Consider the following 57671-nt stretch of genomic DNA (forward strand, 5'->3'; position numbering starts at 1 on the left):
GAATTGTTACACCCATCTTTAGCCGTCCAAGTTCTGGTTACAGAATAGGAACCGGCACAAACACCAGGAGTAGTTACATCAGCCGAAGTCAAAGTGAAGGCAGAGCCGCACCCATCCGTTGCGGTTGCTACTGCAAAGACTGGTGTTGCAGGACAAGAAATGGTTGATGGAGCCGGCAAAGCCGCAATCACAGGAGCCGTGATGTCTTGGACGTTTATAGTTTGCGAAATTGAGGATGAATTGTTAGATGCATCAGTAAATGTCCAAATTCTAGTTATAACGAATGAGTTGGGACAATTTCCTTGAACTATCGAATCTACTCCCAATGTAGTTATTATGCCACTACAATTATCAGTTGCAGTGAGAGCTATTGTAGTGGGAACATTAATGGCACAATCCACTATTAAATTAGCAGGGGCTAAAGGAGGGATAGGACTTATATTATCAGCTAAAATTACATTTTGTGTAGCTGTTATTGAATTACCATTTCCATCATTAAAAGTCCAAGTGATAATATGTGTGCCTTGAGTATTGTATGTTAAAGAATCGGCAGTTGTTCCAGTAACCGTACCACTGCAATTATCGGTTGTGGTTGGAGTCGTTGCAGTTGCGGAACATTGTCCGATAACATCAGCTAGGACTGGAGCTATTGGTTTAGTTGTATCAGTAATAATTACATTTTGTGTAGCTGTTATTGAATTACCATTTCCATCATTAAAAGTCCAAGTGATAATATGTGTGCCTTGAGTATTGTATGTTAAAGAATCGGCAGTTGTTCCAGTAACCGTACCACTGCAATTATCGGTTGTGGTTGGAGTCGTTGCAGTTGCGGAACATTGTCCGATAACATCAGCTAGGACTGGAGCTATTGGTTTAGTTGTATCAGTAATATTAATTACAATGTTAGCAGTATCACAATTATTTAGATTAATTGCTTGGCATATTTTATAAACTAAAATATACTGACCTACGGCAAGTCCGCTAATTATTGAAACAGCTCCAGTGGTTGTATTAAATGATACGTTTGGATTATCACCCGAAACTAAAGTGATAATCACATCACTTGGATTGACTGTTAAAAGATTTAATGTATCATTATTTAATACACTACCCAAGCTAACATTTAATGAACATTGGGAACTGTAAGAATTATCTACTGCATCGATAATAGGGGCAGCAGAAGTTATGGTAACAGTTGCAGAATCACAGTTAGTCGGATTTAATTTTTCGCAAATTTGATAAATTATTGTATACGTTCCTGCTGGAGTACCAGTTGGGATACTTATTTGTCCCGAGGACGGGTTTATTGCTGGCACAGGATTTCCGTTAATGGCAGTAGCAGGCGTAGTTATCGTTAAATTAACCTGGTCGATAGTTATAGGGTTTCCATTTAAAGAATCAGGACCATTGCCATTGTTTGCTAAGACATTTCCGGCATTTGGATTTCCAGTGGTGCCATTTCCGCCATCAATAGTATCATTGTTGGCAATAATTTGCGCTTTTGAAACAGGGACAGTCACGATAGCAGTATCGCAATTCGAAAGATTACCCACTTCACATATTTGATAGGATAATGTATAGTTGCCTTCTGGAGTTCCGGGCGCAACAACTACATCGCTTCCTGATAAGGTGACACTTGCATTGGTAGAACTGACAAAAGTTAGTTTAACTTGTGCAGGGGTTACTGTTACGCCATTTAAAGTATCGTTTATCAATACATTAGTAAAAGATGTGCCTCCAGTTAAGCCGTTTACAGCGATACCAGCATCGTCATTTGCTAGTATTTTTTTACATTTTGAAATAGTAAATGGAAAATTACAACCAGGGTTACTGCTTGGAGGTAATGCATAATAAGTTGCGGTTGAACCATCTACCAAAGGGAAGGGATTACTAGCAGTATATTGAATAGATGAAGTCGTTACAGGAAAGGAATCATAGAATAATGATCCATTTGGAAAGTTAGAAGTGATTTCTGAGGGTGATACTAAACTACTGCCGTTGCAATAAGAAAAATTTCTTACCAACGGCGTATTTTGACAATATGTAGCAACATAATTGGCACTATCGATTCCTATTGTTAAGGATTGAGCTATTGGTTGTCCGATGCACGTTCCGTTTTGGGTATATCCTTGGATGAATTTTGTTCCATTAAAAATAATGCCAGTGGTTGCACCAGCTCCTGTTGAAATACCGTCCACCACAATTGCACTTCCACAACTTGAATTGCTTAAAATTTGACAATCAATAGTTGCTTTTATTTTAAAATTTAATTTAGCTAAAAGGGTACTGGGATTTGACGGTAAAGGCAATTTTCCAAAATCCCAAACAATTGAGCCAGTTATTCCTAAAGCAGGATCAAAATAAATATTATTTGGAGTTGGCAGAGGCGTAAACAATACAGATACTATGGCACTTCCGGCAACATAAGTGGCGTTGTAAGGGATAGGTATGATTACTTTATAATTATTAATTGCTTCTGTGCCTAAGTTTTTAACATCAACATTAAATCCTATTTCTTGTCCAGGCAATGTAGAAAAAGGTTGGGTAGCCACAGGTACATTATTGATAGTCGTAGCCGATATTAATCCTTCAACTTCAGGAATATAGGCATCAACAGCCATTGCAATAGCAAATATAGAATAGGTGTCTCCGCTTGTGCCATATTTAAAATTGGTTGATGTTTGACTATTACCAATTACAGTATTTCCGGTATTTGGGACATTAAACATACTAATATCAATTCCGGTGTTGTTTTGTAAAGAAGGATTTCTAAATCCTCCGCCCGTATTTATGGAAGAGTTAAAAAAGTTGGTAGTTGAATTTAAACTATGATTTAAACTCAAATAGCTGGCATCGCTCTTTTTTTGAATTTGAAAATAATCTCCAGTATAGGCAACATCTCCCTCACTGGCCATTATACCTAATTTTACCCCAACATTTCCAGATTGAACAGTGTTGAAACCAGAAACTGGTAAAGTAAACCCTGTACTATTACTTGAGTTCACATATGCATATCCATCAAATATGGTAACATCACGATATTTCATTTTGGAGTTTTCGTAAACTACTATTATTCCCCAACCACCAGAATAACCAGTTCCTCCGGGATCTCCTTGCAATAAAGCTATATCCGCAGCGAAATACTCACCAATACCGTTTGTTTTTACATAATCAGTAATTTCTTTATGTGCAGAATAGATGTCATCATCAATACCATTTGGATAATAAATATCAGTAGCAGCAGCTGTAAATTGTGTGTAAGAAGTAGAATTAGGTCCTTTTAATGAAATGACTCTTTTGTCATAATTTTTTGTAATTGTTAGAATTACCGGAATGGTACCAGAAACATTAACCAAAGCGGTCGAGGTATTTTGTGTATTTCCTGAATTCAGATTTATTGCAGTACTTCGAACTAAATTATTGATTTTTAAAGTTACTGTTCCATCAGTAATGGAGTAAGGTGTCGTGAGTGTAGCTGTAGCATTCGTCCCTGATACGACTACTGTTACCGGAATATTTGCCGCCAATCCGCCATTTACAGAAAGAGTAACTTTGGCAGGTGCCGCATTGTTGGTATAGTTAAAGACATATGTGTTTCCGTTTCCTGAAAAAGTATAAATCGGACTTGTATTGGAGTTGTTAGGATTAGGATTATTTCTTGTGATAGATAATGAATAATTCGTATTAGCTATATTTTGATTGTGAGCTATAGTCAGATTATTGTTAATAGCTTGTGTACCATTTGGAACATCCTTAGTGACAGTAAAAGTATTGGAGGCAGATGATTTTCCAGTCCAATACAAACCGGCATAAACAATATTGGAACAACTTGGTATAGCTCCATTTTCTGTAGACAACGCCAACGTTGATGATGATGAGTTTAAAGTATTTGGATCATTATCAATATCAACATATTGCATATATTGACCATTGTTATTTGTATTGACACCATAATTTTGTGGTGTCAAGTTAGTGTTCCCTAACATGGCAAAGTCCCCCTTCACGTTGTAAATCTTTTTTGTAGGAGTATATTGTGACGTTCTTTGGGTAAAATTAACTCTAACTTGGGCAGTAGTAGTAAAAGCATTTCCAATCAGGAATGCAATAAATAATACTAAATACTTAAGGTTGTTATTTATCGATTTAATGTATATATTTTTCATAATGATTTTTATTATATATTATTGATTATTGTCTCCTTTATCAATTTTATAAAAAATGCTATATTTTTCATCGTAATTACGAATCATGTTAGTAATGATTTGAGCAGTAGTTGTTATTTCTGATAAAATAAAGATGTATTTTAAATTTTTAAAATTGGAGAATACAGATAAATCAATTTTAGAATTTAATTCGAGATCATTATTTATTTTGATAGTTACAATCTCAATATTATTGATCAATAAATTTGAATTGTTTATGCGATTCAAGGAACGAAAGTCTGTAAAAAAACTTTTTGGTTTTTCACCATAAGTTTTTGCTTCGCCGTAATTAAAATAAATTGCCGGTTGGATTTTATATAATAAATCCTCCAGATTTTGTGATTTTGAAAAGGTTATTCTGGAACGTACATCTGGAGTTTTCAAACTTGAAATAAAAGTTTTTACATCCACAATTTCTGACATATCATTTCTTAGCCTCGTTCCTTGAGCTGAAATAGTTTCACTACAGAATGTAAATACTAGTAATAGTATAATTCTTCCTGCCATTAAATCTGTGAATTTTCTGAATAATAAATTTTTCATCAGTTGGTTCATCAATTGCTTTGGGGTATCTGATTTCATAGTAGTAATGTTTTTTAATTCTTAATTATTCCCGTTTTTATTCCTTAAATAGCTAACTGTATTGGTTTTATTGATGGGAAAATTACCTACAAATACTATTATAAAATAATTTTTTCTATGAATAACCTGAAAATCTGTTTAAGTGATATTTAGAGATAGTTTTGGTCCCATTTTCTTTTTTTTCTTTTAAGTTTATATTAATCAGAGAATGTTTTTTTTAACATTTTTGCCTTGTGTTTCAAGGTATCTAAATTGTATCTTGAGATATAATTAGATTAAAAGTGGATAGAACATTTTTGAAGTGAAAAGAAACTATATTCATATTTCTTTGGATTGAATTAATAGAATTAGTTCCTTATAAATCGAAAACGTAGAATGATTAGCAAGTAGGGAGGTGGGTATTATGCAATGAAAATCTCTCATTTTCGTAAATTGTTCAAACGAATGAAATAATTTAGTCGAAAATTAAAAATGAAGTTGATTTAGAACAGGCTACTATGATAAAATTTTATTCCATTGAAGTCAGCGCTAAATTATGGATTTGGAATAAGAATTGGAGTAATGAAAAAATGCCATATTCGCAAATGTATGGCTTGATCAGACAGATTATGTGTTTTAGGATAAAACAATGAAGACGAACAATAGAAACAAAAAAATCTTTCTAAAATTTTAATGAAAAGACATTCTGATTCGTAATTTATTTTGATAAGAAGGAAAGCGTTTCTGTATAAAGCTTAATGTTTAGTACTGAATAATAGATATTTCAATATCATGAAATATGTTTAAGGAATCATACAATTGCTCGATAGTTAACTTTAACAACACTATGTTATTAATTAGAACGTACTAACTATAAAAAAAAAGGGATAAAGTTAAATACTTAACTTTATCCCCTAACTTTAATTTATTGAGTACTTTAATTTTTTATTTTAAAAGTAACTCTTCTAACCAAACTTCTTGCATCTTTAGATTTAGGATCAACTGATGTGTCTTCACCTTCAGATTTAACATTTAATCTATATGGATTTATTCCTGCTTTGATCAATGTATTTTTTACATTAGTGGCTCTCGTAAGGGCTAATTTTTGATTGGATTTAGTATTTCCAATTTCGTCAGCATGACCGGTGATGTCAACGGATGTTGTAGGATTAGATCTCAAAAAGTTTAAAATAAAATCTACACCTTCAGTTGATATATTAGTTAAGTTTGATTTATTAGAATCAAAATATACAGTAGCATAGCCTTCATTTATTAATTTTTTAATCACTTCAGCAATAGCGGTATCAGATGTTTTTGGGTCTTTTGATTTACCCACATAAGTTTTGTCCATGAATTTTTCTAGTTCATCAGGAACACCATTTTTATTAGTATCTACCATTCTTCCTTTGGTATCAACTGCAATACCAGTAATAGAATTATTTTCAGCATCTAAATAGTCAGGAACGCCATCCTTATCCGTATCATTTAACATGTTTTCTAATTCACTAACTTTATCATCTAAGGCTTTGAAATTGGCTGATTTCTTGTCATCGATATCCGCCCAATCTCCGTGTATTTCTCCTTTTCCTAAAGAGTAGGTAATGCCGAATGTTGTAGTTACCATACTTCCCGTTAAATTGGTCGGTTCTTTATCCCAATGTCCGTCCCAATTAAAATTTTGTCTTAAATTGCTTGCAAAGCTTATGTCGGTCATCAAGGATATTTTTTTAGTAACTCTAAATTCTGGGGAAATACCAAATATAATACCTCCATTATCCTCCGTATGATTGTAGGCTGGATTGGCTTTTCCGTCGTCATCAATGGCCAATTTAGGTGTCATTTGTGCAATTTGGATACCGCCATGAAATAATAAACCAAATCTACCTAATTCCTTTTGCATATCCAAAAAGCGGGCAGCATTTATGACTCCCTGTACTCCAATACGATATTGTTGCACTTTAAAAATGCGACTATCCGTATCCTTATTATTCTCAAGTAAATCAGAACTTAAATCTAATTTAAATCCAAATTTAGGACTAATCATGTATCGTACACCAATACCGTAGCTATCTAATGCAAAACTGCCAAAATAGGAATCGGTATTACTTGCAAAATAGCCTGTAGTATATGGTTTTAATCCTTTACTATTTCCGGCATTTAATTCAACTGTCCATTTATTGAAAGTACTACCTTCATTTGAATCTTCATTGTCTTTACTTTGCGCAATTCCATTGGAAATTGTCAATAAGGTAAAAGATAATAATATTAGACTTTTCTTCATAATTTGTTTGAATATTATTAATAATATTTGTAATTAGATTTTACTATTAACCCACAAATATAGATTTTTTTTTTTAAAATTCAATTTTTTGTAAAAAAATCACTATGATTAAATGTTAATGATAATTTCATTTAAAATGGGTATATGGTAACATTTTTTAGTTGGATTCTTTTCTTTTTAGGAAAATTGACGGTTATTGTTAAAAAAATAAATAAATCTTTAGGAGGGATTATAATAGTTGCTTTTAAAGATTATTCATAAAAATGAATATTTTAAAGCGATAGTTTGAGATTGTCATTTGAATTGGTCAAGACAAAAAATAAAAAAATATACGTAAAAAACAAGGTGTCATAAAAAATGAATTAATGGCATTTGAATTTATTTTTTCTAGTATTTTAAATACTTTGATAAATAATTATAATAGAGACATATTAGATTTAATTAAAGATAAATTTTTAACATCATAAAATTTATAATAAAATTAAAACATTCCCTATATTTGTCAGATATTTAATTTAAACTCAATAAAAATTTATGAAAAAACTATTACTTTCATGTTTTATGCTAATTATTGGCATAAATGTTTTTGGACAAGCTTCTTGTGCAGCCGCAATAAACATTACTACAAATGGTACAAAAACAGTAGCACCTGCCACGGGAACGTATCAAACTTTGTGTTTGGACAGCAATGTAGGTATTAAAGCAATGTGGTACAAATACACTCCTACTGTTAATGGTGAAATGACAATTTCATCCGATTTGCCAGTTAATGATGGTACAACTTACAGTGACGATACTAGATTGTCCGTTTTAAGCGGTACTTCTTGTACTACTTTGTCTTGTGTAGATTCTAATGATGATGTTGATGCGTCTAATTATTTATCAACTTTAACTGTTCCAGTTGCTGCCGGAACAACGTATTACATTCAATGGGATAATTTTTGGATAATAGATGGTGGATTGACGAATCTCGGATTTAAATTCACATTTACATTTACTCCTGTTTCTTGCGTACGATTAGGTTCTAGTGATTTTTATTCTCCAGATTCCTATACTACGACTTCAGCAAATTTATATTGGGATCCGGCAATTGGAGCGCCATCAAATTACGATGTTGACTGGAGTACTGATTTTACTGCAGCCGCTGGTTCAGGAACGAGTGTGTCAGTTCCTGCGGGTAGCCTATCATATGTTGTAGGTTCTTTAACGGACTTACCGGTTTCGTCAAACTTTAGATATTATGTTCGTTCTAATTGTGATGTAAATTCTCAAAGTGAATATCAGGGACCATATTATGGATATCTGGCAAAATCATTACCTTATTCAAATGGATTTGAAGATCCTGCAAATAATTTAAGAGATGGCTTCAAAGGATTTTCACTTTTTACAAGTGATGGTACAACTAATCCTGCAAGTTATGCTGATGGTGGCGATGGTTCATCATTGTATTCTTTTAATAGTACTACAGCGGCAACGGATGATTGGGCATATTCAAGAGCTTTAAGTTTAAGTGCAGGAGAAACTGTAACGATAAATTTTAAAACAAGATTGTATTCAGGTGGAACTCCTACAGATTTGGCATTAGATTTAAAAGTTGGGGATAGTCAGACAAGTGCAGGTCAAACTACTTTAGTTAAAAGCTTTGTTATCACTGACGATACTGCCTATACACAGCAAACTGCAACATGGACTGCTACTACAGGTGGGATTTATTATTTTGGTTTTAATAATAATTCTCCAATTGGTGCAACCGATACGGCTATGTTTTTTGATTCTTTAGAGTTCTCTTCAGTACTTTCTGTTAATAACTTTAATGCGAATAAATTTTCTGTTTCCCCTAATCCGGCTAAAGATATAGTGTCAGTTTCTTCAGAAAATAGTTTAATTGACAATGTGAACATTACAGATTTAAACGGAAGAATAGTAGTGCAAAAAGCATTTGATAAAACTTCAAAACTTCAAATGAACATTTCTGGACTTGCTTCTGGAGTATATATGATGAATATTAAATCTGATTTAGGAATTATTACCAAAAAAATCATCAAAGAGTAATTCTTATTTTTTATAATACATACTCAAAAAAAACTAAGACTCCTCAAGTAATTGAGGAGTTTTTTTTGAGCCAGTTGTAGGGGATAGTCTCTATGAGGAGGGCTGTTCGTCGAAAATAATGAGTTGTTGAGATATTATAAGTTTGTGTAATTACTTTTTTTAAAGCTATACATTTGATTGTTAATGATTTTGATTTTAGGATAAAAAAAACACTGTATTTGTTTGTGAAATAGAGAATAGAAAGTTATATTTGCAACCGCTTAAATAAAGACACGTTCTTTGAGCTTGGAGAGTTGCCTGAGTGGCCGAAAGGACATGTTTGCTAAACATGCGTATGGGTAACTGTACCAAGGGTTCGAATCCCTTACTCTCCGCTTTTTTTAAGTTTTTCGGGGTGTAGCGTAGCTCGGTTATCGCGCCTGCTTTGGGAGCAGGAGGCCGCAGGTTCGAATCCTGCCACCCCGACTAATTTTTTTTACATGAGCCATGGAGGCATAGCTCAGCTGGATAGAGCACCTGCCTTCTAAGCAGGCGGTCGAAGGTTCGAATCCTTCTGCCTTCACTTCAAAACCCACTGAATTCAGTGGGTTTTTTTGTTTTTTATATGGTTTGTTGATGTAAAATTCAATTAGACTCCTTATTTAAGTTTTGTTTATTCATAAAATATAAAAAATACTTTATTTTTACACTAAAATAATCAAAACAAGAAAATGATACATTGGAAAACCGTCAAAGACTTCGAAGATATAACCTATAAAAAATGTGATGGAGTAGCGCGTATTGCCTTTAACCGTCCCGACGTCCGCAATGCCTTTCGTCCAAAAACCACATCGGAATTGTATCAAGCCTTTTATGACGCTCAAGAAGATACTTCAATAGGTGTAGTTTTACTTTCTGCCGAAGGCCCTTCATCTAAAGACGGTATTTATTCTTTTTGTAGCGGGGGTGATCAAAATGCTCGGGGTCATCAAGGCTATGTCGGAGAGGATGGACAACACCGTTTGAATATTCTTGAAGTACAACGTCTCATTCGGTTTATGCCAAAAGTAGTTATAGCAGTAGTTCCTGGTTGGGCAGTTGGTGGCGGACACAGTTTGCACGTGGTTTGTGATTTGACACTAGCCAGTAAGGAACATGCCATTTTTAAACAAACGGATGCTGATGTAACTAGTTTTGATGGAGGATATGGGTCAGCCTATTTGGCCAAAATGGTGGGTCAGAAAAAAGCGAGAGAAATTTTCTTTTTAGGACGTAATTATTCTGCACAAGATGCCATGGATATGGGGATGGTCAATGCCGTGATTCCGCATGCGGAGCTGGAAGATACCGCTTATGAATGGGCACAGGAAATTCTGCAAAAATCGCCAACATCCATAAAAATGCTAAAATTTGCCATGAATCTTACGGATGATGGAATGGTGGGACAACAGGTTTTTGCAGGAGAAGCTACACGCTTGGCTTATATGACTGATGAGGCGAAAGAAGGAAGAAATGCTTTTTTAGAAAAGCGCAAACCGAATTTTGAAAAAAAATGGTTGCCATAAATTAGATAACAGATTTCAGGCACGTCCAAATCAACAAATAACCAAATTAACGATTAAACATTAACAATGAAACATTGGATTCAAGCTGCACGATTGAGAACATTACCACTTTCGGTGTCAGGAATAATATTGGGGAGTTTTTATGCCATGTCGCAATCTATGTTCAATTGGAAAATTGTGTTTTTTGCGCTTTCCACCACTTTAGGATTGCAGATACTTTCCAATTTTGCGAATGATTATGGCGATGGTATTAAAGGGACAGATAACGAGGATCGAATAGGGCCAAAACGAGCTATTCAAAGTGGGGTAATTTCACCTAAAGAGATGAAACGCGCCATAATTATGACTTCGGTATTAACGTTGCTTTCGGCGATTCTACTCATCTATTGTTCGTTCAAAGGTCATAATTTGCTGTTTTCACTTTTTTTCCTAGTACTCGGGATTTTGGCCATCGCCTCCGCAATTCGATATACAGTTGGCAGTAGTGCCTACGGATACCGTGGTTATGGGGATATTTTTGTTTTTATCTTTTTCGGATTAGTAAGCACTTTAGGTATCTACTTCATGTTTGCCAAAACTTTTGAAAACGGATATTTACTATTTCTGCCAGCTACAGCCATTGGATTGTTGAGCGTGGCCGTTTTGAACTTAAATAATATGCGAGACGAAATCTCAGACAAAAAATCAGGAAAGAACACCATTGTGGTAAAAATCGGCACTGCAAAAGCGAAAACATATCATTATTTTTTGATTGTTTCCGCCATGATTTTAGTGCTAGTGTTTGCCTATTTAAGTGACTTCCATTTTGATCAATACATTTTTGTTGTTGCTTATTTTCCGCTAACCAAGCATTTGATTACGGTTTACAAAACGAAAGACAGCCGAAATTTAGATCCCGAATTAAAAAAAGTGGCCCTAAGTACTTTTTTATTGTCGGTATTGCTCTCATTGTGCTTAATTTTCTTTTTGTCTGACATCATTGTCAATAACTCTTAAAAATAATTTATGAAAATTACTTTTTACGGACACGCTTCATTAGGAATACAAGTCAGTGGCAAAAGCATTCTGGTAGACCCCTATATTTCAGCAAATCCTAAAGCATGCCACATTAATATTAACGAGTTGAAACCCGATTATATTTTTCTAACCCATGCGCATCAAGATCATGTGTTGGACGTGGAATATATCATGCAAAATAATCCGAATGCAATTATTGTTTCAAATTATGAAGTGGCTACGCATTTTGGGAATAAAGGGCTAAAAAATCATCCTATGAATCATGGAGGGAGTTGGAAATTTGATTTCGGAACGGTAAAGTATGTCAATGCCGTCCATTCCAGTTCTTTTGCAGACGGCACTTACGGAGGAAATCCTGGAGGCTTTGTTATTGAAGGCGAACATAAAAACATATACATTTCTGGAGATACCGCCCTAACGATGGATATGAAACTTATTCCGATGCGCACCAAACTCGATTTGGCAATTTTTCCCATAGGCAACAATTTCACCATGGATGTTGAAGACGCTATTCTTGCTTCTGATTTTGTGGAATGCGACAAAGTTCTCGGATGCCATTACGACACCTTTGGTTATATCGAAATTAACCATGAAGAGGCCATTCGCAAGTTTTTCAACAAGGGAAAGGACTTAATGTTATTGGAAATCGGAGAAAGTATCGAATTGTAAATACAAATCATTTGAAGCTTTTTCCAGCTATTCATTACAATCTTTTTATCTCGTTAAAGAAACGAGATAAAAAGGATTTTCATTACTATCTGGGCTAGGGTTTTCGTTTTGAATCAAAATCCCGTGACTTTTACAAATTTAATCATGCAAAATAAACAGTTCACTTTCCTCTTTTTCTTTTTCATCGCAATACAATCCTTTGCGCAACAAGACGGCTATTGGGACAAGGAGCGTGCTACCTCCAAACAAGTGGTGGTAAGTGCAAGGAAAAGAATTATTATCAATACTGAAGATTTACCCATTGGAACCACAGAAGTGGTATTCAGAATCACGCTACTCGACGAAAACCAGCAAATGGCTAATAGTTTGGTTTCTGTCCTCAAAGCAATACCTGACCCAACGGGAATAAGCCAAGGTTCGGCTGGAGCAGTTTTGTTGTTGTCAAAAATTTCAGGGGAAGACAAATGCAAATACGCTATTTTCTCAAATGCAACATTGGCTGCTGATTATAAAGAAAAAGGAACGACGAATAAGGCCTGTTTAGCTCAAAACAATCCAGTAAACAAAGATGCGAAACGCCTTTCTATAAACTCATCTAGTTGCTTAAAATCGAATTCCATGTGGTTTGGTTTTGAAAACAAAAACTGGATCATGAACCAACGCATCGTTTTAGAAGTGGTGCCGTGGGTGAATACAAGATTGAGTAGCGGTTGGAGTCTTGAAAACAGAAAATCGGTTTTGAGTCTTTGTAAATCTACCGATTTGGCAAAAAAAATCCCGAATTCAGACAATTACTGTGTCTGCATTTTGGAGAAATTGCAAAAAGAATACCGCTTTAATGAGTATCAAAGTCTATTGGCAGCAGAAAAAACCAAAGTCATCAAAGATTTCGGTAAGGCTTGTTTTACGGAAACGGGAGGTTCTGACGAGGTTTACAGCGCCTTACGCAGTCAGGCTTCTGATTTGGCAAAACAAAAGAAATATGGTGAAGCAATAGTCAAATTAGGGGCGATTATTGAAAATGATAAAGCAATCGTTTCTGATTTTAATGCTATTGGAAGTTGTTATATTTTAACGAAGCAATACGATAAAGCCATCAGATTTCTAAAAATAGGAGAGAAGTTGGACGATTCGGAATTATTGACTAAATTGAATTTAGCCCATGCCTATTTATTGAATAATGAATATAGTCAAGCCAAATCGATTTATAAAAAATACCAGTCGCAAAATGTAACCGATAGTTTAAGTTGGACACAAAAAGTAAAGCAGGACTTTGAAACTTTTGAAAAAGCAGGATTGCCTTCGGAGGATTTTAAAAGGATATTGAATAGTATCGATAATTAATTTGACTTTCTAAAGTAATATGAAAGCAACTTACCACAAATACATCCTCAACTTCAAAAGACCGTCAGGAACTTCCCGTGGCGTGATGACCGAAAAAGAAACATGGTTTATTATTCTTGAAGAGAACGGAAAAAGAGGAGTAGGCGAGTGCGGCATCTTGAGAGGTTTGAGTATTGATGATCGCCCCGATTATGAAGAAAAGTTGCAATGGACTTGTGAGAATATCCATTTAGGTAAAGACCAACTTTGGGAAAGCTTGCTGGAGTTTCCTTCCATACAATTTGGAGTGGAAATGGCGTTCCAATCTCTAGCCAGTGAAACCCCTTTTTTGTTGTTTCCTTCGGGCTTCACGAAAGGCAAAAAAAGCATCCCAATTAATGGTTTGGTTTGGATGGGAAATGAGGCTTTTATGATGGAACAGATTCGGGAAAAATTGGCTGACGGTTTCCATTGCATCAAACTTAAAATTGGCGCTATAGATTTTGATAAGGAACTTCAATTATTGCGATTTATTCGACAACATTTCACATCGGAAGAAGTGGAAATTCGGGTAGATGCAAATGGCGCTTTCAATGCAATTGATGCTTTATATAAATTAAAACAACTTACTGAATTTAAAATACATAGCATTGAACAGCCTATTCAAAAAAACAATACTGACAGTATGGCAGAGCTCTGCAAAAACACTCCAATTTCCATAGCTTTAGATGAAGAGTTAACAGGTGTGTTTTCACTTCAGGAAAAAGAAGAATTACTTCAAAAAATCAGGCCGCATTACATCATTTTGAAGCCGAGTTTCGTGGGTGGTTTTCGAGGTACCCAAGAATGGATTTCATTGGCTAAAAAACACCAAATTGGCTGGTGGATTACCTCTGCTTTAGAAAGTAATATTGGACTCAATGCCATTGCACAATGGACTTTTTTACACCACAATTTAATGCCTCAAGGTTTAGGAACCGGAGCCCTTTATACCAATAATTTTGATTGCCCATTAGAAGTTTCAGAAGGACAATTGTGGTATGAAAAAACGAGTGATTGGAATTTTAATTTTGAGAATTTTGAAACCGTTTGAGAGATTGTGAATTGAGTATAATTCATTTAATAATCACTATATAGTGTTGTTTTTCCTGTTTTTAAAATATTTTTCCGTTTCCAGAATAATTAGTAGTGCAAAGGCTCCTAAAAATGCTGAAATAAAATGGAGATAACTTGTGATTTGAAAATTAAAAATTTCTTGTAAAAAGGGAACGGTCAAAATCAAAAATAGCATAATGAATGCAGCCAACAGAATTAGAAAAATGACACTTTTTATTTCTGTAATCACTGAAATAAAGCTTCTTGTTACGGAAAGGTTGGTTACTATGAGAAAAATATTTCCTATTATGAGAGTAGAAAAGGCAATAGCTCTTACTTCTCCTTCGCTATGTTTTTCATATAGGGAATAAAAATAGACAGACAAAACCGTGGTGAGTAAAAGGAAACCCTGCAAAATACTCAGAAATATTTTTTTTCTCCCAAAAAAATGTTCCTTAGCATCTCTGGGAGGTCGTTTCATTATTCCTTTTTCTTCCTGTTCTGATTCAAATGCAATGGAGCATACGGGGTCATTTATTAATTCTAAAAACACGATATGTAAGGGCATGAGCAATAAGGGAAGCGAACTAAAAAAAGCAGGTAAAAGTGTTAATCCTATAATTGGGACATGAAGAGCAAGTATGTAAGACATCGCTTTTTGTAGGTTATCAAAGATTCTTCTACCGGAACGAATTGCCGAAACGACGGAAGCAAAATTATCGTCCAATAGGACTAATGAAGCCGCTTCTCTTGCCACATCAGTCCCTTTGTTACCCATTGCAATGCCAATGTTTGCTGCCTTTAACGCAGGAGCATCGTTTACGCCATCGCCCGTCATTGCTACAATTTCATTATTGGATTTTAGTGCCTGAACAATTCGCAGTTTTTGTTCAGGAACTACGCGAGCAAAAATGTTAGTATCTCTTATTTTTATTTTTAATTCTTCATCATTCATTTTTTTTAGTTCTTCTCCCGTAATAATTCCCTTTTCTGGATCTAAACCAATTTGCCCTGCAATACTTTTTGCAGTTGCGGGAAAATCCCCCGTAATCATAATTACCTTAATTCCGGCCTCTTTACATTCCTTTATTGCCTGAGGAACTTCGGCTCGAATGGGATCTTGTAATCCAATAAGTCCCAGAAACTTAAAATTGAAATCATGTTGAATACTAGGAAGTGTTTTATTTTGATGTGAGGCATTTGCAACCGCGATAACTCGCAATCCTTGTTCTGCCATTTGACGGACAGCTAACAAATGAGTCGCTTTTGCATTTTCGTCCATTTTGCACAAAATAAAAACAGATTCTGGAGCTCCTTTGGCTGAAACCGAAAAGGAATATTCTGAATCGCTTTCCAAAACGCGTGTCATTGCAAGTAATTCATGGCTTAATGGATATTCTTTAATGAGTTTGGTTTTTTCATCTGGCAAAAGTATTTCCTCATGGACTTTGCTAATCGCTTTTTCCATTGGATCAAAGGAATCTTTTGCTGAAGCGCGATGCGCAGCGAGAATCAGATTATTAATTTGATTTTGTCTTTCTAAAAAAATATTTTTATTGAAAAATTCATTGCCATTATATAAAGCGACCACTTCCATTTTATTTTGGGTAATCGTTCCTGTTTTATCAGTACATAAAACAGTTGCAGAACCCAGTGTTTCAATGGCAGAAGATTTTCGGGTCAAAACATTATTTTTGGATAATCTCCAAGCCCCCAGTGCAAGAAAAATAGTTAGGACAACTGGAAATTCTTCAGGTAAAATAGACATTGCCGCCGCCAGACCGTTTAGTAATGATTGAACAAAATTTCCTCTTGTGTAATAAAAAGCCATAACGATTCCGATACTGATGAATGCCCCAATAATGAAAAAAGATTTAATAAGGACCTTCATCTCTTTTTGCAAACGGGTTTCGTCTTCGTCAATATTTTGCAAAGTAGTTCCAATTTTACCAAACTGTGTTTTAAAACCCGTAGCAACAACTTTAACCTCAGCCTTTCCTTGCACTACAAGCGTTCCGCTAAACACAAGTCCGTTTGTATTTGAAGAATCTACAGCCACACTTTTAGAAACGGCAATAGATTCACCGGTAAGCATCGATTCGTCAATAACAAGGTTAGCTGTGTTCAACACTATTGCATCAGCCGAAATCCGGTCGCCTTCATTTAATATAATGATGTCGTCGGGTACGACTTCACGTCCTGGAATTCTAATTTCAATTCCGTCCCGAATCACCAAAGCTCTTGGGGAAGAAAGTTTTTTTAATGCCTCTAGTGCCTTTTCTGTTTTTCGGTATTGATAAAATGTAATGAAAATGATGACTGAAATAGTGGCAAGCATTACACTTCCTTCTTTATAATCGCCAAGAATCATGTAAAGCAAACCACAACTTATTAATAAAAGAAACATGGGCTCTTTCATTACCTCACGGGCAATTCGCCAGATGTTTTTTGGCTTTACTGATGGCAGCTCATTGTAGCCATGAATTTTTAATTTTTCTACCGCTACAGCTGTGCTTAATCCTGGATTCATGTATATATGGAATTAAAATTCTGGGGTCTCTTTTTTAATTTTTCCATCTCCCAATAGCAAAGACACTGTTTTTAAGCTTTCGGTTCGGTCGGCAATTAATTTTAAGATACTAATGAACGGAATGAATATGATCATTCCGGCTCCACCCCATAAAATGCCACCAACAATTACCATAATTATAATTGCCAAAGTATTTATTTTTAAACGACTACCTACTGCAAATGGGAATATAATATAGGCTTCTAACGCTTGAACAATGGAAAAAACTGCTATAACACCAAGTGGATACCAAATGGAATTAAACGTAATCCATGAAACGGCAATTGGCAAAAGAGAAGATGTCATAATTCCGATATAGGGAATAAAGGTTAATATGGACGCTATAAATCCAAACAAAATGGGGTGGGGAACACCTATAATGGCGAGTCCGATACTATTTAAAATCCCGACAATCAAATAAACGATGACCATTCCTTTGATGAAATTATAATAAGCCTGAATGGTTTCAAGCAGAATTTCGTGGATGATTCCTTTTCTGTCTGAAGGGAAAAATTGATATAAAGCATTCACCAACATTTGACGGTGGAATAGGATAAGGGCAGAAAAAACAGGAATCATCAACAGATAAAATAGAGATTCAGAAAAGGAATAGGCTGTGCTTTGCAATATTGAAATAGCTTGCATTCCGGAGTTGTTGACGGAATTTTTAAGAAATGTCAGTTGCCTTTCAGAACTTACGCCAAATTGCTCCGTCAGAAAAGCACTTAATTGAGATAGGGATTCTAAAAGCTTTATTTCGAGCATCTGCCATTCCTGCAAAAATTCAGTCACTTGCTTAAACAATAAATATATAATGGTGCCGAAAAAAAGAGTTACAAAAAAAAGAGAAATAAAGATGCTAACGCCTCGGCCTATTCCTTTTTGTTCCATCCATTTGCAAATAGGGTATAGAATGAAGCTAATAAGCATGGCAAAACTTAAAGGAATAAAAAGCGTTTTTCCGAAGTAAAGTATCAAGGAGAGAAGTACGGTATACTGAAGTATCTTAAGCGCAGAAAATTTGTTATTTGAAATTTGTACCATGATATTTTCCGAATTTTAAATAAATCTACTATAAATATAAAAAATTATCTCCTAAGTTACAGTTAACTGTTTGTTTTTCAGAATAAAAAACATATTGTATACGGCATAAATGACTCTTTTTATGGTATTAAAAAGCTTAACTTCTATGTCTCTTAAAAAACCAAACTTTTAATAAGTCTGCCGTAAGAATATAACTTGCCACAATAACCAGCATTATGCCTAAATTAAGGAGCGGCAAGGGAGTTAGTCCCACTTGGTCTGCAAAAGGAACATAAGGAAGCGTCAGGGTTAAAAATAATCCTAAAATGCTCAAAATGAAAAGATATTTTCCGGGCTGGCTTTTGAAGAAATTTTTATGGGTTCTAATGATAAATAGTATGAATAACTCAGTAAGTATTGATTCTACAAACCAAGCCGTTTGGAAGGCCGATTCTTTTACTTTTAAGACATATAGAAGCGTCAGAAAGGTAATCACATCAAAAATGGAACTGTGTATCCCGAAAATAACCATGTAGTTTCGGATGAGTTTCAAATTCCATTTGCCGGGTCTTTCTAGCTGTTCTTGGTCAACATTGTCGGAAGCTATGGTAAGATAGGGAAAATCCGTAATGAAATTGGTCAGCAAAATTTGCTTTGGTAACATCGGAAGAAACGGCAGAATTAAAGAAGCAATAGCTACACTAAACATATTGCCAAAAGTGGATCCTGTATTTATGAAAATGTATTTCAGGGTATTTGCAAAAGTTTTTCGCCCTTCCTTAATACCGTCCACCACCACCATCAAATCTTTTTCCATCAAAACAAAATCAGCGGCCTCACGGGCCACATCAACAGCGTTTTCTACAGATATTCCAACATCTGCCGCGCTAATAGCCGATACATCGTTAATGCCATCACCCATATAAGCAACAGTGTATATTTTTCGCAATGCTTGTATGATGTGCTCTTTTTGTTGGGGTTCTACTTCGGCAAAAATATGCGTTTTCCGTACCAAATGTTTCAATGCTTCTGGACTCACGCTGAAAAGTTCTTGTCCTGTCATAACCACAGGATCACTAATTCCGATATTTAATGCAATAGATTTTGCCACATTTTTATTGTCTCCCGATATTATTTTCAGGTGAACTTGTAGCTTTTTCAATTCGGATATAGTTTCTGTAATGCCAGCTTTAACAGGATCTTGCAGCAAAATGAAGCCTGCAAAAATCATATCATTTTCGTCTTCTTTTGAAATGGCATTAGCATCAATATTCTTGTAGCAAATTCCTATAGATCGCAGTCCATCAATACCGAATTGCTCGTATTTTTTTGCGATTTCCTCTTTATGGACGACAATATTCTCTAAGGTTCCGTTACTTAATCTTATTTTGTTGCAAATGGATACGATTTGATTATAAGCTCCTTTACTAATCAGCAATTTATCCTTGTCGGCTGCAACGGCAATACTAATTCGCTTGCGGATGAAATCATAAGGAATCTCTCCAAACTTGGTGGCTTTCATTTTTGTTTCTATTATAAGATGTCTTAGGGCTTCATCAATGGGGTTGGCATAACCCGTTTCGAATTTTGCATTCCAATAAGCCAGTTCTTTCACAAATTCATTTTCAACTCCTAAACCATCCACCGTTCCCGCCACTTTAATAGAGCCTTCGGTAATGGTTCCCGTTTTGTCGGTACATAATAAATTTACTTCCCCTAAATTCTGAATAGAAGCCAGCTTTTTAACAATAACCTTTTTGTTCAACATTCGTTTAGCCCCAGCACTCATGGCAATGGTGGTAATGGCGGGAAGCAATTCGGGTGCCATTCCTACGGCTAAAGCCAATGCGAATAAAGCAGATTCAATGACGCTTTTGTGATTGAGTAAATTCACTACCAGAATGAAGAGCGAAAGCACCAAGGTGATTTTCATCAGGAAAAAACCAAAGTCTTTGATCCCTTTTTCAAATGTGGTTTCTACCGTGGTGGAAGCACTTTTGGCGATACTACCAAAAATAGTATTTTCTCCAGTATTAATGACCAAAGCTTTTGCGGTGCCACTAACAATATTAGTTCCTTCCCAAAGGCAATTGGTTCTTTTAGATAGTTCGATATTGGAATCTAAAACACCAGCTTGTTTCGCAGTGGGATAGGATTCTCCCGTTAAGCTGGCTTCGTTGGCATGCAATTCATTAGATTCAAGAATCAGGCAGTCAGCCGGTAACATATCGCCCGCTTTCAATACAAGAATATCACCCGATACAATTTCTAACGAAAAAATTTCCTGCTCCTGACCATCTCTCACAACTTTACTTTTCAAGGCAATCATGGATTGTAATTTTTCAACAAATCGGCTTGCATTTCTTTCCTGAAAAAAGCTGAGCAAGCCCGTCGACAAAACAATAAAGAGTATAATAAACACGTCTGACGTGTCTCCCAGAAAAGCCGACAACAAAACGGCACCAATAAGGAGTAACATTAATGGACTTTTGAATTGTCCTAAGAAAAGGGAGGTATCTCTTCTAAAAACGGACTTGGTTTTTTTTAAATGCCCTGATTGACTGAGAATTTTGTCAACAGCTGTTTTAGACAACCCTTTATTGGAACTGTTTAGTTTTTGAAACCAATAGGCGGTATCAAATTGCCAAAAATTGACTGTTGGTGAGGTTTGCATAAGATGAATTTATAATAGATTATGAAATCCAGCCATCGAGATGAAAACAAATGTTTATATACCCAAATTTACAAATAAATTAGTAAATAAATTTTCAATAAGTGAATCTATATTTCACATTTTTAATTGGTTAATTCTCAACTACCGCCGTCAATAATGTCACTATTCGTCAGAGCATTCTTTTGTAAAATAAAAAAAAAACAGGATTTTACTCCTGTCTTTTTGTGGTATTTGCAATCTGAATTTTGAGAATTTTATTTTTAGGCAACAATATTAATCACAACGGTTTGGTTATAATAACGATCTTTTTGAAATAAATTATCATAAGAAAATATTTTTAAATCCTTATCAAAAGTATTTACTTCAAATATCACATCGGTTCTACCGGATTTCAATAAAATTTTTTCAATAATGGTTTTCACTTCATTTGCTGAAACCAAAGACAAATTTTGATTTTGTTCTCCAATAGTATTGTTGTGACCGTTAATAATAACCGTTCCTTCAATAGGAATTTTGGCAGTTATAATAGCGGTAAGATATTTTTCATAAATAATTTTATTTTGTTTTTTAATGCGTATCGGTCTTTCTTGTTTAGTTATAAAGAGCTCTTTTTCTTCAGGGGTGAATTTTGATTCACTGGAATTTATTTCAAAAATGTTAGCCGTAATTTCTATCGAATCCGCTATGGAATGTTTCTTTGAAACCTCAACTTTTTTTGATGTTTTCATGTATGATTTCCTTAAATAGTTTTTTATAAAAGTGTAGGTAAAAAACAATAGTATTAATTATTTATAACATTTAAAGGTCATTTTTTTTTAAAACAAATGAATTATACAATTTTAGAATTAAGTTATATAATTCGCATAATTTTACGATTTGAATTTTTAGGTATATTTATAAAAAAAAGGCTGTCATTTAAGACAACCCTTCTCTCAACATACAAAAAAACCTAATTAATATTGTTTTAAATTTCATTATTTTCTTTTTGCAAGAACTAAGTTTTTATGAGTTCTTAGGCATGAAAAATATTTCTAATAAAAAGAATTCATCATTTTCTAAAGCGTTTGCAAAGCATGCATTATCGAGAAAAAATTTATTTTTCCGAGATTTTTTATAGTACTTATATATTTTTCAACATCAGAAGATATCATTCTTTCCGCATCAGTAAAAAACGGGATATTCTCATTTAATTCTTTAATGGATTTTATAGAATCTTTAAAAACGTTTTTTGTGTTTTCTTCCAGAATTATTTTGGTTGTTTTGCCCACTCTGCAATTACTATCGTTTGTTGCAGCTGTTAAGATTTCTAATTTTTTCATTTCCATTTTTGAATTTATTAAGGTTGATTCCCTAGTTAATTAGCTTAAATATCGCCTTAATATCCATGCCGTTGTTTCATGCTGTTCCATTAATTTTGTTAAAAAATCGATAGTTCCTGCATCTTTATTTTCATCAGCACAGCTTTCAATGTCTTTACGTAGCTGAATTACAACAGTTTCATGATCGCCCAACAATTCCTGAATCATTTCTTTTTGACATGGATACTGATTTGAAGTTTCTTTGATGATGGTTAACTCCGTAAATTCTTTCATTGTACCAATGGTTTTTTCGCCTAATTTATTGATGCGTTCCGCTATTTCATCAATGGATACTTCCATTTGGTTGTATTGGGCTTCAAATAATTTATGGAGTTCCATAAAACTTTCGCCGGATACATTCCAATGAAATTTTCTTGTTTTAACGTATAAAGTCATTTCATTTGCTAAAGTAGAAGAAAGAATTGAGATGCTTTTTTTTAAATGTTCCTCTGATATTCCAATTTGTGGTTTCATAATTTTCGAATTGTATTTATTTTAGATTCTTCCAATGAATTTTTCTGAATTCGTATCTTTTAGTTTATAAGAAAAGAAGGGTTTAAATAAAAATTTGATACTGCAAAGATGGGAAACAGTTTGAGGTTTAATGTTACATAACTTTTTAAAGGAGTTACAATATTATCACTTTTTATGATTTGGCATCTTTATTTCAGCTTGTCTATATTGCTATTTAAAATGACCTTTTTACAAAAGCGCTATTGATGATTTGTAATAAAATAGTTATATATTAGCAAATGAAAAGGATGATATCTGACAGATATATAACGAGTTGGAGAACTGTATGAATCAAAATTCTGTAAAAAAATAATTAAAAAAAATCAAGATTTAAAATATGGATAATGAATTAATAGTTGAGAAAAGTTGGTGGAAAAGAAATTGGAAATGGTTAATACTAACTTTAACAATAATCTTTTTGTTTCTATTTGGGTTAATTTTGAGTTCAAGTATCGACGGAAATATAACTGATATTGCTCAAGCGTATTCTGACACTGCACTTTATGAAAAAGCAATTGAAAAAGCAAAAACTAATCAAAGAGTTCTCGAAGTTATTGGAGAAATAGAACCGATTGATAAATTAGCACTTTTTGAAGGAAATGCAATTTATTCAAACGACAATAATTCAGTTGAATTATCCGTAAGAATAAAGGGAAGCAAAGGAAAAGGAAAAATGGATATTATAGCTGATAAAAATGGATCAGAATGGGGATATAAAAAAATAAACATAAGAGTTAAAGATCCCAAAGAAGAAATCCAAATTTTAAAAGCTACAATAGAGAAAAAAAATAGTGAAAATTCAAAAAAAAATAGGCTAATTCAGTCTTAAAACAAAACCTTCCGACAATGAAACTCTAATTATAAACAGTAACACAAATCTAAACATAATAACGACTATGACTGAAAAATTCTTAAAAGCAAAGCATTGGCAATTATTCTTATTAACCTTTGGAATACCAATGCTTTTTCAAGTGGTACTGATGATAGCTATGTTTGCAAATATCGGTAATGGAAATAATTCTGACGTTTCATTCCTGTTTAATTATATGATGTTTTTTCCAATAATCATGATTCTTCTCCTAGCAACACAATTTGGTTGGTTTTGGTCTATGGCTATTGGACTACAGAGTAAAGTTCCCGAAAATGTAAAAATGAAAGTCAAAAAATTTAAAATATTCTTTTTTATTCCGTTGATATATTTAATTCTGATTTCAATATTTATTGGCGTGGCCGCTAGTGGAATGATGGAAAGCGGAAAAGCCCCAAGCGTTGGATTAATCATAAGTCTTGTTGTAATTATAATACCATTACATTTATTTTCAATGTTTTGCATTTTCTATTCATTATATTTTGTAGCAAAAACATACAAAACTGTTGAATTACAGCGTCAAGTGAGTTTTTCTGATTTTGCAGGAGAGTTTTTAATGATTTGGTTTTACCCAATAGGAATATGGATTATCCAGCCGAAAATTAACAAAATGATTGAAAATTAAAGTATTACAGTTAATATTAACTCAAATATCTTCGTACTACCCAAGCCATGGTTTCGTGGTTTTCCATCAATCCCGTTAAGAAATCGGCTGTACCAGCATCACCAATTTTTTTGGTACATACCTCAATATCGTTTCGCAGTTGAAAAATAACGGTTTCATGATCTTCTAATAATTCTCTAAGCATTTCTGCTTGGGAAGGATACTTGCCTGGGGATTCCAAAAGAATGGTTAAACCAGAGAATTCTTCCATGGTTCCAATGGTATTTCCTCCTAATTTACTGACACGTTCCGCTATTTCGTCTATAGATTCTTCCAGTTGTTTGTACTGGCTTTCAAATAATTTGTGGAGTTCCATAAAGCTCTCGCCGGACACGTTCCAATGAAATTTTCTGAGTTTGATATACAAAGTCATTTCATTTGCTAAAATGGAAGAAAGATAGGAAATACTTTCTTTTAAATGCTCTTCTGTAATTCCAATTTGTGGTTTCATAATTTCCTGAATTTAAATTTAAATCTACATAAATTTACGAAAAAATATTCGTAAGTTCCTTGTATTCAATGGGTAATAATTATATAAATGATTCTTAAAATTCATTAATGTGGAGTAGGGGAATCTAAATAATTTTGATTTATTTTTTTGAGTCGTTTTTTTTAGCCTCTTTATTTTTTTTCCTGAAATAGCCTTTCAATAAAAAATTGTGTCGAACTGCCTCCAAATCTTCATTCAGTTTTTCGGAACTGCTTTCTAAGTTTTTTATGGTTTTTTTCAAATTGGAACCTGCTTCCTCATCGTGCAACAAAATGCCAATTGTCGTGTTACGATTGCCACTGGTTTCTTTGAGATTATTCACAAATACATTGGCCGTTTCGGTCATTTGATGCAATTGCAAAACCGATTTTTTAATCGAACTGTAAACAATCGTGTCTGTTACCAATTCATTGGCAAGAGTACCTTTTTTATTCAGTTTTGAGCTGAAATCATTAAGGGAATGTATCAATTTTTGTGCTTTTGCGGAAGCGTCGTTGAGCGATACCGCCACAGAATTGATGTTATTGTATAAGGTATTGTCGTTCAATAATTTCCCTACTGTTCCCTCGCTTGTAGTCATTTTTTTGATTATCGATTTGAAATCCGTTGTGATGGCCAAAAGGTTTTCATTGTTTTTCTGTAGAGTAGTCAAAATGGTTTCTGTAGAAAATGAATTTTCAACAACTAAAGTGTCTCCTTCCTGCACGGCTTTAGATTTTTCAGTGCCACCATAAATAACGATGACTTTATTTCCTATAAGTCCATCGGTGCTTATTTTGACCTTGGCATCTTTATGAATATAGTTTTGGGCTTTTCTTTCAACATTTAAACGGACCAAAACATGGGTTTTGTTGTCGATGTTGATGCTGCCCACCGTTCCTATTTTGACACCAGAAAACCAAACATTAGCACCTTTTTGTAACCCATTCACATTATCAAATGAGGAAATGAGCTGCATTTTTCTTCTGAACGTTTCGTGCAAATCACCCACCATAAGAATTCCAGCAATTAGAAATACCAGTCCCAATAAAATAAAGAAGCCTACAATTACAGCGCGTTTATTTGATGATTCGTTCATGAGATTTATTGAATAAAATTATAGGCAAAAAACTTTTTTATTTGTTCCTCATCAGTGTTTAAAACTTCTTCAAATGTTCCTATTTTTAAAAAAGCCCCATCTATCAACATGGCAAGGCGGTCACAGGTATGCTTCGCACAGGTAAGATCGTGAGTAATGATAACTGAACTGGTTTTATATCGCTCTTGAACTTCAATGATGAGCGTATTGATTTCGGCACACGTAATGGGATCCAAACCAGATGTGGGTTCGTCGTAGAGCATTATTTCGGGCTTCAGAATCAAAGTGCGGGCAATACCCAGCCTCTTGCGTTGCCCCCCAGAAAGGTCAGCGGGAAGCTCGTCTATTTTATCTTCAAGGCCTACTGCTTCCAAGGCTTCTTCCACGGCGGTGTCCACTTGCTTTTGGGTTAGATTTTTCACATTCATGATTAACGGAAAAGCCAAATTTTTATAAACGCTCATACTGTCATACAAGGCACTGCTTTGAAATGAAAATCCCATGTGCAATCGAAGTTCATCCAGTTCTTTTCCGCTTATTTTATCAACGGTTTTCCCTAGCACCGTTACTTCCCCTTTATCGGGTTTTAATAAACCCGCAATGATTTTTATTAATACCGATTTTCCCGAACCGGATTTGCCAAGTACTGCCACATTTTCACCTCTGTAAACAGTTAAGTTCACGTTTTTTAAAACCTCCAGTTCATCAAAGGATTTATACAATCTGTTAATTTTTATAACCGTTTCTTCTTTGTTTACACTATTTTGTTTTTTGCCTTTTTCCATGATCAGAAATATCGAATCCAATTGACAACTTGTACAATTATAACTTCTTCAAAGAAGATTGCAAATATGGCAAGTACTACCGCCTGATTGGTTGCCTTACCAACGCCCCGGGTTCCTTGTGTGGCAAAATAGCCTTTGTAACAGCCTATAATCCCAATGGTAAACCCATAAACAATGGATTTGGTTACTGATGAAAAAATGTCTAGAAATGAAATATTTGAAAAAGCATTTTTATAGAAGATTTCAAAACTGGTGGCTTCTTGGTTATGAACATTATAAAACGAACCTATCAATCCTACAAAACTGCAATATAGTGCCAGTATGGGTATGGAAATTGTTGTGGCGATTACCCGGGTTACTACCAAGTATTTAAAGGGGTTGATTGCGGAGACTTCCATCGCCTCAATTTGCTCGGTTACTTTCATGGAACCCAGTTCGGCACTAATGCTGGACCCCACTTTTCCGGCGCAAATAAGTGCCGTTACCAGTGGTCCCAAAGCCCTCACGATGGCGATGCCAATTAAGGAAGGGAGCCAGGAAACCGCCCCGAAATTTTCCAGCGATGGGCGTGATTGTTTTGTAAAAACCACTCCTACAATAAAGGCGGTCAGCGTTATTAAGGACAGCGATTTTAATCCAATCTCGAAACATTGATTGATGATTTCTCGCCAGTGAAAAGGAAGTACAAAGGCTTCTTTAAAAAAACGAATGGTAAACTGATAGCCCTTATAAACACCTTCCAGATAGGAATCGATTCCTTTTGAAAAAAAATATTTCTTTGAGTCGATAGTATTCATTTTAGGGAAGTTTCTATTAAATTACCACTCTGTCTCATTATTCGTTCATATAAAAATCTCTTTAAAGACGGATTAATTTCCACCAAAAAGCAGTATAAATTTACAAAAATAAGTTACACGATTGACGCTTGTTTCGATTATATTACATTTTAATTCAGTAGTTTATGGTATTTTTTTGTAATTTGTATGTCATTAAATTAATTAAAAAAGAATGGCTCTTTTAACGCTTATTCGGCATGGACAGTCCATCTACAATTTAGAGAACCGTTTTACGGGATATCTGGATGTGGCGCTCACCCCTTTTGGGGAACAAGAAGCGAAACAGGCAGGAGCAAAATTGAAAGGGTATAAGTTTTCAATTGCCTATACTTCTATGCTCAAAAGGGCACAGGATTCCTTGAGGATAATTTTAGAAGAAATAGAGCAAACCGATATCCCGGTTATAAAAAACGAAGCTTTAAACGAAAGAATGTACGGAAGCTTGCAAGGGCTAAATAAAGCAGAAACTGCAGAAAAATATGGCGCCAATCAGGTTGAAATCTGGAGGAGAAGTTATAAAACTCACCCGCCGGATGGAGAAAGCCTAGAAGATACTTACAAAAGAACCGTTCCGTATTACAGACAAGAAATCGAGCCAAAGCTAAAAGCCGGAAAAAATGTTTTGATAGTCGCCCACGGCAATTGTCTCAGGGCATTGATGATGTATTTGGAAAACATTAGCCCGACGACCATAGCGAAAGTGAACATTCCTACGGGAACCCCAAGACTTTATAATTTAGATAATAACTTAAGGATAGTTAGTGTAAAGTATTTGTAAATAAATGATTATGCTAAATTAATTTCTTTAGATAGGTAGATTTCTTGCACGGCGTTTATAAGTTCTACGCCTTCGACAAAGGGTTGCTGGAAGGCTTTTCGTCCCATAATCATTCCGGCTCCTCCGGCACGTTTGTTTATTACGGCGGTTTTTATGGCCTCCGCCAAATCGGTTTTGCCTTTTGATTCCCCGCCTGAATTGATCATTCCAATGCGCCCAGAATAACAATTCATCACTTGATAGCGGCATAAATCTATGGGATGGTCACTGGCTAATTTGGTGTACATATCAGGATTAGTTTTGGCAAATTTGATAGCAGTAAAACCTCCATTGCAAGTTGGCAACTTTTGTTTGATGATATCTGCTTGAATGGAAACACCCAAATAATTGGCTTGTCCTGTAATATCAGCTGCAGTATTGTAGTCGATTCCGTCTTTTATAAAGGCATCATTTCTGGAATAGCACCAAAGAATAGTGGCCATGCCTAAATGATGTGCCTCTTCAAAAGCCCTTGAAACTTCCATAATCTGCCTGTCTGATTCGGCGGAGCCAAAGTAAACGGTAGCTCCAACAGCCACTGCACCCATATTCCAAGCGTTTCGCACGCTACCAAACATAATTTGATCGTGTTTATTAGGATAAGTCAACAGTTCGTTGTGATTGATTTTGACCACAAATGGAATTTTATGCGCATATTTCCGCGAAAGCATCGCCAAGCCACCCATGGTAGAGGCCACAGCATTACAACCCGCTTCGATGGCCAATTTCACAATGTTTTCCGGATCAAAATAAATGGGGTTTGGAGCAAATGAACTCCCTGCAGTATGCTCAATGCCTTGGTCTACAGGTAAAATAGATAGGTACCCCGTTCCCGAAAGCCGACCATGTTGGTAAAGTTGAGTCAGACTCCGAATAGTTTGCCCGTTTCGATTGCTTTGCAGAAAATGAGAGTCAATATGAAAAGGAGTAGGGACATGAATTTGATCTTTTGAAATGGTTTCACAAACATGATTTAATAAGGAGTCTTTATCACTGCCTAATAGGTTTAACAATTGAGTTAGATCTTCCATTTTAGGGTTGTTTTTAGAATATTCGGAGCTGTATTAAATATTTTGTAAAACTTTATGGGGCGGATAATCAGTATATCCTTTTTCATCGGCGGTATAAAATAAATCCATATTAAGATCTTCTGATAGTGGCCAGTTATTTTTAAATCTTTCCACCAAATCGGGATTATTGATGAACGGTCGTCCAAAAGCCACCAGATCTGTAAGTCTGCTTTCAATTACCGCTTCGGCACTTTCTTTGTCATATCCCCCGCAAAGGATCAAGGTATTTTTGAAATTTTGCCGAATCATTTTTTTGATTTCCAAAGGAACAGGGGGTGCTCCCATGGCAGAATGATCCACAAGATGAATATAAGCAATGTCCAGTTTGTTGAGTTCTTTAGACAAATAATCATAGGTTTCATCTATTTCGGGGTAGTGCGGCATATCACTGGCAACTCCATAAGGGGATAAACGAATGCCTGTTTTTTCTTTTCCAATTGCATTTGCAACGGCAGCAACGACTTCGATTACAAAACGGCATCGGTTTTCAATACTTCCTCCATAACTATCGGTTCGGGTGTTGCTTACCGGTGAAAGGAATTCTTCTAATAAATAGCCATTTGCGGAATGCAATTCGACACCGTCAAATCCTGCAAATAAAGCATTTTCTGCTGCGGCAACATATTCTGTTCGGGCATGTAAAATTTCTTGTGGAGTCATTTCTTTAGGAACAACAAAGTCTTGTAACCCTTTTATGTCGGTCCACATTTGTCCCGCCGCTTTTACTGCAGATGGAGCAAGAATATGGGCATCTTTATGCATGTTTAAGGGGTGACTAATTCTTCCGGAGTGCATTAACTGAACAATTATTTTACCTCCGTTACTATGGACTGCTGTTGTTATTTTTTTCCAACCTTTTACCTGGAGTTCACTGAATATCCCTGGAATTCTGGCATATCCAAGACCGTTAGGGGATGGTGACGTCCCTTCAGTTATGATTAATCCAGCGTTGGAACGCTGATTGTAATATTCCATCATCAGTTCATTAGGAACATTATCAATTGCTCTGCATCGGGTCATTGGCGCCATCACAATTCTATTTTTTATTTCGATGACACCCACTTTTTTTGAAGTGAATAATTCGTAAGTTTTCATGTTTTCTCTGTCTTAAAAGTTCATATAAAGTTAATTATATTTAATGACTTACGGATTTAAAATGGTAATAAAAATAATGTATTGCTCGCTAAATAAGCATTATACCATTTTAAAATCACATTTTTTTAGTTAGTATTATCAATGTAGGTTCCCACTAAACAATGCGTCAATTGCAAAATGGTGCTATGAAATGAAGAAGTGTTTTTTTGTCACTCAAACAGGAATAGAGGTAAATGAAGTTTACAGACAATGTATCTCCTATTGCATAGCAATAGCAATATTGAGCAATAATTGTATTAGAATGTGAAGGGCAGAATACTACTTTATGATTCGTCCTTTGTTGTACGAATCAAGTTGATTCCGGAAACGAAAAAAACGATACCAAGAACACCGAAAATGATGATCGATTTAATAACACTTGTTTGGGCTGATGCACCAGAAAATAATACTGCGGTATAGATAAGGCCACCAATACCAAGGGCAGTGAGTAATGCCCCAAAGATTCTTTTTAGATTCATAATTTTTATTTTAAGATTTGTTCGTGTAAAATTGATTTGAGAACTTATTTGTTTTAAGGTCTAATTTATTGGATAATGAATACATGACATGAATTGTTCTAACCCTTTTAGGGATGTTATAATTGTATTCAAATGTATTTTAATTGTCTCTTAAAAGAGTTATAGAATTGCCAATAAAAGTTATATCATTCACACCTTGAGCATCGGGGAATTTGTAGTTTTACGAAAAGGCTATTTTGGTTATTTGAAATTTAAATAACACCGGAAATACAAATAATCTCTAAATAATTGGAATTATTTTCACGGTGTAGATTGCATTAGAATAATATATTGTTTAGATTCAAAACAGATTGGTATCTTCAGAATTGCTATTGGTATAAAGTGGAAATTTCCGACGCCGTAGCATAATTTTTTTTCGTTTTGTCTGAAGCAGTCGAAAAGTATGTTTTTCGATTTACGGCCGTGAAATTTCCTATTTGGCTATTAAATTTGTTACTAATACCCTTGATGTTGAAATGAATAGATTGGATATCGGTAGTTTTAAGTTTGTTTATCTCTGTGCTTGAAAATGTATAATAAGAAATGATTTGATTTCCAATATTTTCCCGAATTCCTTTGTCAGAACATGTAATGATGCTATTGTCAATCAAGTAAACATAAACGGTTCCTGCAATAGTAAACGATGGGTTAGTAGTTTCGACGGCTAATTTTAATACTCCGCCTTTTTCCGTTTTTGCAATTTGAATGTTGGCAAGACCCGATAAAGCATAATTTTCGCAAATAAAATTCCAAGAGCTGGTAGCGGGATATTGTTTTAAACCTTTTATAATAATTTGTTCCTGACTCGTTGCAGAAATTGTGACTATAAACAATAGAAAAATCAGGACTTTAAGATTCATGAATACAGATTTATTATTGTAAGTTATTTGTTGGTAAACGTATCTACCCAATCAAATGATTTTATGGCTGAAACCTGATTTTTTTCGTTTAAAAATATCCGAAGTTCTTTATTGGCTATTTTCTTTTCATATAGAGCTTTATAACGAAAAATGACGTTCTTATCCTCGTTATTCTTAAAAGCTTCTACCAATTGGAGGTCTTTAAAATCGCCATATTTTAATCGGAATTTCAAACAGGTTTTGGTCAATCGATCTTGGGTCATATTCTTAATTACGGATGGTGTTGCTTCACTTGAATTAAAAGGTTTGAACTTGGATATGTTGCAAGTCATCAATACCCGTTTTCCTATTTCTAAAGTCTTACTTTTTTGTTTTTCATCTATTAGGGAGAGGGTCAATTTTATAATATTTGCTTCGATTGGCTTTTGAATCACATTTTTCGATTTGCATCCTAGTAGCATCAACAAACTTAAAAGGAAAATAACTCTTTTCATCTTTTATACTATTTATTTATAATACTTGGTTTTGATTCGGGTTATCTTTAAAAATCAATTCCGAATCACTTAATTTCCTAACGTACTAGTTGTAAACAATATTGTTTCAATTTTTTTCAATTAACATTTGGAGTTGTATTTTAACCAAAGTTTATGATTTTTTTTGGGGAAATCTAGATGGATTTGGATTTCAATTTTATGCAAACATTATTTTAGTACAAACTCGGGTTTTGATTTGGGTTTGCTTCATTCATCATGGCATAGACTTTTTTATAAATATCTTCTATTAGCAACTTCTTTTACTGCTTGGAATTAATCTAAGATATAATAATTTGCAATCTATAAATTATATCAAAGTCTTTTTTAGTTTAATTTTTTATCAATTTAAACGATTGGTTTCCAGTTTCTCCAATCTTTATAAAATAAATTCCAGAGGACAATGAGTTTAAATAAACTTTTGTAGTTTCTCCAATTAATTTACCAGATAATAATCTTTGGCCAATTGAATTTAGAATAACATACGCTGAATTTAATTCGTCATTTTTGTTCTCAATTACAATGAAATCATTTGAAGGGTTTGGATAAATCGAAATAGTATTGGCTATCTCATTTTCATTGATACCTAAACCGAAGCATAAACCATTCACCAGCCCAGGAGTTGTCCTTTGGGAATAATTTCCGTTTCCTAGCTGTCCCGCCCCATTACTTCCCCATGACCAGACAGTATCATCATCTTTTAATGCAAGAGAATACTCGCCACCCCCAGAAATCTGCACAATATTTGTCAGGGAACTTACTTGTACAGGAATATTGCTGTTTATTTTGCTTCCAATACCAAGCTGTCCACTATTATTTCTTCCCCAAGACCATACTGTACCGTTACCTTTCAATGCAAGAAAGAAATTATTTCCGGCAGAAATACTAGTGATGCCACTAAGAGAAGTAATCTGGATGGGGATATTGCTTGATGTGAAATTTCCATTTCCTAATTCGCCATTGTAATTACTTCCAAATGACCAAACAGTGCCGTCGCTTTTTAGAACAATAGAGCTATCGGATGATAAAGCTATAGCTGTAACATTCGTCAGTGAATTTATTTGCAAGGGAGTAAGAGTATAAATGTTGTCTCCTTTGCCCAATTGTCCAAATAAATTATCTCCCCATCCCCAAACCGTACCGTTATTTTTAATAGCAAAGCAGTGTTCTCCACCTACTGCAATGGCAGTGATACCTGTGAGGGTATTAACCTGACCAGGCGTGTTGGTAGAGACGGAGGTTCCATTTCCGAGTTGGCCATTAGTGTTAGTGCCCCAAGCCCAAACTGTACCATCATTTTTGAGTGCAAGTGAGCTGCTTGCCGAAGGCGAAGCTGCCCCGGCAATTACTCCAGAGGGTATTATTATTTGTGGGCTATTGGTATCAGTATTGGTTCCGTTACCAAGAGTACCGGAATAATTAGAGCCCCAAGACCAAAGCGACCCGTCATTTTTCAATGCCGTATTCCATCCCCAGCCTCCATAAACGGCCGTAACTCCATCAATAGTGTTCACCGAAACCGGTATTGTGGAATCTGTTGCAGCACCGTTGGTTCCATTTCCAAGCTGTCCATAAACGTTTTGTCCCCATGCCATTACACTGCCAGTTCCACAAATGAAGAGCCCGTGGGCAGCTGCGCCAATAATTCTTTTGGTTGTTTGTGTTTGCAAAGGAGCTCCCACTGATACTGAAATCCAGCTGTAACCACCCACGCCGCAATCATTGGCCGTGCTTACTGATATGGAGCCTCCTCCTTCATTTCCGACCACAACAGTGATAGAATTGGTAGTAGAATTTCCCGACCAATCGCCGGGTAAGGTCCAGGTATAGCTCGTTGCACCAGGGACTAAAGCAACAGTATAAGTCTCGGTGGCACCTTGGTTGACCGTTGTGTTTCCGGTAATTTCACCAGGCTGTTCAGGTGCACAAGCAGAGCCATATATCCACAATTCCATTCCATAAAACCAATTGGTGGCGCTAAAAAATAAATTGGTATTTACAGGTGTTGAATCGGTTGCAAAAGCATTTTGTCCGGGATGAATATTTGAAATTTGTACGGTTCCTGCTGCAGTTCCGTCACTTTTCCATAATTCGGATGAGGTAAAAGTCAGAACGTTGTTGAAATTTTGTAAATCTCTGATTGGATATGCGAAACTACTCACGAAATTTGTACCCAATGTTGTCCCGTCACTTTTCCATAATTCGTACAACAGACTTACATTATTTTGAGTGTAAAAAAACAAGGTTCCGTTTACAGCAATCATCGCAGGATTATCATATATATTCATTTCGGGAGTGCTGTTCGGAATCTGTTTTACTAGTTGGGTTCCCGTTGCTGTACCATCGCTTTTCCAGAACTCTTTATTGTTTGATGAATTGACGAAGGTAAAATAAAGTCGATTATTATAACTCGTAAAGTCTGCTAATTGACTATCAGAAGCTCCGGCAGTAATGTTTTTTACCAAGGTTGTCCCTGCAGTCGTTCCATTAGTTTTCCATAATTCAAGACCATTGACGCTTTCGGTTGCAGTGAAATATATAGTGCCGTTTACTTCTAAAAAGATTTTCCCTAAATTGTATTCCATCGGACTCACATTTTTCACTAGCACGGTTCCGGCCGTGAAGCCGTCGCTTTTCCATAATGATTTTCCGTTTATCCCGTCATCTACTGCAAAAAACAAAGTGCCGTTGATATTTGTCGATACTGAAGGAGGAACCGGAGTTATCTGATTTGAAGGATATATGTCTTTTATCAAAGACGTACCAGCAACAGTTCCGTCTGTTTTCCATAATTCTATTCCTGTGGCAGGGTCTTGACAATCAAAAACCAATATACCATTTAAATTTTCCAGATTGAAGATGACAGGAGAGCTTTTTACTATAGTTGTGCCAATGGCTGTTCCGTCACTTTTCCAAAGGGCTTCTGCAAAAGAAAAATACAATATCCCGTTTACGTTTGTAAAATCCCCGGCTCCTTGACCGGTTGACGATGAAATTGTTTTGACAGCCACAGTACCTGAGACTGTACCATTGCTTTTCCAGAGCGTCATATCTATACTGGAGCCCCCGGTACTTTGATACACAACAAAAAACAAGACCCCATTTACATTAGTAAGGCCACTGGGACTGCCGTTACCCATCCCCGGATCTATATCTTTTAATAAGACTGTGGTTTGGCTATACGTTGCAGCATGTGCCATAACAAACAATAAAAATATAAGTTTTTTCATAAGTTTTTGTTTTAAAAATCTGTAAATACTTTTTAGGCTTATATTTTTAAAAAGAAATTGGTTTCTAATACAAACTCGGGTACTGATTTGGGCTTGCTTCACTCACCATGGCATAGACTTTTTCATAAATATCTTCGATGGAAGGTTTTGAAAAATAATCCCCATCCGTTCCATAAGCTGGCCGATGAGGTTTTGATGCCAACGTTTGAGGTTTACTGTCTAGATAATCATATCCGTTTTGAACTTCAAGAATTTGTTGTAAAATATAGGCAGATGCGCCACCTGGGACATCTTCGTCAATAACCAGCAAACGATTGGTTTTCATTACGCTTTTCGCAATATCATGATTGATGTCAAAGGGCAATAGGGATTGGATATCGATGATTTCACAATTAATACCAATCTCCAAAAGTTCACTTGCGGCTTGCTCCACCAAACGCAACGTAGATCCGTATGAAACTAATGTAATGGAGTCTCCCTCCAGTATGGTTTCTACCACTCCGATTGGGGTTTTGAATTCACCCAAATTGGCTGGCATTTTTTCTTTAAAACGATACCCGTTTAGACATTCCACCACTAATGCGGGTTCGTCAGATTCTAACAAGGTGTTATAAAAACCAGCGGCTTTTGTCATGTTTCGGGGTACTAAAACATGAATTCCACGAAGTGCGTTGATTATCATTCCCATTGGTGAACCAGAATGCCAAATACCTTCTAAACGATGGCCTCGTGTACGAATGATTAAAGGGGCTTTTTGTTTTCCATGAGATCTGTACTGTAAAGTGGCCAAATCATCACTCAAAATTTGTATGGCATATAATAGATAATCCAAGTACTGAATTTCGGCAATTGGTCGTAGCCCTCGCATTGCCATGCCAATTCCTTGGCCTATTATGGAGGCCTCCCGTATGCCTACATCGGCAACACGAAGAATTCCGTATTTTTTCTGCATGCCTTCAAGCCCTTGGTTTACATCACCTATATTTCCGGCATCTTCGCCAAAAATTAACGCTTGTGGATATTTGGTGAAAATAACGTCAAAATTGTCTCGTAAAATCACGCGAGCATCTGCATCTTCGGCATCTTCTTCATAAGCGGGCAGTACTTCTTTTACGGAAAGAGCGGTATTATTTGATTGAGAAAACAGGTGAGAACTGAATTTGGGCTGAATCTTATTGGTATAGTCGGCAATCCATTTTGAAAGTTCTGTTTTGCAATTTTCGGTTACCACCATTCGTAAAACTTTACGAGCAGTCATGATGATATCTTTACGAATTGGTTCTTTTATGGAATTTAAATCAGAAGCATATTTTTGGATAAATACTTTATTTACGGATGTGGTTGCTATTTTTTCCAGCAATTCCACAAGCGCTGTTTTTTCGTTTTTGAAAGGAGTAACAAAGGCTTCCCAAGCCGCTTTTTTTCCATCAAGGACAACTTTTTTTGCTTTGGTTTCTATTTCATTTATTTCCTCTTCTGTTGCAATACCATTAGAAATCATCCATGATCTCATTTGTTTGATACAGTCAAAATTGCGTTCCCATTCCAAACGCTCCGCATTTTTATATCGTTCATGGGATCCCGAAGTAGAATGTCCTTGGGGTTGCGTTAATTCACTTACATGTATTAAAACGGGGATGTGTTCGTCGCGGGCAATTTTAGCCGCCTTTTCATATGTAGCTACCAAATCGGCATAATCCCAACCCTTTACCTTAAGAATTTCGAATCCGTTTGACCCTTTGTCACGTTGAAATCCGCTTAATATTTCTGAAATGCTTTCCTTGGTGGTTTGGTATCTGGCGTGAACCGAAATCCCGTATTCGTCATCCCAAACGCTCATAACCATCGGCACTTGTAAAACTCCGGCAGCATTTAGGGTTTCAAAAAATATTCCTTCGGAAGTACTGGCATTTCCAATGGTTCCCCATGCAATTTCATTCCCACCAACCGAGAAGTTTGAGGAGTCAATTCCTTCCACATTACGGTATATTTTTGATGCTTGAGCCAAACCCAACAATCGGGGCATTTGCGCTGCTGTAGGCGAAATATCGGCACTAGAATTTTTTTGTTTGGTTAAGTTTTTCCAGGAGCCATCATCGTTTAAACTATGTGTTTGAAAATGTCCACCCATTTGTCTACCGGCAGACATTGGGTCATGATTAACATCGGCATGACCGTATAAACCTGCAAAAAATTGTTGAACAGTAATTTGGCCAATCGCCATCATGAACGTTTGATCTCTGTAATATCCCGAACGGAAATCGCCATTTTTAAAGGCTTTTGCCATGGCTAACTGTGGTACTTCTTTTCCGTCACCAAAAATCCCGAATTTTGCTTTTCCCGTAAGGACTTCGCGTCTTCCTAAAAGGCTACATTCTCTGCTTGTAATGGCAATTTTATAATCATTTAATACTTCTGTTTTGAAATCTTCAAATGTCAGTGTCGCATTGGTTTCCGCCTGTATCATAAAATTAGAATTATAGCTTTATGAAACAAATTTAATTAAAAAGTAATTGTATTCATAATACAAAGTGAAATATATGTTTTAATTATCATCAAGCAAAGTCGCTATAAAGGCTAATTATTTGTGTATAATTCATTTAAAAATCTTTTATTTTTGTAAAAGTGTAATATTTGGTATTTTTTTTGGGGTTTTAAAACCATTTTCTGGTAAAAAGGTTAAGCAGTGTATTGGGACTCATAGTCACTACAAATCGTATTTTTTCTGGGTATTTCGTATGTGAAATTTCCCATCCATTATTTGAATATACAGGGAAGTAAAGTTCAAAATAATCGGTAACCAGGTTCAAGCGAATGCCACTATCGTAAACAAATTTTTCACTTTCATTTTTGTTTTTCAGAAATCCTAAATCTCCATATATTTCTACCCAATTCCAAACATTAAAACTCGCATTGGTTGTAACCATCCATTGGTTTGCAGAAGCAGGAATCAGCTTGGATTTAAAACCACCTTCGGCAAGAATAAATTGTTGGCTAAAAAAACCTGATGTTTCAGATCTTCCAAAGAAATTGTATTCAAAAAGATAATCTTTTGGTCGGTCTAATCCAAAATCATAAGCATTACTTAAATTTTTATTATAGATAAAAGTTCCTGTATATAATCTCAAATTTATTTGACGATTATTGTCGAATAATTTCCGGTATTGTATTTCGCCTGCTATTTTTCCGAAACCACTTGACAGTTGTAAATCATTTCTAAAATTGAGATGGTTTGTAATTTCTGTTCTGGTGTTGTAATATTTTGCATTGAAAACAGAGTATTTTTCGCCTGTATCATTGATGATTTTTGAAGGTTCTTTGTTTACGATATTATATCTAAAAAAAAAGCCCTGTCTTCTATTGTCTCTTAAATTCCATTCCCTCATTGACATGGTAACAGTTGGGTTGATTTTAAAATAAGCAGCATCTGGTGCGTAATGAAAATAAGATCCGTTCATGGAATATCGAACATTATAGAGTAATCCGTCTCTATAATTTTGATTCACGGCAAGGGAATAATTTCCTACAAGCGTTTTCGTATTTGGGGAATACATGGGATTAATGTCAAACGTAAACGGTTTGTCAAGAATGGTTTTATTGTGAAGTCTCAAACCTGGGGAAAGCCCATCATAAAAATTATAATCAAACGTAGGGACATACAACACTTGGTTGTAATAAGGGTCTTCCAAATCTTTCATAAAGGCGAATTTTATGGGGCGATTGGTAGTAGAAAAACCTTTTAATGATTTCCAGTTGTTTCTTAAATTGTATTCGGGAACCTCGTTTTTGTAATTGATGACTATTTTTTCGGCATCTTTTCGATCAAAGGTAAAAGTACTATCTGTTCTAATATTTTCTAACCATTTTTTGAAAACAATTTCTCCTTTTTTTATCCCATAAATGGGAATTGGTACGGTTGCCCCAGTTTTGTTTTTGATATTAAAAGTGATGCTGTCTTTAGTTTTTGCTAAAGCGTTAAATTTATAATCAATTATAGCCCTGGAATTTATAATTGTTTCAAAAAACCAATCAATGTTTTTATTGGCATTATTTTTAAGAAGTGCTTCAAAAGTTGTTCTAGAGGTCTGTTCATGGGTATTTATAGCATAAAATTGCTTAATGGAATTTGTCACAATAGCATCATCCAAGTAATTATCTAAGTATTTTAAACTTAAGCCCGCTCTATATTTTGAGGCTATTTTTTCATTGAAACGGATTAAACTGTCTTTAGATTCACTCAACGGTTGGTCTAAGTTTTTTCGAGCCATTAGCATGTAATAGTAGCTGTACTGTTCATTAAAATCCAGATTGATAATGTTGAAGCTTTTTAATATTTTTAGTTTGGCTAAATTGCCCATCATCTTGCTGTCGGGATGATTTTCCTCGATGTATTTCATCATAGCATAGACCTGAATTCCATCAAAAATCCAATTGTCTTTTCTGGCATCCAAATTCAAACTGTTCTTCAAATAATTGTTTAGATAGGTTTTTAGGAATTTAAGTTCATACAGAAATTCGTCAGAAAACGGACTGATAAATGCGGGTAGTTGGTTTAAGCCGTAAAACGGATTTCGGTCATAGTCAACTTCGGAAACACTAATTTTTTCATGTGGGTAGGGGCCAATTTTCGAGCTGACGTAAGTTACAATTCGGTCGATAATTATTGCTTTTTGTATTTCATTTAATCTATTATCTTTTAGGTTTGTAATGACTTCAACTAAACCATTTTTATAACTAAAAAAACTTGATTTTGGTTCCAAAAACAAACTAAAATCAAGCCGATTTTTTCCTGAAAAGGTATAAATCGTATTTTCTTTATTTTTTGATTTTGAGATTTCATTCAAATCGGAACTCAATTCAAAACTTGCAGGTATTTTTACTTCTAAATCAATATCTGAAATGGCATTGGCAATATCATCTAAGTTGGCATTGCTGTATTTTATAAAGGAATGATTTTCGAAACGGGCAGGGGTAAGATACCAGTTTTTCAGGTTCATTTCCCCATTGCTTCCATAACCATATTTCGTAAACTTGTCGCTGGGAATTTTTACGACATAGGTGAGGGATAGTTTTATTTTTTGATTGGGAGCTAACTTGGTATTTAAAAATAATTCAATTAAATCGGGATTCTCGTCTGTTCTATTCCAATTTAAAAAGGATTTATTTTCATCAATTATCGTGATATTCCCAGTGTTTCCTCTTTCGGAATCTTTTGCCAAATGAAAGTTTCTGATAAATTCATCTGAAAATCGTTTGGCCAAGAGAGAATTTCTGGTAGAATATGCGTTATTCCAATCATTTAAAACGATTGAGGATAAAGTGTCTGTAGATTCATTAAAAAAAGTTAATTCCTGAAAAACATTAATTGTTTTTTTTTCGGCATTAACCGCAACAGTCATTTTGGAATGATGTTGTGCATATTGTTTGGTCGTGACTGACAAAACAAGGATAGAAAGCACGATTTTAAATACGGATTTCAATTGTTTAATTTGCAAATTAATATAAACTTCTTTTTGGCCTAAAAAAAAATACTTCCGTAAAGGAAGCATTTTTTCTTAAAAATTAGGGCTTAAATTGTATTTTTTGTAGAAACTATCAAGAGCCTCAACGACCTCATCTTCAGTATCCACAATTTTAAATAAATTTAGGTCTTCTATGTTTACTGTCTTTTCTTGTTCAATCAAAACGGTTTTAATCCAATCAATTAGTCCTGCCCAAAAACTAGAACCGACAAGTATTATGGGAAACTTCCCAATTTTTTTAGTCTGAATTAAAGTTAACGCTTCAAACATTTCGTCTAAAGTTCCAAAACCACCCGGCATCACCACAAATCCCTGAGAATATTTCACAAAAATAACCTTCCGAACAAAGAAATAGTCAAAATTCAAATTTTTATCCTTATCGATGTATGGATTGTAATGTTGTTCAAAAGGCAACTCGATATTCAGTCCTACTGAGGTTCCTCCTCCAAGATGAGCCCCTTTATTACCCGCTTCCATAATTCCGGGTCCGCCACCTGTAATCACTCCATATCCCGCTTTACTAATTTTATAGGCTATTTTTTCGGCCAATAAATAGTATTTCTCGTCCGGTTTTATTCTTGCCGATCCAAAAATAGTAACACATGGACCAATGCGCGCCATGGTTTCATAACCGTTAACAAACTCGGACATGATTTTAAAAATCGCCCAGCTGTCATTGGTTCTTATTTCATTCCATGTTTTTTGTTTTAATTTATCTTGGATTACTTTATCCTCGTCATTGTCAAAATCTTTTAATCTCATTTTCTTTAAATCTAAATTTTTAATTTTTTCTGGATTCATTTCCAGATATTCATTTTAATCTGCTATTTCAATTTAGCATTTGAAAAAACAGCCTGCTAAAGTAATTCTTTTTTTAAAAATTGCGCTGTGTAGCTTTTTTTATTTTTAATAATTTCTTCTGGGGTTCCTTTTGCAACGACCTGTCCGCCGCCCTTTCCACCCTCGGGACCAATGTCTATGATGTAATCGGCGAGTTTTATGACGTCCATATTATGCTCGATAATCAAAATAGTATTCCCTTTATCCACTAATTTATTAATCACTTCCATCAACACCCGAATGTCCTCAAAATGCAGTCCTGTCGTGGGTTCGTCTAAAATATAGAAGGTATTTCCGGTGTCTTTTTTAGACAATTCTCCAGCTAATTTGATACGCTGCGCCTCGCCACCAGAAAGCGTTGTGCTTTGTTGCCCCAAAGTGATATAGCCCAAACCAACATCCTGAATAGTTTTTACTTTTCTATAAATCTTAGGTATCATTTCAAAAAATGGAACCGCTTCGTCAACAGTCATATTCAGTACATCCGAAATGGATTTTCCTTTGTATCGAATTTCCAGTGTTTCTCTGTTAAAACGCTTTCCTTGACAGGTTTCGCACTCTACATATACGTCAGGCAAAAAGTTCATTTCTATCGTTCGCACTCCTGAACCTTCGCAGGTTTCGCATCGTCCTCCCTTTACATTAAAACTAAAACGTCCCGCTTTGTAGCCTCGAATCATGCTTTCGGATGTCATCGTAAACAGATTCCTAATTTCCGTAAAAACTTCGGTGTATGTTGCCGGATTAGAGCGTGGCGTTCTTCCAATAGGGCTTTGGTCAATGTCAATTACTTTATCAATATGCTCTAAGCCTTCAATCTTTTTATACGGTTGTGGTTTTTTTACGCCATTAAAATAAAACTCGTTCAAAATAGGATAGAGTGTCTCGTTTATCAGTGTCGATTTTCCACTTCCGGAAACCCCTGTGACACAAATCATTTGTCCCAAAGGCAATTCAATGGAAACATTTTTCAGATTGTTTCCTGTAGCTCCAGTCAGCTTTAGGAATTTCCCATTACCACTTCGGCGTTTTTCGGGGATTTCAATTTTCATTTCTCCGTTAAGATACATGGCCGTTATGGTGTGTTCTTTCAGGATTTCGGCAGGCGTTCCTTTGCTGATGATTTCACCTCCAAATTTCCCCGCTTTTGGACCAATGTCAATTACGTAATCGGCACGTTCAATCATGTCCTTATCATGCTCAACTACAATTACCGAATTTCCCAAATCCCGCAATTGCTCGAGAGAATGAATTAATTTTTCATTGTCTCGTTGATGTAATCCAATACTTGGTTCGTCCAAAATATACAAGACACCAACTAGTTGTGAACCGATTTGGGTTGCCAGTCGAATGCGTTGTGCCTCGCCTCCTGAAAGCGATTTAGAACTTCGGCTTAAAGCCAAATACTCTAAACCTACATTCATTAAAAAATTCAATCGATCCTTAATCTCTTTGATTACTTCGGTAGCTATAATTTTTTGTTTATCAGACAAATGTTTTTTTAGATCATGAAACCAAATCGTCAAATCGGATATGTCCAAATCGCATAGTTCAGCAATGTTTTTTTCGTTAATTTTAAAAAAAAGCGCTTCTTTTTTCAAGCGGGAACCTTCACAAACGGGACATTTTACCTCATCCATGAATTCCTTTGCCCATCGTTTGATGGTTGCCGAACCGCTTTCGTCATGCTGGCTTTTGATGAAGTGGGAAATTCCCTCAAATTCAATTTTGTATTCTTTGCTAATTCCCAAGCTTTTGGATTCGACGGTAAATTTTTCTTTGCCGCCATTCAATATCATTTCCATCGCCTCCTCGGAAATGGTTTCGATGGAATCAGTCAGTTTGAAACTGTATTTTTCTCCTATGATTTCCAGTTGCTTAAAAATCCATGTTGATTTGTATTCGCCCAATGGCGCAAATCCGGCATTTTTTATGGATAATTTAGGATTTGGGATGATCTTTTTGATGTTGATTTCGTTTACTGTTCCCAAACCGTTACAATGGTCGCAGGCACCCTTAGGGGAGTTGAACGAAAATAAATTGGGTTCCGGATTTTGATAGGAAATTCCCGTTGTGGGACACATTAAATTCCGACTGAAATAGCGTACTTGATTTGTATCCTGGTCTAAAATCATCAGCACATTTTCGCCGTGATACATGGCGGTTTTGATGCTTTCAGCAAGTCTTTTTTCATTATCTGGCGTGTCCTCGACAACCATTCTATCAATCACGATTTCAATGTCGTGAGTTTTATAACGATCTAGTTTCATTCCTGCCGTGATGTCTTTTACATCTCCATCAATTCGGACTTTTAGAAAACCCTGTTTGGCTATTTGTTGGAATAATTCTCCGTAATGCCCTTTTCTGGCTTTAATTACAGGAGCAAGAATGTTAATGCGTTTGCCTACAAAATCGTTACTAATTAATTCCTTGATTTGGTCGTCTGAATAGGAGACCATTTTTTCGCCCGTATTGTAACTATAAGCATCACCAGCGCGGGCATATAGCAAACGCAGGAAATCATATATTTCAGTTATTGTACCCACTGTGGAACGGGGACTTTTGCTGGTTGTTTTCTGTTCGATAGCTATAACAGGGGATAAGCCGTCAATTTTATCTACATCGGGACGTTCCAATCCGCCAAGAAATTGTCTGGCATATGCTGAAAAAGTTTCTACATACCGACGTTGTCCTTCGGCATAAATTGTATCGAAAGCCAATGACGATTTTCCAGAACCCGAAAGCCCGGTGATGACCACCAATTTCTCTCTAGGAATCGTGACGTCAATGTTTTTTAGATTGTGTACTCGCGCACCCAATACTTCAATGTTATTATCGTTTTCTAGCATAATTTTAGGCAAAACGCAAAGTTAACATTTTGGTTTGTTCTTTCGGCGCAACAGTTATGAAGATTTTGTTAAATGAAATGGGAGAATATCGAGTGTTTAAATTAATATTTATTCTATCGTCATCGATTTCAGTTTGCTTCGATAGGCTTCAAGTGCAATGGATTTAGAGATAAAACCGTAATATTTTCCATTTTTAAGTACTGGCAGGAAGGCAACCTTGGAAGATTCAAATTTGTTCATCACAGTTTCCATAGTGTCAACGGGATAAATAATTTCCATTGGATCTTTCATTACGTCCTTCACGGAGGTGTATTTAACTTTGAAATTACTAAATATAATTTCTCTAATGTCATTAAAGTGAATTACACCAAGAAGTCTATTTTCTGAATTTACCACCGCAAAAACCACTTGGTTAGAATGTGAAATTAAATCAACTAATCGTTCTAAATTTTCATCTGCTGAAATGGTCAAATAATCGGTTTGAATGATTTTTTCGGTTTCAATTGTCGAAAGGATATTGGTGTCTTTGTTGCTCGTAAAAGCATTTCCTTTTTTTGCCAAATTTTTAACATCCATAGAATGTTTTTCAAACCGTTTTGAAATAGCGAAGCTTATAGAGGAAACGATCATCAACGGAATCATCAAATTATAACCTCCGGTAATCTCAGCAATCAGGAAAATGGCTGTTAATGGTGCATGAAACAATCCACTTAGAATACCTGCCATTCCCACCATGGTAAAATTACTGATGGGCAATTTAGTGAGCCCCGTAAGATTTAAAAACTTAGAAAAGAAAAAACCAACATACGAACCTAAAAAGAGAGAAGGAGCAAAGTTTCCACCATTTCCACCACTTCCTAAAGTGATTCCGGTAGCAAAAACTTTCAGCATCATTGTGCATCCCACAAAAAGGAGTAGTGCCCAACTGTTGTTTCTAAAATCGCTGAATAACGTGTTTTCCAATAATTTTCCGGGATCATTTTCAGACAATGTTTTGATGCTTTCATAACCTTCTCCAAAAAGAGTTGGGAAAACAAAAATAATTATAGCTAAAAGAGACGCTCCAAACAGCGCTTTTTTATAGGGTTTAAATCGCAATCGGGTAAAAATATGCTCTATTCTCTGAAAGTTTCGGGAATAATAAACAGAAATAAACCCCGTAAACAAGCCCAATAAGACGTAATAGGGAATATTGTGATAGTTGAAAGTTTGTTGCTGTTTGAAATTCAACAATATAGATTCATCCAAAGCAATCACGGAAACTAGCGCACCAGTGGCAGCAGCTATCATGATTGGCGTAAAGGCAGAAATACTTACATCAACCAATAATACTTCTATGGCAAATAAAACTCCGGCAATTGGGGCGTTAAAGGCGGCGGCAATACCTGCAGCAACTCCGCAACCAATGAGAAGCGTTCTGTCTTTATAGCTTAATTTGTATTTTTGGGCATAGTTAGAACCGAAAGCGGCCCCTGTGATTACAATGGGACTTTCTAAACCCGCGGAGCCTCCCAAACCCACAGTAAGTGAACTTGTAATGATTTGGGCATACATTTGTTTTTTTGGAATAATGCTCGCCTTTTTTGCAACAGCAAACAGTATCTGGGATGTTCCTTTTTCTATTGTGCCTCCTAAAACTCTTTTTATTACAAAAACGGTGAGTAAAATCCCTATTATAGGCAGGATACTGTTAATGAAACTCAATTTTAAAATCCCATTGATGTAAGTGGCAAATGAAAAGACCCAGTGTGCAAAAGTTTTTAACACAATTACTGCAAAAGCAGCCGAAATACCAACCAAAACACTAGACATGAAAATGAATTGCTTGTTAGTGAGTTTGGCTTGTCCCCAAACAATTAGTTTTTCGAGTCTGTTAAGGTATTTTCTAAACATTTATTTTTTGTAAAAATGCTAATTTACTATTATTTTGAGTTTAATGTAAATTTTTTAATGCTTCTTTTTTACTTAAAGGTTTTAAATTGGTTTGATTTACAAAGGTTTTGACCAATTCCGGATTTGTTTTCCCATATTCCCGCAAAGCCCAGCCAATTGCTTTTTGGATAAAAAATGCTGAGGAATCGGAATGTTTTATGCATTCCGAAAATAATATTTCGGCGTTTGTTTTTTGTTTGTAACCCAATTGAAAAAGTAGGGCACTTCTATTGAGCCACATATTATCGGAATTGGAAAATCGCTCTATTACATTTGTTGTTTCTTCGGGGAATTCTAACAAATATTCTCCCAAGATAAATTTAGAAATGGTATCTACACTATCCCACCACGAATGGGTAATCAGTAGTTTTTCAATGAGTTGAATGTCTTCCTTGATATAATTTTTCTTTAGCGTTTGCATCAGAATTTCAATGGCACAATAATGCAACTCTCTCTGTTTTTTTACGAATAAATCCCAAGCAATTTTTCTGGAATTGCGAGATACTTCCTCTTTATGTTGTTTAAGGATTGTTTTAAAAATAGCTCTTCTTTCCGTTGTTTTTATTCCAAAAAAGATAAAATGATTTCTCATGTATTTTTCCATAGCAACAGCCATTTCACTATTACTATTTTCCTGAAATGCGGACTTTAATTCACTTATAAAACTCATAAAATTAATTTAAATGTCAATAACAAAGGGAATAGGATGGAAAAAGCAAACATCAGCATTTCTGTATTCTCTTATATCCCTGTCTTTTATCCCTAAAACCCCACTGCCTTATCATCGCCTCTATAATCGGCTCCACCCTCCAGTTTTTTATTTGGAAGAACCAATATTGCATCTACTTTTCCTATCACTGGCGTATTTTTTTCGTTGATGATATAGCCTTTTTTACGCAAATTTGTAATGATTTCATTAGAAAAACCATTGGGCTCAACAATAACTTCGTCGGGTTTCCATTGGTGATGGAATCTTGGTGCATTTACGGCCTCTTGCATATTCATTTTGTATTCATAAACATTCAATATGGTTTGCAAAACAGAGGTAATAATTGTTGAACCTCCGGGAGAGCCAAGTACCAGAAACAATTTTCCTTTTTTCTCGACAATTGTTGGAGTCATAGAACTCAACATGCGTTTTTCTGGCGTTATGCTATTGGCTTTTGAGCCAACTAAGCCATAGGAATTCGGAACTCCTGGTTTGGCGCTAAAATCGTCCATTTCATTATTGAAAAAGAAACCTAATTCGTCCGAATATAATTTAGAACCATAGGCACCATTTAAGGTTGTAGTTGCTGAAACCGCATTTCCATCAGCATCCACAATCGAATAATGGGTAGTTTCACTGCTTTCGGAAATCGCTATATTTCCATGAGAAACGTCTGAGGATAAAGTGGCTTTTTCCCAATTGAAAGTATTCATTTTGTTTTTTAAATAATGTTTCTTAAGTAGTTTATTTTTAGGGATTTCAATAAAATCAGGATCGCCTAAAAAATAATTTCTATCGGCATAGGCTCTTCGTTCCGCTTCGGTAATTACTTGGATTGCTTTTTCTGAATTGTGTCCGAATTTTGAAAGAGGAAAGGGTTCAATCATTTTCATGATTTGTCCCAAAGTAATTCCGCCGCTTGAAGGTGGCGCCATCGAAATGACTTTTAAATCCTTGTACTTAAAATTTATTGGAGTTCTCCATTTGGCTTCATATTTCGACAAATCTTGCATCGTAATAATCCCACCATTTTTTTGGATAAATGCAACTATTTTCTGGGCAGTTTCTCCTTTGTAAAATTCGTCCTTGCCGTTTTTCATTATTCGGGTTAATGTTTCGGCAAGAGCAGGGTACTTTATGGTGTCGCCAATTTTATAATGATGAGCCAACAAGGATTCGGTTCCGTTGATTTTGACAATAGCATCATGATGGGTTAGCAACTGTTTTTCTTGCTTAAGGGTAACCACAATTCCTTTTTTTGCTAAGGCAATGACAGGATTCATGATTTCCTCCATGGAAAGTTTTCCGAATTTTTCGTGAACGGCAAAAATTCCGGCTATGGTTCCTGGAACACCAATGGCCAAAGCGCCATCAACGCTCAAATTAGGAATCACGTTTCCCGTTGTGTCTAAAAACATGTCTTTTGAAGCTGCCAATGGTGCTTTTTCCCGATAATCCAATGATCCAATTTCACCGTTTGCTTTTCTGTACACCATAAAGCCGCCACCGCCAATATTTCCCGCATAGGGATAGGCGACAGCCAGTGCCAATTCGGTGGCAACCATGGCGTCAAAAGCGTTACCTCCTTTTTTAAGTATATCAATTCCTATTTGAGATGCTTCTTCTCGAGCAGAAACCACCATGGATTTTGAAGCAATCAAGCCAGTTTGTGCACTAATTTTATGAGGAAATAAAAGGAAAAAACAGGAAATAATCAATATCGTCTGTTTCATAAATTTTGTGATGAAAAGGTTCTGATATCTTCAAAAAATGTGGTGAATTCCAACTCAAATTCCGCATAATAGGTTCTCAATTCCAGAATTGAAAAGCGCATATTCGAATCGTTTTTTATCCGGCTGTCCATTTGGGTTAAAATACGCTCAATGCCTTCGATGGTTTGGTAGCTCACCAGCCAATTGTGTTTTGTCATATAGGGCATCATTCCTTTTGTTCTTTCGGTCAAAAAATCATAGTTTTCTTCTAAGGACTGATAAAAACGCGCAGCAAAATCTTCCAATTTCTCGTCGGAATAGTTTTTGAAATTTTTAGCCAGAAAATGATCGTAAAAAACGTCTACAATTACGCCCGCATAATGATGGTACTTTTCGTGTAATCGTTTGGTGCTCTCTCTGAAAACGGGATGTGCATCGGTAAAGGTGTCGATGCCGCGATGCAAATGAATGCCTTTCTGAATATCGGATGGGAAGGTATCAAAATGCTTTCCACGAATGCCATCGGCCATAAAATTGCCAATTTTAATAAGATCATTATCGCCAGAAAGATAGATATGTGCCAAAAAGTTCATTTTTACATCAGGTTTTACGGTTCTAAAAATACCATGTTATGGGGTTAACCATTTGTAAATGTATAAAAAACTTTTTTACTACAGGATTAAATAGAATTTCTATCGTAATGAACTTTTTCAGGAAGTTAAAAAGACAATGCATAGATAAAGAGACAATTAATGATGATTTTTTTATAATTGTATGATTATTTCTTAAATGAAAATGAATCATTCAATCCCGAAATTCTTTTTTTACAAAAACTTAGTTGCAAGCTTGTTTAGTTAATCGGCAACTTTTTTATATTTGTATCAAATAACAAATCAAAAAAATGACACTAATAAAATCAATATCAGGAATTCGAGGAACTATAGGTGGTAAAGTAGGGGATAACCTGACTCCGCTTGATGCCGTTAAATTTGCTTCGGCCTATGGAACTTGGCTGAAAGACTATTCTAAAAAAGAAAAACTTACGGTTGTTATTGGTCGTGATGCCCGAATTTCGGGACCTATGATCCATAATTTGGTGGTGAACACGTTAATTGGTTTAGGAATTGATGTCATTGATTTAGGTCTTTCTACAACACCAACGGTTGAAGTGGCAGTGCCTTTAGAAAAAGCCGACGGCGGAATTATCCTAACGGCTTCACACAATCCGAAACAATGGAATGCCTTGAAATTATTGAATGAAAAAGGGGAGTTCTTGAACGGAGCCGAAGGAGAGAAAATTCTCCAAATTGCTGAAGCCGAAGCTTTTGATTTTTTGGATGTGGATAGTTTGGGAACCATTACCGAAAATGATGCCTACATGGACATTCATATTGATGAAGTGTTGAATTTGCCTTTAGTGGATGTTGAAGCGGTAAAAGCCGCCAAATTTAAGGTGGTGGTTGATGGTGTAAATTCATCCGGGGGGATCATTATCCCAAAATTATTGGAATTGATGGGTGTTGAAGTCGTGAAATTATACTGCGAACCCAACGGACATTTTCCTCACAATCCAGAACCTTTAAAGGAACATTTAACGGATATTTCAGAATTGGTGGTTAAAGAAAAAGCCCATTTGGGTGTTGTGGTAGATCCAGATGTAGATCGTTTGGCTTTCATTTGTGAAGACGGTGAAATGTTTGGTGAGGAATACACTTTAGTGGCTTGCGCCGATTATGTGTTGAGCAAAACCCCTGGGAATACGGTTTCCAATATGTCTTCTTCTCGAGCGTTACGTGACGTGACCAACAACCACAACGGAAGTTACGAAGCCAGTGCGGTAGGAGAGGTGAACGTGGTGGAATTAATGAAAAAAAATCACGCTATAATTGGAGGAGAAGGCAATGGAGGAATTATTTATCCGGAACTGCATTACGGACGTGATAGTTTGGTAGGTGTGGCTTTGTTTTTAACGCATTTAGCCAACAAAAAAATGACGGTTTCTGCCTTGCGAGCTTCGTATCCGGAATACTACATGAGCAAAAACAAAATTGAGTTGACGCCACAAATAGATGTCGATGCGATTCTTGTGGCCATGACCGAGAAATACAAAAATGAAAACATCACTACGATTGATGGGGTAAAAATTGACTTTGCTGAAAATTGGGTACATTTAAGAAAATCGAATACCGAACCTATTATCCGAATTTATACCGAAGCTCCTTCTCAAGGTCAAGCTGATATCTTAGCCTTAAGAATCATTGATGAGATAAAAGCTATAGCTGGGATTTAAACTAATGTGTTTGTCGAATCAACAACAGTCATGAAGAACACGGTCATGCACGATTACAAACGTCATCCACAACACAACTAGGATTGTTAGCAAATTAATAATTGTGAATGTTTTTGAATAGTTGATTTGAACAGACTTGCCACTATTTCTTTTAACGTAAAACATAGAAGCAACTGAATCAGAGCCAGTACCCAAAACACAAAAATTCCAGAATACAGACCCGTAATTGCAACACCAATAATGCTGAGTATTGCAGCCGTAAGGGTTACTACCATTGCTATGGAAGTAACAACGCTAAATGTTTTTGTTTCCATTTTGATTTGATATCCTATTTTGTTTAAAGTTAGCTTCTATTTAAATGAAGTTGTTATTTTAGCTTTTGCGGAAAAGTATTTTTTTGGAGAGGTTGGGTGGCAGCTACCGCTGTTAGGCGTTTGTTATTTTCTGCTTATACTTTTCCGTTATATTTTGGATCAAAATCCACAATCCATTCAATACCGAATTTGTCTCTAAACATCCCAAAATAGGAACCCCAAGGGCTGTCATCAATAGGCACTTCAATAGTTCCGCCTGCTGAAAGTCCGCTAAATAACTTGTCTGCTTCTTCACGATTTTCTGCGCTAATAGCTATTTTAGATCTGTTTTCATTTTCATTTACTTGACCCATACTTTCTGGAACATCATTGCCCATTAAAATATTTTTGCCAATAGGCAAAGCAATGTGCATTATTTTATTGGCCTCATTTTCTGCTATTGGATATTCAGGGCTAGATATATCTTTGAAACGCATAATCTTTGCGAACTCTCCACCAAATACTGATTTGTAAAAAAGGAATGCTTCTTCGGCATTTCCGTTGAAGTTAATGTGAGGATTGATAAGTGCCATAATTTTAATTTTTTAAGTTGTTGGTTTTAGGTCTTTAAAGATTTAAGTTCCAAGTAGTGCTAAAAAAAACCTTTCAAAAATATACCTGAAAAGGGTATTGGTACTATGTCTTAACGACGGTGTTTCCATCTTTTATGGGTCCATAAATAATATTCCGGAGCTTCATAAATTTGTTGTTCTACGAGTTTTAGGAATTGATTTGTAATTTCATAATTGGGAACACTTTTGGGATTTTCGGAAAGGACTTCAAAACTGGCTTCATAATAGCCTCGTTTTACTTTTTTTGTCCGAAGGAAAATAACGTTCATGTCGTATTTTTTTGATAACATTTCTGCTCCGGTATGAACAGGAACCTCAATGCCCATGAAAGTATGCCAATGAAAGACAGAAGTTATTTTTGGGGATTGGTCACTTGCAAACCCATAAAGACTTAATGTTTTGTTTCTGTAATTTCCCGCTATTACCGGAATTGTGTTTTTTGTAGTTATAAGAAAAGCTTTAAATTTGGAGCGAATGTGATGCACTAATTTATCAAAATAGATATTGTTTATTTTTTTATAGATGCCGTATCCTTTATAATTAATGTGTCTGTTTAGGGAGACTGCCCATTCATAACTAGCATAGTGGGCACACATTAAGGCAATGCTTTTTTGTTTTTTTTCAAGTTCCTTATAAACCTCAAGATTTGTAATAACGTATCGTTTATCAATTTCTTTTTCAGAAATAGTCATCGTTTTAATCATTTCCAGAAACATATCACACATGTGATGGTATGATTTTTTTTCAATAACCAGTCGTTCTTGTTTTGATAAATGGGGTAAAGCTAGGGTTAAATTTTCTCGAACAGTTTTTTTTCGGTAACCAATTATATAATAGACAATTCCGTAAACAATGTCAGAGAAAAAGTACAATACTCGAAACGGTAATATGGAGACGAACCAAAGAAAAGGATATACAAGAATATAAACTAAAAATTGCATTAAGTTAAATTTTTTACAAATATACATTTAAAACCATATTTACCCAGTGGAGTTTAACAAAAGCTAAAAAAACTATATCTATTTTTACGGCAAATAAAACAGACGACATGAATATAGTTCTTCTAGTGATTATTGCACTAAACTTAATTATAAGTTTTAAAGGTTTTGGGGATTTGACATTTTTTAGAAAATATGAATTTCATATCGGGAGCATTCGTTCCGGTGAACAAATCAGAATGATTTCCTCAGGTTTTCTGCATGCGGATATTGGACATTTATTTTTTAATATGTTTACGTTGTTTATGTTTGCGCCAGTAGTGATTAATCATCTGGAAAGTTTCTCTTTTTTGACCGTTTATGCCGCAAGTTTAATTTTTGGTAGTTTGCTAACGCTATATTTTCACAAGAACGATTATAATTACCGTGCTATTGGAGCTTCGGGTGCGGTTACGGGCATTTTATATTCGGCTATATTATTGCAGCCGGACATGAGCTTATACTTGTTCTTTGTTCCGATCCCGATACCAGCGTATCTTTTCGGAATAGGGTATTTGTTATATTCTATTTACGGAATGAAAGCCAAGAATGATAACATAGGCCATACGGCGCATTTTGGAGGTGCTATTGGTGGTTATCTGATTACCATTCTAAAAGAACCACAAATGCTTACCGAAAACACCTTCATGGTGGTCTTATTGGCAATTCCCATTGTGATACTTTTTGTTATGGCTAAAATGGGAAAGCTATAATTGGCATAAGATTTGAATACAAATTTTGAAAACAAACTAAATCTATAAAAATGAAAAAAGCAGCATTTATTTTAATCATGGTTTTTACAACCCTATTACAGGCTCAAGAGCTAAAACAAGTTCCAATAATAAACGTATCGGGAGAAGGAAAAATAAAAGCAATTCCCGATCAGGCCTCCATTTCCATTTCATTAGAAACTAAGGGAACTAATGCTGTGGATGTAAAAAAAGAGAATGACATTAAAATGGATGCAGTTTTAAAATTCATCAAAAAATCAGCTATTGCAAAAGAAGATTACCAAACCCAACGCGTTTCTTTGAATCCGAATTACGATTATGAAAAAAAGAAACACAATTACCTGGCAACTCAAACCGTTCAAATCCTTTTGAAAGATTTGTCAAAATACGATGCCTTAATTGACGGGTTAGTTGAAATAGGAATTAACAGAATTGACAATGTAGAGTTCAAGTCTTCAAAGTTTATCCAAATACAGTCTGACGCACGAAAATTGGCGGTTAAAGATGCTAAGGCAAAAGCAGAAGATTTTGTGTCTGTTTTGGGACAAAAAGTGGGTAAAGCCATTACAATTTCCGACAATTCACAAAATTACAATCCGCAACCAATTCGTTATGCTGCAATGAAAACGATGGCAATGGCGGATGCTTCAGAGTCAAGAGAAACCTTAGCAGCGGGAGAAATGGAAATAATTGTAAATGTAAGCGTGAGTTTTATTTTAGAGTAAAAACAGCAATTTAATATATGAAAAAAGTCCCAATTAATTGGGACTTTTTTTTGTGGGGAGAGCAGGATTCGAACCTGCGAAGTTCACACAGCAGATTTACAGTCTGCCCTCGTTGGCCGCTTGAGTATCTCCCCAGTAGTTGAAAAAATAGTATATATTTCCTCCAAGCGGTTGCAAATATAAAAACTGTTTCGATGTTTACAAACTAATTTAGAACTTAATTTTTATGCATTTCTTAATCCTTTGGTATTGAATTAAATAAAAAAATCTCCGTTAAGGAGATTTTTTTAATACTATAGTAATAATGAATTATTTACCCAATAGTTCAATAACTTTGGCTTTCAATTCAGCACCTCTTAAATCTTTAGCAATGATTTTTCCGGTTGCATCAAGAATGAATGTTGCTGGGATTGATTTTACGTTATACGTTACGCCAATTGGATCTTCCCATGATTTCAAATTAGAAATTTGAGTCCAAGTTAGTTTGTCTTTAGCAATTGCTTCTTTCCATTTTGCAGCGTCTTTGTCAAGAGATACACCAATAATGTTTAATCCTTTTGCATGCAATTCAGCATACAGAGCTACGTTACTTGGATTCTCAGCTCTACAAGGCATACACCATGAAGCCCAAAAATCAATAATAGTGACTTTTCCCAAACTTTCTTTTAGAGATATTGATTTGCCTTCAGGATTTGGAGCTGAAAAATCAGGGGCCATACTTCCAACTTCTACTGAACCTGAAACTGCAGCAACTGGTTTTGTTATTTGATCTAATTTAGTTTTGATGGATTTCCCGTGTTTAGTGTCTTGTAATGATTTATCTAAAGCAGTGTAGTATTTTGTGATTTTTTCAACATCAGGAACCATTTGGTTGAACATTCCTTCAATTATTAAAGTAGAAATAAATGCTTTTGGATGTGTTTTTAAATAATCTTCCGATTGTTTTGCAAATTCATCTTGAAATTTACTGTATTCTTTTCTTAAATCATTCATCACAACAGTATCTTTCTTTTGTTGTGCCTCATTCATTTTGGCCATATTGTCTTGTTGAAATTTCATCATTTTCTTCTGAATTTTCATTCCATTTTCCTTGTAACCAGTAAGCTCGTCGTTATTATATGTTCCGGTAACTTTAGTATTGTTAACACTATCTTTATTGATAATCATATCAATATCTCCATTTTCTAAAATAAATGGAATTTTTCCTTCTACTTTTTCTACCTGAACTAAATATATTTCAGGCTCCTTAGCAGATCCTTTGAAAGTGAATTTACCGTTTTCAATTTTTACAGTATCGACTGGTTTCAATTGACCTGTAGTTTGATCCTGAACTTCAAGAGTTACCGTTTTACCATTATCAATGCCTTTAATGGTACCAGTAACGATATATTCGTTTTTTCCAGCTTTATTACAAGAAATTAAAACAGAAACTACAGCAAGTAATAAAAGAATTTTTTTAGTCATTAATGATACATTTTTGTATTGTTGAATCTTCGATTTCATTTTAAATTAGATTTTGAATTTAAGATTGCAAAAGTATTTAAAAATATAGGTTATTTATAATTTTACGACTTAATTTTATGTTATTGTTTATGTATTTACTATTCTGAAATCCAATTTCAAAACTTAATTGTAAAATTAATTTATCTTTAACATTCAGCTAACTAAAAATTAATAAATGCTCATTATAGAAGCATTTAAAAAAGGCATAATTTTATGGTCAATGAATTTTACGCTTAATATCTAGCGATTGCAGAATAGTAAATACATAAATTATAATGAAAAATTATCTCCTAAATAAAACTTAATTAGGGCATTGTTAAATAATAGTTCATATTTTGATTGGATTAACTCTACTTGAGAATTGTTATAAATCATTTTAGTATTGTTAAGTTCATTGATATTTATTTTACCTAATTCAAATTTTAATATATCGGCATCGTAACTTTTTTGTGAAAATTCAAAAGCCATTGCAGAGGATTCATTTTTTTTTATAGAAGTTTTGGTATCAGTTATTGCTTTTAAAACTTCTTTTGATAGATTATTTTGGATTATTTGAGTATCGATTTTGGATTGTTTATAGTTTAATCTACTTGTTTTTATTTTGGAAAAATTCTCCAATTGACTGAAAATAGGAATCGATAAATTAAGTCGTAATCCTTTGATGAAATTGTTTTGTATTTGGTCGTTATTAGGAATTAACACCTCGTTTTTGTCAAAATAATTATCTGTATAATTCGAACCCGATAAAAGGCGCATGCTTAAAACAGGATACCTTGATCCTCTTGCTAGAGAAAGTGAGGTTCTTGCCTTTTTTTCTTTTAATAGACTCATGGAATGCAAAGGATTTATTTCTATAGCTTGTTTTGTTAATGAAAATGGATTGTCTTCTAATAAGATATTTTCATGAAGTTCTAAAGCAGGTTTGACCAATTTTATTTCTTTCTCTAATGGGATATTCATTAACTGTTTTAAACTAATAAAATTATCGGTTAGATGATTTTCATTAGTCAACAAATTTAGCTCCTCTGTTGCTTTTTGAGATCTTATTTTGAAAACTTCACTTTCGGAAATAGCCCCAGAGGTGTATTTTAAAATGGCCAATTCCAATTGTTTCTCACTTGATTTTATCTGTTCCTGATTGGCTATAATAATTTCTTCTAAATAAAGAATTGTAATGAATTTTTGAGCTAAACTA

Annotated in this window: 44 protein-coding genes and 4 tRNA genes (1 of these 48 running past the window's edge); 15 read left to right on the forward strand and 33 right to left on the reverse strand. The window is 35.1% G+C overall.

What is annotated here, in order from left to right:
• The 3 genes from DB895_RS11940 to DB895_RS11950 form a co-directional block, all read right to left on the reverse strand.
• On the reverse strand, positions 1–4163 hold a 4163-nt coding region (locus tag DB895_RS11940; protein ID WP_394336334.1), incomplete at its 3' end, for a beta strand repeat-containing protein.
• Between the two features lie 18 nt (positions 4164–4181).
• On the reverse strand, positions 4182–4784 hold the full coding sequence (locus DB895_RS11945) for a hypothetical protein (protein WP_116725601.1): 603 nt from the start codon (positions 4782–4784) through the stop codon (positions 4182–4184).
• Between the two features lie 916 nt (positions 4785–5700).
• Complete coding sequence (locus tag DB895_RS11950; protein ID WP_116725602.1) at positions 5701–7044, reverse strand: OmpA family protein; 1344 nt, start codon at positions 7042–7044, stop codon at positions 5701–5703.
• A 534-nt stretch (positions 7045–7578) separates the two neighbouring features.
• On the opposite strand from DB895_RS11950, the gene DB895_RS11955 reads away from it, so the two are divergent.
• The 9 genes from DB895_RS11955 to DB895_RS11995 all read left to right on the forward strand — a co-directional run bounded on the left by DB895_RS11955 (position 7579) and on the right by DB895_RS11995 (position 14742).
• Positions 7579–9096, forward strand: coding sequence for a T9SS type A sorting domain-containing protein (locus tag DB895_RS11955; protein ID WP_116725603.1), 1518 nt, complete (start codon positions 7579–7581; stop codon positions 9094–9096).
• A gap of 287 nt (positions 9097–9383) precedes the next feature.
• Positions 9384–9470: transfer RNA gene (locus tag DB895_RS11960), tRNA-Ser, on the forward strand.
• Positions 9471–9486: 16 nt separating this feature from the next.
• Positions 9487–9561 (forward strand) — tRNA-Pro (locus DB895_RS11965).
• A gap of 23 nt (positions 9562–9584) precedes the next feature.
• A tRNA-Arg gene (locus DB895_RS11970) sits at positions 9585–9658 on the forward strand.
• A gap of 148 nt (positions 9659–9806) precedes the next feature.
• Positions 9807–10640: a 1,4-dihydroxy-2-naphthoyl-CoA synthase gene (locus DB895_RS11975; protein ID WP_394336335.1), complete on the forward strand. Its 834-nt coding sequence runs from the start codon at positions 9807–9809 to the stop codon at positions 10638–10640.
• Between the two features lie 66 nt (positions 10641–10706).
• Positions 10707–11636 carry a 1,4-dihydroxy-2-naphthoate octaprenyltransferase gene (gene menA / locus DB895_RS11980; protein WP_116725604.1) on the forward strand — a complete coding sequence of 310 codons (930 nt, stop codon included), beginning with the start codon at positions 10707–10709 and terminating at the stop codon, positions 11634–11636.
• Between the two features lie 9 nt (positions 11637–11645).
• Positions 11646–12326 carry a metal-dependent hydrolase gene (locus tag DB895_RS11985; protein ID WP_116725605.1) on the forward strand — a complete coding sequence of 227 codons (681 nt, stop codon included), beginning with the start codon at positions 11646–11648 and terminating at the stop codon, positions 12324–12326.
• Between the two features lie 144 nt (positions 12327–12470).
• The gene (locus DB895_RS11990) at positions 12471–13670 is read left to right on the forward strand and encodes a tetratricopeptide repeat protein (protein WP_116725606.1); all 1200 of its coding nucleotides are present in this window, start codon (positions 12471–12473) and stop codon (positions 13668–13670) included.
• Positions 13671–13689: 19 nt separating this feature from the next.
• Entirely contained in the window at positions 13690–14742 is a 1053-nt protein-coding gene (locus DB895_RS11995; protein ID WP_116725607.1) for an o-succinylbenzoate synthase, read from the forward strand.
• Between the two features lie 36 nt (positions 14743–14778).
• On the opposite strand, the gene DB895_RS12000 is transcribed toward DB895_RS11995, so the two are convergent.
• From DB895_RS12000 to DB895_RS12025, 6 genes are all read right to left on the reverse strand, one after another.
• A complete protein-coding gene (locus tag DB895_RS12000; RefSeq protein WP_116725608.1) occupies positions 14779–17274 on the reverse strand; it encodes a cation-translocating P-type ATPase in 2496 nt (831 codons plus the stop codon).
• Between the two features lie 12 nt (positions 17275–17286).
• Positions 17287–18357, reverse strand: coding sequence for an AI-2E family transporter (locus DB895_RS12005; protein ID WP_116725609.1), 1071 nt, complete (start codon positions 18355–18357; stop codon positions 17287–17289).
• 136 nt (positions 18358–18493) lie between these two features.
• On the reverse strand, positions 18494–21010 hold the full coding sequence (mgtA, locus tag DB895_RS12010) for a magnesium-translocating P-type ATPase (protein WP_116725610.1): 2517 nt from the start codon (positions 21008–21010) through the stop codon (positions 18494–18496).
• Between the two features lie 260 nt (positions 21011–21270).
• Positions 21271–21738 carry a hypothetical protein gene (locus tag DB895_RS12015; RefSeq protein WP_116725611.1) on the reverse strand — a complete coding sequence of 156 codons (468 nt, stop codon included), beginning with the start codon at positions 21736–21738 and terminating at the stop codon, positions 21271–21273.
• Positions 21739–22065: 327 nt separating this feature from the next.
• A complete protein-coding gene (locus DB895_RS12020; RefSeq protein WP_133242674.1) occupies positions 22066–22329 on the reverse strand; it encodes a hypothetical protein in 264 nt (87 codons plus the stop codon).
• A 39-nt stretch (positions 22330–22368) separates the two neighbouring features.
• Positions 22369–22842, reverse strand: coding sequence for a Dps family protein (locus DB895_RS12025; protein ID WP_116725613.1), 474 nt, complete (start codon positions 22840–22842; stop codon positions 22369–22371).
• A 376-nt stretch (positions 22843–23218) separates the two neighbouring features.
• Between DB895_RS12025 and DB895_RS12030 the strand changes: the two genes are divergently transcribed.
• Positions 23219–23710: a cytochrome c oxidase assembly factor Coa1 family protein gene (locus DB895_RS12030; RefSeq protein WP_116725614.1), complete on the forward strand. Its 492-nt coding sequence runs from the start codon at positions 23219–23221 to the stop codon at positions 23708–23710.
• Positions 23711–23777: 67 nt separating this feature from the next.
• Positions 23778–24374: a hypothetical protein gene (locus tag DB895_RS12035; RefSeq protein ID WP_116725615.1), complete on the forward strand. Its 597-nt coding sequence runs from the start codon at positions 23778–23780 to the stop codon at positions 24372–24374.
• A gap of 16 nt (positions 24375–24390) precedes the next feature.
• Here DB895_RS12035 and DB895_RS12040 read toward each other — a convergent pair whose 3' ends face one another.
• The 4 genes from DB895_RS12040 to DB895_RS12055 form a co-directional block, all read right to left on the reverse strand.
• A complete protein-coding gene (locus DB895_RS12040) occupies positions 24391–24864 on the reverse strand; it encodes a Dps family protein (protein WP_116725616.1) in 474 nt (157 codons plus the stop codon).
• Between the two features lie 139 nt (positions 24865–25003).
• Complete coding sequence (locus DB895_RS12045) at positions 25004–25981, reverse strand: MlaD family protein (RefSeq protein ID WP_116725617.1); 978 nt, start codon at positions 25979–25981, stop codon at positions 25004–25006.
• Between the two features lie 5 nt (positions 25982–25986).
• Positions 25987–26766, reverse strand: coding sequence for an ABC transporter ATP-binding protein (locus DB895_RS12050; RefSeq protein ID WP_116725618.1), 780 nt, complete (start codon positions 26764–26766; stop codon positions 25987–25989).
• Positions 26767–26768: 2 nt separating this feature from the next.
• Positions 26769–27563 carry an MlaE family ABC transporter permease gene (locus DB895_RS12055; protein WP_116725619.1) on the reverse strand — a complete coding sequence of 265 codons (795 nt, stop codon included), beginning with the start codon at positions 27561–27563 and terminating at the stop codon, positions 26769–26771.
• A 211-nt stretch (positions 27564–27774) separates the two neighbouring features.
• Here DB895_RS12055 and DB895_RS12060 point away from each other — a divergent pair, with 211 nt between their 5' ends.
• Complete coding sequence (locus DB895_RS12060) at positions 27775–28380, forward strand: 2,3-bisphosphoglycerate-dependent phosphoglycerate mutase (protein ID WP_116725620.1); 606 nt, start codon at positions 27775–27777, stop codon at positions 28378–28380.
• Between the two features lie 8 nt (positions 28381–28388).
• Here the strand turns inward: DB895_RS12060 and DB895_RS12065 are convergent, their stop codons facing one another.
• The 14 genes from DB895_RS12065 to DB895_RS12135 form a co-directional block, all read right to left on the reverse strand.
• Positions 28389–29450 (reverse strand): class I fructose-bisphosphate aldolase, encoded by a 1062-nt coding sequence (locus DB895_RS12065; protein ID WP_116725621.1) that lies wholly within the window; start codon positions 29448–29450, stop codon positions 28389–28391.
• 33 nt (positions 29451–29483) lie between these two features.
• A complete protein-coding gene (locus DB895_RS12070) occupies positions 29484–30584 on the reverse strand; it encodes an alkene reductase (RefSeq protein ID WP_116725622.1) in 1101 nt (366 codons plus the stop codon).
• Positions 30585–30907: 323 nt separating this feature from the next.
• Positions 30908–31102, reverse strand: a complete 195-nt coding sequence (locus tag DB895_RS12075) for a hypothetical protein (protein ID WP_116725623.1) — start codon at positions 31100–31102, stop codon at positions 30908–30910.
• A gap of 368 nt (positions 31103–31470) precedes the next feature.
• Complete coding sequence (locus DB895_RS12080) at positions 31471–32001, reverse strand: hypothetical protein (protein WP_116725624.1); 531 nt, start codon at positions 31999–32001, stop codon at positions 31471–31473.
• Between the two features lie 23 nt (positions 32002–32024).
• Positions 32025–32495 carry a hypothetical protein gene (locus tag DB895_RS12085; protein WP_116725625.1) on the reverse strand — a complete coding sequence of 157 codons (471 nt, stop codon included), beginning with the start codon at positions 32493–32495 and terminating at the stop codon, positions 32025–32027.
• A gap of 368 nt (positions 32496–32863) precedes the next feature.
• Positions 32864–35761, reverse strand: a complete 2898-nt coding sequence (locus DB895_RS12095; RefSeq protein WP_116725627.1) for an RCC1 domain-containing protein — start codon at positions 35759–35761, stop codon at positions 32864–32866.
• A gap of 64 nt (positions 35762–35825) precedes the next feature.
• Positions 35826–38228, reverse strand: coding sequence for an alpha-ketoacid dehydrogenase subunit alpha/beta (locus tag DB895_RS12100; protein ID WP_116725628.1), 2403 nt, complete (start codon positions 38226–38228; stop codon positions 35826–35828).
• Between the two features lie 187 nt (positions 38229–38415).
• Positions 38416–41241, reverse strand: a complete 2826-nt coding sequence (locus DB895_RS12105) for a gluzincin family metallopeptidase (RefSeq protein WP_317046173.1) — start codon at positions 41239–41241, stop codon at positions 38416–38418.
• A gap of 75 nt (positions 41242–41316) precedes the next feature.
• Positions 41317–42045 carry an LOG family protein gene (locus DB895_RS12110; protein WP_116725656.1) on the reverse strand — a complete coding sequence of 243 codons (729 nt, stop codon included), beginning with the start codon at positions 42043–42045 and terminating at the stop codon, positions 41317–41319.
• 95 nt (positions 42046–42140) lie between these two features.
• On the reverse strand, positions 42141–44972 hold the full coding sequence (uvrA, locus tag DB895_RS12115) for an excinuclease ABC subunit UvrA (protein WP_116725629.1): 2832 nt from the start codon (positions 44970–44972) through the stop codon (positions 42141–42143).
• Positions 44973–45080: 108 nt separating this feature from the next.
• Positions 45081–46865, reverse strand: a complete 1785-nt coding sequence (locus DB895_RS12120) for a chloride channel protein (protein WP_116725630.1) — start codon at positions 46863–46865, stop codon at positions 45081–45083.
• A 40-nt stretch (positions 46866–46905) separates the two neighbouring features.
• Positions 46906–47574 carry a DNA alkylation repair protein gene (locus DB895_RS12125; RefSeq protein WP_116725631.1) on the reverse strand — a complete coding sequence of 223 codons (669 nt, stop codon included), beginning with the start codon at positions 47572–47574 and terminating at the stop codon, positions 46906–46908.
• A gap of 92 nt (positions 47575–47666) precedes the next feature.
• The gene (gene ggt, locus DB895_RS12130) at positions 47667–49346 is read right to left on the reverse strand and encodes a gamma-glutamyltransferase (protein WP_116725632.1); all 1680 of its coding nucleotides are present in this window, start codon (positions 49344–49346) and stop codon (positions 47667–47669) included.
• On the reverse strand, positions 49343–49918 hold the full coding sequence (locus DB895_RS12135) for an acyl carrier protein phosphodiesterase (protein WP_116725633.1): 576 nt from the start codon (positions 49916–49918) through the stop codon (positions 49343–49345). Before DB895_RS12135 ends, ggt begins: the two co-directional genes overlap by 4 nt.
• A gap of 308 nt (positions 49919–50226) precedes the next feature.
• Between DB895_RS12135 and glmM the strand changes: the two genes are divergently transcribed.
• Complete coding sequence (glmM, locus tag DB895_RS12140) at positions 50227–51615, forward strand: phosphoglucosamine mutase (RefSeq protein ID WP_116725634.1); 1389 nt, start codon at positions 50227–50229, stop codon at positions 51613–51615.
• Between the two features lie 86 nt (positions 51616–51701).
• Here the strand turns inward: glmM and DB895_RS12145 are convergent, their stop codons facing one another.
• The 3 genes from DB895_RS12145 to DB895_RS12155 form a co-directional block, all read right to left on the reverse strand.
• The gene (locus DB895_RS12145) at positions 51702–51929 is read right to left on the reverse strand and encodes a hypothetical protein (RefSeq protein WP_208012175.1); all 228 of its coding nucleotides are present in this window, start codon (positions 51927–51929) and stop codon (positions 51702–51704) included.
• A 134-nt stretch (positions 51930–52063) separates the two neighbouring features.
• Positions 52064–52501 carry a VOC family protein gene (locus tag DB895_RS12150; protein WP_116725635.1) on the reverse strand — a complete coding sequence of 146 codons (438 nt, stop codon included), beginning with the start codon at positions 52499–52501 and terminating at the stop codon, positions 52064–52066.
• A 110-nt stretch (positions 52502–52611) separates the two neighbouring features.
• Entirely contained in the window at positions 52612–53481 is an 870-nt protein-coding gene (locus tag DB895_RS12155; protein WP_116725636.1) for a lysophospholipid acyltransferase family protein, read from the reverse strand.
• A 107-nt stretch (positions 53482–53588) separates the two neighbouring features.
• Between DB895_RS12155 and DB895_RS12160 the strand changes: the two genes are divergently transcribed.
• Positions 53589–54230: a rhomboid family intramembrane serine protease gene (locus DB895_RS12160; RefSeq protein WP_116725637.1), complete on the forward strand. Its 642-nt coding sequence runs from the start codon at positions 53589–53591 to the stop codon at positions 54228–54230.
• A gap of 50 nt (positions 54231–54280) precedes the next feature.
• Entirely contained in the window at positions 54281–54973 is a 693-nt protein-coding gene (locus DB895_RS12165) for an SIMPL domain-containing protein (protein WP_116725638.1), read from the forward strand.
• Positions 54974–55026: 53 nt separating this feature from the next.
• Here DB895_RS12165 and DB895_RS12170 read toward each other — a convergent pair.
• The 3 genes from DB895_RS12170 to DB895_RS12180 form a co-directional block, all read right to left on the reverse strand.
• Positions 55027–55107 (reverse strand) — tRNA-Tyr (locus DB895_RS12170).
• 175 nt (positions 55108–55282) lie between these two features.
• Positions 55283–56476: a TlpA disulfide reductase family protein gene (locus tag DB895_RS12175; RefSeq protein WP_116725639.1), complete on the reverse strand. Its 1194-nt coding sequence runs from the start codon at positions 56474–56476 to the stop codon at positions 55283–55285.
• Between the two features lie 270 nt (positions 56477–56746).
• Positions 56747–57671 carry the 3' portion of a TolC family protein gene (locus tag DB895_RS12180; protein ID WP_116725640.1) on the reverse strand. 407 nt of this gene lie beyond the right edge of the window, so the window shows 925 of its 1332 coding nt (coding positions 408–1332); its start codon lies beyond the right edge, outside the window — the gene reads right to left on this strand; it ends in the stop codon at positions 56747–56749.

It is taken from the genome of Flavobacterium psychrotolerans, from assembly GCF_003097635.1.
Lineage (GTDB): Bacteria > Bacteroidota > Bacteroidia > Flavobacteriales > Flavobacteriaceae > Flavobacterium > Flavobacterium psychrotolerans.

What these genes read in the sequence shown, in the direction of transcription:
- DB895_RS11945 (WP_116725601.1), bottom strand. Translation starts at nt 4,784, where the DNA reads ATGAAATCAGATACCCCAAAGCAATTGATGAACCAACTGATGAAAAAT.
- DB895_RS11950 (WP_116725602.1), bottom strand. Translation starts at nt 7,044, where the DNA reads ATGAAGAAAAGTCTAATATTATTATCTTTTACCTTATTGACAATTTCC.
- DB895_RS11955 (WP_116725603.1), top strand. Translation starts at nt 7,579, where the DNA reads ATGAAAAAACTATTACTTTCATGTTTTATGCTAATTATTGGCATAAAT.
- DB895_RS11975 (WP_394336335.1), top strand. Translation starts at nt 9,807, where the DNA reads ATGATACATTGGAAAACCGTCAAAGACTTCGAAGATATAACCTATAAA.
- menA (WP_116725604.1), top strand. Translation starts at nt 10,707, where the DNA reads ATGAAACATTGGATTCAAGCTGCACGATTGAGAACATTACCACTTTCG.
- DB895_RS11985 (WP_116725605.1), top strand. Translation starts at nt 11,646, where the DNA reads ATGAAAATTACTTTTTACGGACACGCTTCATTAGGAATACAAGTCAGT.
- DB895_RS11990 (WP_116725606.1), top strand. Translation starts at nt 12,471, where the DNA reads ATGCAAAATAAACAGTTCACTTTCCTCTTTTTCTTTTTCATCGCAATA.
- DB895_RS11995 (WP_116725607.1), top strand. Translation starts at nt 13,690, where the DNA reads ATGAAAGCAACTTACCACAAATACATCCTCAACTTCAAAAGACCGTCA.
- DB895_RS12000 (WP_116725608.1), bottom strand. Translation starts at nt 17,274, where the DNA reads ATGAATCCAGGATTAAGCACAGCTGTAGCGGTAGAAAAATTAAAAATT.
- DB895_RS12005 (WP_116725609.1), bottom strand. Translation starts at nt 18,357, where the DNA reads ATGGTACAAATTTCAAATAACAAATTTTCTGCGCTTAAGATACTTCAG.
- mgtA (WP_116725610.1), bottom strand. Translation starts at nt 21,010, where the DNA reads ATGCAAACCTCACCAACAGTCAATTTTTGGCAATTTGATACCGCCTAT.
- DB895_RS12015 (WP_116725611.1), bottom strand. Translation starts at nt 21,738, where the DNA reads ATGAAAACATCAAAAAAAGTTGAGGTTTCAAAGAAACATTCCATAGCG.
- DB895_RS12020 (WP_133242674.1), bottom strand. Translation starts at nt 22,329, where the DNA reads ATGAAAAAATTAGAAATCTTAACAGCTGCAACAAACGATAGTAATTGC.
- DB895_RS12025 (WP_116725613.1), bottom strand. Translation starts at nt 22,842, where the DNA reads ATGAAACCACAAATTGGAATATCAGAGGAACATTTAAAAAAAAGCATC.
- DB895_RS12030 (WP_116725614.1), top strand. Translation starts at nt 23,219, where the DNA reads ATGGATAATGAATTAATAGTTGAGAAAAGTTGGTGGAAAAGAAATTGG.
- DB895_RS12035 (WP_116725615.1), top strand. Translation starts at nt 23,778, where the DNA reads ATGACTGAAAAATTCTTAAAAGCAAAGCATTGGCAATTATTCTTATTA.
- DB895_RS12040 (WP_116725616.1), bottom strand. Translation starts at nt 24,864, where the DNA reads ATGAAACCACAAATTGGAATTACAGAAGAGCATTTAAAAGAAAGTATT.
- DB895_RS12045 (WP_116725617.1), bottom strand. Translation starts at nt 25,981, where the DNA reads ATGAACGAATCATCAAATAAACGCGCTGTAATTGTAGGCTTCTTTATT.
- DB895_RS12050 (WP_116725618.1), bottom strand. Translation starts at nt 26,766, where the DNA reads ATGGAAAAAGGCAAAAAACAAAATAGTGTAAACAAAGAAGAAACGGTT.
- DB895_RS12055 (WP_116725619.1), bottom strand. Translation starts at nt 27,563, where the DNA reads ATGAATACTATCGACTCAAAGAAATATTTTTTTTCAAAAGGAATCGAT.
- DB895_RS12060 (WP_116725620.1), top strand. Translation starts at nt 27,775, where the DNA reads ATGGCTCTTTTAACGCTTATTCGGCATGGACAGTCCATCTACAATTTA.
- DB895_RS12065 (WP_116725621.1), bottom strand. Translation starts at nt 29,450, where the DNA reads ATGGAAGATCTAACTCAATTGTTAAACCTATTAGGCAGTGATAAAGAC.
- DB895_RS12070 (WP_116725622.1), bottom strand. Translation starts at nt 30,584, where the DNA reads ATGAAAACTTACGAATTATTCACTTCAAAAAAAGTGGGTGTCATCGAA.
- DB895_RS12075 (WP_116725623.1), bottom strand. Translation starts at nt 31,102, where the DNA reads ATGAATCTAAAAAGAATCTTTGGGGCATTACTCACTGCCCTTGGTATT.
- DB895_RS12080 (WP_116725624.1), bottom strand. Translation starts at nt 32,001, where the DNA reads ATGAATCTTAAAGTCCTGATTTTTCTATTGTTTATAGTCACAATTTCT.
- DB895_RS12085 (WP_116725625.1), bottom strand. Translation starts at nt 32,495, where the DNA reads ATGAAAAGAGTTATTTTCCTTTTAAGTTTGTTGATGCTACTAGGATGC.
- DB895_RS12095 (WP_116725627.1), bottom strand. Translation starts at nt 35,761, where the DNA reads ATGAAAAAACTTATATTTTTATTGTTTGTTATGGCACATGCTGCAACG.
- DB895_RS12100 (WP_116725628.1), bottom strand. Translation starts at nt 38,228, where the DNA reads ATGATACAGGCGGAAACCAATGCGACACTGACATTTGAAGATTTCAAA.
- DB895_RS12110 (WP_116725656.1), bottom strand. Translation starts at nt 42,045, where the DNA reads ATGAGATTAAAAGATTTTGACAATGACGAGGATAAAGTAATCCAAGAT.
- uvrA (WP_116725629.1), bottom strand. Translation starts at nt 44,972, where the DNA reads ATGCTAGAAAACGATAATAACATTGAAGTATTGGGTGCGCGAGTACAC.
- DB895_RS12120 (WP_116725630.1), bottom strand. Translation starts at nt 46,865, where the DNA reads ATGTTTAGAAAATACCTTAACAGACTCGAAAAACTAATTGTTTGGGGA.
- DB895_RS12125 (WP_116725631.1), bottom strand. Translation starts at nt 47,574, where the DNA reads ATGAGTTTTATAAGTGAATTAAAGTCCGCATTTCAGGAAAATAGTAAT.
- ggt (WP_116725632.1), bottom strand. Translation starts at nt 49,346, where the DNA reads ATGAAACAGACGATATTGATTATTTCCTGTTTTTTCCTTTTATTTCCT.
- DB895_RS12135 (WP_116725633.1), bottom strand. Translation starts at nt 49,918, where the DNA reads ATGAACTTTTTGGCACATATCTATCTTTCTGGCGATAATGATCTTATT.
- glmM (WP_116725634.1), top strand. Translation starts at nt 50,227, where the DNA reads ATGACACTAATAAAATCAATATCAGGAATTCGAGGAACTATAGGTGGT.
- DB895_RS12145 (WP_208012175.1), bottom strand. Translation starts at nt 51,929, where the DNA reads ATGGAAACAAAAACATTTAGCGTTGTTACTTCCATAGCAATGGTAGTA.
- DB895_RS12150 (WP_116725635.1), bottom strand. Translation starts at nt 52,501, where the DNA reads ATGGCACTTATCAATCCTCACATTAACTTCAACGGAAATGCCGAAGAA.
- DB895_RS12155 (WP_116725636.1), bottom strand. Translation starts at nt 53,481, where the DNA reads ATGCAATTTTTAGTTTATATTCTTGTATATCCTTTTCTTTGGTTCGTC.
- DB895_RS12160 (WP_116725637.1), top strand. Translation starts at nt 53,589, where the DNA reads ATGAATATAGTTCTTCTAGTGATTATTGCACTAAACTTAATTATAAGT.
- DB895_RS12165 (WP_116725638.1), top strand. Translation starts at nt 54,281, where the DNA reads ATGAAAAAAGCAGCATTTATTTTAATCATGGTTTTTACAACCCTATTA.
- DB895_RS12175 (WP_116725639.1), bottom strand. Translation starts at nt 56,476, where the DNA reads ATGAAATCGAAGATTCAACAATACAAAAATGTATCATTAATGACTAAA.